Annotated in this window: 55 protein-coding genes and 3 pseudogenes (1 of these 58 running past the window's edge); 13 read left to right on the forward strand and 45 right to left on the reverse strand. The window is 36.9% G+C overall.

The window, feature by feature from the left end; all coding sequences use genetic code 11:
• Window positions 1-289: 289 nt before the first annotated feature.
• Window positions 290-1,129 (forward strand): tyrosine-type recombinase/integrase, encoded by an 840-nt coding sequence (locus tag M3226_RS26585; protein ID WP_251571825.1) that lies wholly within the window; start codon window positions 290-292, stop codon window positions 1,127-1,129.
• A gap of 108 nt (window positions 1,130-1,237) precedes the next feature.
• On the opposite strand, the gene M3226_RS26590 is transcribed toward M3226_RS26585, so the two are convergent.
• The 6 genes from M3226_RS26590 to M3226_RS26615 all read right to left on the reverse strand — a co-directional run bounded on the left by M3226_RS26590 (window position 1,238) and on the right by M3226_RS26615 (window position 7,105).
• Window positions 1,238-1,423 carry a hypothetical protein gene (locus M3226_RS26590; RefSeq protein WP_251571827.1) on the reverse strand — a complete coding sequence of 62 codons (186 nt, stop codon included), beginning with the start codon at window positions 1,421-1,423 and terminating at the stop codon, window positions 1,238-1,240.
• Window positions 1,424-1,617: 194 nt separating this feature from the next.
• A complete protein-coding gene (locus M3226_RS26595; protein WP_251571829.1) occupies window positions 1,618-2,256 on the reverse strand; it encodes a DUF3885 domain-containing protein in 639 nt (212 codons plus the stop codon).
• A gap of 129 nt (window positions 2,257-2,385) precedes the next feature.
• Window positions 2,386-2,859 carry a GNAT family N-acetyltransferase gene (locus tag M3226_RS26600; protein ID WP_251571832.1) on the reverse strand — a complete coding sequence of 158 codons (474 nt, stop codon included), beginning with the start codon at window positions 2,857-2,859 and terminating at the stop codon, window positions 2,386-2,388.
• 226 nt (window positions 2,860-3,085) lie between these two features.
• Window positions 3,086-3,961: an SMI1/KNR4 family protein gene (locus M3226_RS26605; RefSeq protein ID WP_251571834.1), complete on the reverse strand. Its 876-nt coding sequence runs from the start codon at window positions 3,959-3,961 to the stop codon at window positions 3,086-3,088.
• A 380-nt stretch (window positions 3,962-4,341) separates the two neighbouring features.
• On the reverse strand, window positions 4,342-6,465 hold the full coding sequence (locus M3226_RS26610; RefSeq protein ID WP_251571836.1) for an ATP-dependent Clp protease ATP-binding subunit: 2,124 nt from the start codon (window positions 6,463-6,465) through the stop codon (window positions 4,342-4,344).
• A 358-nt stretch (window positions 6,466-6,823) separates the two neighbouring features.
• Window positions 6,824-7,105 (reverse strand): hypothetical protein, encoded by a 282-nt coding sequence (locus M3226_RS26615; RefSeq protein WP_251571838.1) that lies wholly within the window; start codon window positions 7,103-7,105, stop codon window positions 6,824-6,826.
• Window positions 7,106-7,266: 161 nt separating this feature from the next.
• Here M3226_RS26615 and M3226_RS26620 point away from each other — a divergent pair, with 161 nt between their 5' ends.
• The 4 genes from M3226_RS26620 (at window position 7,267) to M3226_RS26635 (ending at window position 11,733) form a co-directional block, all read left to right on the forward strand.
• Window positions 7,267-7,506, forward strand: coding sequence for a DUF6429 family protein (locus M3226_RS26620; RefSeq protein WP_251571840.1), 240 nt, complete (start codon window positions 7,267-7,269; stop codon window positions 7,504-7,506).
• A 746-nt stretch (window positions 7,507-8,252) separates the two neighbouring features.
• Entirely contained in the window at window positions 8,253-8,795 is a 543-nt protein-coding gene (locus M3226_RS26625; RefSeq protein WP_251571842.1) for an HTH-type transcriptional regulator Hpr, read from the forward strand.
• 1,479 nt (window positions 8,796-10,274) lie between these two features.
• Window positions 10,275-11,390, forward strand: coding sequence for a tyrosine-type recombinase/integrase (locus M3226_RS26630; protein ID WP_251571844.1), 1,116 nt, complete (start codon window positions 10,275-10,277; stop codon window positions 11,388-11,390).
• Between the two features lie 52 nt (window positions 11,391-11,442).
• The gene (locus M3226_RS26635) at window positions 11,443-11,733 is read left to right on the forward strand and encodes a hypothetical protein (RefSeq protein ID WP_251571846.1); all 291 of its coding nucleotides are present in this window, start codon (window positions 11,443-11,445) and stop codon (window positions 11,731-11,733) included.
• 681 nt (window positions 11,734-12,414) lie between these two features.
• Here the strand turns inward: M3226_RS26635 and M3226_RS26640 are convergent.
• The 9 genes and pseudogenes from M3226_RS26640 to M3226_RS26680 all read right to left on the reverse strand — a co-directional run.
• Window positions 12,415-12,917, reverse strand: a pseudogene (locus tag M3226_RS26640) (class I SAM-dependent methyltransferase); the annotation flags it as partial.
• Window positions 12,918-13,094: 177 nt separating this feature from the next.
• Complete coding sequence (locus tag M3226_RS26645; RefSeq protein ID WP_308211994.1) at window positions 13,095-13,580, reverse strand: recombinase family protein; 486 nt, start codon at window positions 13,578-13,580, stop codon at window positions 13,095-13,097.
• Window positions 13,581-13,708: 128 nt separating this feature from the next.
• Window positions 13,709-15,361 carry a GMC oxidoreductase gene (locus M3226_RS26650; protein ID WP_251571848.1) on the reverse strand — a complete coding sequence of 551 codons (1,653 nt, stop codon included), beginning with the start codon at window positions 15,359-15,361 and terminating at the stop codon, window positions 13,709-13,711.
• 749 nt (window positions 15,362-16,110) lie between these two features.
• Window positions 16,111-17,064 carry an MBL fold metallo-hydrolase gene (locus tag M3226_RS26655; RefSeq protein WP_251571850.1) on the reverse strand — a complete coding sequence of 318 codons (954 nt, stop codon included), beginning with the start codon at window positions 17,062-17,064 and terminating at the stop codon, window positions 16,111-16,113.
• A gap of 18 nt (window positions 17,065-17,082) precedes the next feature.
• Window positions 17,083-18,015, reverse strand: a complete 933-nt coding sequence (locus tag M3226_RS26660) for an aldo/keto reductase (protein ID WP_251571852.1) — start codon at window positions 18,013-18,015, stop codon at window positions 17,083-17,085.
• A gap of 76 nt (window positions 18,016-18,091) precedes the next feature.
• On the reverse strand, window positions 18,092-19,084 hold the full coding sequence (locus M3226_RS26665; RefSeq protein WP_251571854.1) for a substrate-binding domain-containing protein: 993 nt from the start codon (window positions 19,082-19,084) through the stop codon (window positions 18,092-18,094).
• 30 nt (window positions 19,085-19,114) lie between these two features.
• Window positions 19,115-20,113, reverse strand: coding sequence for an ABC transporter permease (locus M3226_RS26670; RefSeq protein WP_251571856.1), 999 nt, complete (start codon window positions 20,111-20,113; stop codon window positions 19,115-19,117).
• 28 nt (window positions 20,114-20,141) lie between these two features.
• On the reverse strand, window positions 20,142-21,641 hold the full coding sequence (locus M3226_RS26675; protein ID WP_251571858.1) for a sugar ABC transporter ATP-binding protein: 1,500 nt from the start codon (window positions 21,639-21,641) through the stop codon (window positions 20,142-20,144).
• Window positions 21,642-21,890: 249 nt separating this feature from the next.
• Window positions 21,891-22,944, reverse strand: a pseudogene (locus M3226_RS26680) (mannonate dehydratase).
• A gap of 252 nt (window positions 22,945-23,196) precedes the next feature.
• On the opposite strand from M3226_RS26680, the gene M3226_RS26685 reads away from it, so the two are divergent.
• A complete protein-coding gene (locus M3226_RS26685; RefSeq protein WP_251571860.1) occupies window positions 23,197-23,889 on the forward strand; it encodes a GntR family transcriptional regulator in 693 nt (230 codons plus the stop codon).
• A 207-nt stretch (window positions 23,890-24,096) separates the two neighbouring features.
• Here the strand turns inward: M3226_RS26685 and M3226_RS26690 are convergent, their stop codons facing one another.
• The 8 genes from M3226_RS26690 to M3226_RS26725 all read right to left on the reverse strand — a co-directional run bounded on the left by M3226_RS26690 (window position 24,097) and on the right by M3226_RS26725 (window position 32,511).
• The gene (locus tag M3226_RS26690; protein ID WP_251571862.1) at window positions 24,097-25,551 is read right to left on the reverse strand and encodes an NADP-dependent glyceraldehyde-3-phosphate dehydrogenase; all 1,455 of its coding nucleotides are present in this window, start codon (window positions 25,549-25,551) and stop codon (window positions 24,097-24,099) included.
• Between the two features lie 169 nt (window positions 25,552-25,720).
• Window positions 25,721-26,668, reverse strand: a complete 948-nt coding sequence (locus M3226_RS26695) for a sugar ABC transporter substrate-binding protein (protein ID WP_251571864.1) — start codon at window positions 26,666-26,668, stop codon at window positions 25,721-25,723.
• 394 nt (window positions 26,669-27,062) lie between these two features.
• The gene (locus M3226_RS26700; RefSeq protein ID WP_251571867.1) at window positions 27,063-27,428 is read right to left on the reverse strand and encodes a PTS glucitol/sorbitol transporter subunit IIA; all 366 of its coding nucleotides are present in this window, start codon (window positions 27,426-27,428) and stop codon (window positions 27,063-27,065) included.
• A gap of 136 nt (window positions 27,429-27,564) precedes the next feature.
• Window positions 27,565-28,581, reverse strand: a complete 1,017-nt coding sequence (srlE, locus tag M3226_RS26705; protein WP_251571869.1) for a PTS glucitol/sorbitol transporter subunit IIB — start codon at window positions 28,579-28,581, stop codon at window positions 27,565-27,567.
• 19 nt (window positions 28,582-28,600) lie between these two features.
• Entirely contained in the window at window positions 28,601-29,152 is a 552-nt protein-coding gene (gene srlA, locus M3226_RS26710) for a PTS glucitol/sorbitol transporter subunit IIC (protein ID WP_251571871.1), read from the reverse strand.
• A 16-nt stretch (window positions 29,153-29,168) separates the two neighbouring features.
• A complete protein-coding gene (locus M3226_RS26715; protein ID WP_251571873.1) occupies window positions 29,169-29,621 on the reverse strand; it encodes a transcriptional regulator GutM in 453 nt (150 codons plus the stop codon).
• A 21-nt stretch (window positions 29,622-29,642) separates the two neighbouring features.
• Entirely contained in the window at window positions 29,643-31,565 is a 1,923-nt protein-coding gene (locus tag M3226_RS26720) for a BglG family transcription antiterminator (protein WP_251571875.1), read from the reverse strand.
• 145 nt (window positions 31,566-31,710) lie between these two features.
• A complete protein-coding gene (locus M3226_RS26725; protein WP_251571877.1) occupies window positions 31,711-32,511 on the reverse strand; it encodes an SDR family oxidoreductase in 801 nt (266 codons plus the stop codon).
• 641 nt (window positions 32,512-33,152) lie between these two features.
• On the opposite strand from M3226_RS26725, the gene M3226_RS26730 reads away from it, so the two are divergent.
• Window positions 33,153-34,241, forward strand: coding sequence for a GerAB/ArcD/ProY family transporter (locus tag M3226_RS26730; RefSeq protein WP_251571879.1), 1,089 nt, complete (start codon window positions 33,153-33,155; stop codon window positions 34,239-34,241).
• Between the two features lie 63 nt (window positions 34,242-34,304).
• Here the strand turns inward: M3226_RS26730 and M3226_RS26735 are convergent, their stop codons facing one another.
• The 8 genes and pseudogenes from M3226_RS26735 to M3226_RS26770 all read right to left on the reverse strand — a co-directional run bounded on the left by M3226_RS26735 (window position 34,305) and on the right by M3226_RS26770 (window position 42,579).
• Entirely contained in the window at window positions 34,305-35,498 is a 1,194-nt protein-coding gene (locus tag M3226_RS26735) for a Ger(x)C family spore germination protein (protein ID WP_251571881.1), read from the reverse strand.
• Entirely contained in the window at window positions 35,491-37,095 is a 1,605-nt protein-coding gene (locus tag M3226_RS26740) for a spore germination protein (RefSeq protein ID WP_251571882.1), read from the reverse strand. Before M3226_RS26740 ends, M3226_RS26735 begins: the two co-directional genes overlap by 8 nt.
• Before the next feature lie 159 nt (window positions 37,096-37,254).
• Window positions 37,255-37,437: a hypothetical protein gene (locus M3226_RS26745; RefSeq protein ID WP_251571884.1), complete on the reverse strand. Its 183-nt coding sequence runs from the start codon at window positions 37,435-37,437 to the stop codon at window positions 37,255-37,257.
• 439 nt (window positions 37,438-37,876) lie between these two features.
• Window positions 37,877-38,407: an HTH-type transcriptional regulator Hpr gene (locus M3226_RS26750; RefSeq protein ID WP_251571886.1), complete on the reverse strand. Its 531-nt coding sequence runs from the start codon at window positions 38,405-38,407 to the stop codon at window positions 37,877-37,879.
• Window positions 38,408-38,686: 279 nt separating this feature from the next.
• Window positions 38,687-39,127, reverse strand: a complete 441-nt coding sequence (locus M3226_RS26755) for a TipAS antibiotic-recognition domain-containing protein (RefSeq protein WP_374110693.1) — start codon at window positions 39,125-39,127, stop codon at window positions 38,687-38,689.
• A gap of 21 nt (window positions 39,128-39,148) precedes the next feature.
• A pseudogene (locus M3226_RS32880) lies at window positions 39,149-39,392 on the reverse strand (MerR family transcriptional regulator); the annotation flags it as partial.
• Between the two features lie 456 nt (window positions 39,393-39,848).
• Window positions 39,849-40,796 (reverse strand): site-specific integrase, encoded by a 948-nt coding sequence (locus M3226_RS26765; protein WP_251571892.1) that lies wholly within the window; start codon window positions 40,794-40,796, stop codon window positions 39,849-39,851.
• 748 nt (window positions 40,797-41,544) lie between these two features.
• Window positions 41,545-42,579 (reverse strand): YeiH family protein, encoded by a 1,035-nt coding sequence (locus M3226_RS26770; RefSeq protein ID WP_251571895.1) that lies wholly within the window; start codon window positions 42,577-42,579, stop codon window positions 41,545-41,547.
• 164 nt (window positions 42,580-42,743) lie between these two features.
• Between M3226_RS26770 and M3226_RS26775 the strand changes: the two genes are divergently transcribed.
• A complete protein-coding gene (locus M3226_RS26775) occupies window positions 42,744-43,634 on the forward strand; it encodes a LysR family transcriptional regulator (protein WP_251571949.1) in 891 nt (296 codons plus the stop codon).
• A gap of 131 nt (window positions 43,635-43,765) precedes the next feature.
• On the opposite strand, the gene M3226_RS26780 is transcribed toward M3226_RS26775, so the two are convergent.
• The gene (locus M3226_RS26780; protein WP_251571897.1) at window positions 43,766-44,032 is read right to left on the reverse strand and encodes a DUF302 domain-containing protein; all 267 of its coding nucleotides are present in this window, start codon (window positions 44,030-44,032) and stop codon (window positions 43,766-43,768) included.
• 123 nt (window positions 44,033-44,155) lie between these two features.
• Between M3226_RS26780 and M3226_RS26785 the strand changes: the two genes are divergently transcribed.
• Together M3226_RS26785 and M3226_RS26790 are read left to right on the forward strand one after the other, a co-directional pair.
• Window positions 44,156-44,323, forward strand: coding sequence for a cytochrome P450 (locus tag M3226_RS26785; RefSeq protein ID WP_251571899.1), 168 nt, complete (start codon window positions 44,156-44,158; stop codon window positions 44,321-44,323).
• A 19-nt stretch (window positions 44,324-44,342) separates the two neighbouring features.
• Window positions 44,343-44,645: a cytochrome P450 gene (locus tag M3226_RS26790; RefSeq protein WP_251571901.1), complete on the forward strand. Its 303-nt coding sequence runs from the start codon at window positions 44,343-44,345 to the stop codon at window positions 44,643-44,645.
• Window positions 44,646-44,910: 265 nt separating this feature from the next.
• Here the strand turns inward: M3226_RS26790 and M3226_RS26795 are convergent, their stop codons facing one another.
• The 11 genes from M3226_RS26795 to M3226_RS26845 all read right to left on the reverse strand — a co-directional run bounded on the left by M3226_RS26795 (window position 44,911) and on the right by M3226_RS26845 (window position 52,186).
• On the reverse strand, window positions 44,911-45,060 hold the full coding sequence (locus M3226_RS26795) for a hypothetical protein (RefSeq protein ID WP_251571903.1): 150 nt from the start codon (window positions 45,058-45,060) through the stop codon (window positions 44,911-44,913).
• Between the two features lie 4 nt (window positions 45,061-45,064).
• Window positions 45,065-45,880, reverse strand: coding sequence for an urease accessory protein UreD (locus M3226_RS26800; protein ID WP_251571905.1), 816 nt, complete (start codon window positions 45,878-45,880; stop codon window positions 45,065-45,067).
• Window positions 45,877-46,491 carry an urease accessory protein UreG gene (gene ureG / locus M3226_RS26805; RefSeq protein WP_251571907.1) on the reverse strand — a complete coding sequence of 205 codons (615 nt, stop codon included), beginning with the start codon at window positions 46,489-46,491 and terminating at the stop codon, window positions 45,877-45,879. Before ureG ends, M3226_RS26800 begins: the two co-directional genes overlap by 4 nt.
• Before the next feature lie 27 nt (window positions 46,492-46,518).
• Window positions 46,519-47,205, reverse strand: coding sequence for an urease accessory protein UreF (locus tag M3226_RS26810; protein ID WP_251571909.1), 687 nt, complete (start codon window positions 47,203-47,205; stop codon window positions 46,519-46,521).
• On the reverse strand, window positions 47,198-47,644 hold the full coding sequence (ureE, locus tag M3226_RS26815) for an urease accessory protein UreE (RefSeq protein ID WP_251571911.1): 447 nt from the start codon (window positions 47,642-47,644) through the stop codon (window positions 47,198-47,200). Before ureE ends, M3226_RS26810 begins: the two co-directional genes overlap by 8 nt.
• A gap of 168 nt (window positions 47,645-47,812) precedes the next feature.
• A complete protein-coding gene (gene ureC, locus M3226_RS26820; protein WP_251571913.1) occupies window positions 47,813-49,522 on the reverse strand; it encodes an urease subunit alpha in 1,710 nt (569 codons plus the stop codon).
• Window positions 49,523-49,843, reverse strand: a complete 321-nt coding sequence (locus M3226_RS26825) for an urease subunit beta (protein ID WP_251571916.1) — start codon at window positions 49,841-49,843, stop codon at window positions 49,523-49,525. It abuts the gene before it with no gap.
• Between the two features lie 44 nt (window positions 49,844-49,887).
• On the reverse strand, window positions 49,888-50,190 hold the full coding sequence (locus tag M3226_RS26830; protein ID WP_251571951.1) for an urease subunit gamma: 303 nt from the start codon (window positions 50,188-50,190) through the stop codon (window positions 49,888-49,890).
• 42 nt (window positions 50,191-50,232) lie between these two features.
• A complete protein-coding gene (locus tag M3226_RS26835) occupies window positions 50,233-50,397 on the reverse strand; it encodes a hypothetical protein (RefSeq protein ID WP_251571919.1) in 165 nt (54 codons plus the stop codon).
• 14 nt (window positions 50,398-50,411) lie between these two features.
• Entirely contained in the window at window positions 50,412-50,642 is a 231-nt protein-coding gene (locus M3226_RS26840) for a hypothetical protein (RefSeq protein WP_251571921.1), read from the reverse strand.
• Complete coding sequence (locus M3226_RS26845; protein WP_251571923.1) at window positions 50,639-52,186, reverse strand: sodium:solute symporter family protein; 1,548 nt, start codon at window positions 52,184-52,186, stop codon at window positions 50,639-50,641. The genes M3226_RS26840 and M3226_RS26845 overlap by 4 nt, the downstream gene beginning before the upstream one ends.
• A 300-nt stretch (window positions 52,187-52,486) precedes the next feature.
• On the opposite strand from M3226_RS26845, the gene M3226_RS26850 reads away from it, so the two are divergent.
• Window positions 52,487-55,333: a transporter substrate-binding protein gene (locus M3226_RS26850; RefSeq protein ID WP_251571925.1), complete on the forward strand. Its 2,847-nt coding sequence runs from the start codon at window positions 52,487-52,489 to the stop codon at window positions 55,331-55,333.
• Between the two features lie 290 nt (window positions 55,334-55,623).
• On the opposite strand, the gene M3226_RS26855 is transcribed toward M3226_RS26850, so the two are convergent.
• Entirely contained in the window at window positions 55,624-56,202 is a 579-nt protein-coding gene (locus M3226_RS26855; RefSeq protein ID WP_251571928.1) for a recombinase family protein, read from the reverse strand.
• 57 nt (window positions 56,203-56,259) lie between these two features.
• Window positions 56,260-56,412 (reverse strand): hypothetical protein, encoded by a 153-nt coding sequence (locus tag M3226_RS26860; protein ID WP_251571930.1) that lies wholly within the window; start codon window positions 56,410-56,412, stop codon window positions 56,260-56,262.
• 250 nt (window positions 56,413-56,662) lie between these two features.
• Between M3226_RS26860 and M3226_RS26865 the strand changes: the two genes are divergently transcribed.
• Window positions 56,663-56,953, forward strand: a complete 291-nt coding sequence (locus tag M3226_RS26865) for a hypothetical protein (RefSeq protein WP_251571932.1) — start codon at window positions 56,663-56,665, stop codon at window positions 56,951-56,953.
• A gap of 675 nt (window positions 56,954-57,628) precedes the next feature.
• A protein-coding gene (locus tag M3226_RS26870) for an Ltp family lipoprotein (protein ID WP_251571935.1) crosses the window boundary here: on the forward strand, window positions 57,629-57,671 show its beginning. 611 nt of this gene lie beyond the right edge of the window; 43 of the gene's 654 nt are visible here — the first part of the coding sequence; the start codon lies at window positions 57,629-57,631; the stop codon falls past the right edge of the window.

Below are 57,671 nucleotides of genomic sequence, written 5' to 3' on the forward strand. Positions count from 1 at the left end.
ACAGAGACAGCAATCCATTGTTCGGCATTCACTTCGAAGACTTGAAGGTTTAGGATACAGGGTTACTCTACAAGAACCTGAAGCATCCTAATCTATTCAACTGAATTCCATAGATCAATGAATTAGATGCTCTCCCCTTTTTAAAAAATGAATGAGCTGCGTCTTCTTTAGTATTGCCTTTTTATCGAAGGTACAGAAGTAAATTTTCATGGTAGTTCAATACCTAACGTTTTCATAACTACAATCAAGGCAATAATTCCTCTAATATAACGAATAAGGAGGAATTATTGTGTTATTGTCAAAATCCTGGGAACTTTATGAATCGGATAAAAGAATTGAAGGTTTCTCTCCTCAGACCTTAAAAGCGTATAAGCTCCAATCTAAGCTACTTATCCAACACTTTAACGATGTAAATATTGAATCTTTGACGACTAATCAGTTGAAGGTATACTTAGCAAAGTCTAGTGAACACTTAAAGCCATCAAGTTTAGCTCATCGGATTCGCTTTATTAAATCTCTATTCCGGTGGTCACACAAGGAAGGGCATATACCTAAAAACCCATCTGCGAAAATTAAAGAACCCAAACAAGGAAAAAGAATTCCTAAATTTTTGACGGAGAGAGAAATTGAACATTTGAGGGAAGCGTGCTTTACTCCTATGGAAAAGGCATTATTCGAATTTATGTTTTCCACAGGTTGCAGAATAGGTGAAATTGTTTCACTTGAAAAGAATAGTATTAATTGGTCAAATCGTTCTGCCATAGTCCTTGGAAAGGGAGATAAGGAAAGGAAGGTATATTTTAATATACGGTGTGAAATCTGGCTCAAACGATATTTAGATCTTCGCCAGGATAAAGATCCAGCTATTTTTGTTACTGAACGGCATCCACATAAAATGAGTATAGGACAGATGAGGTACATCATTAAACGAATATCAAGTCGTGCAGGGATCAACAAAGAAATCCATCCACATCAACTACGCCACAGCTATGCGACACACCTATTGAACAACGGAGCTCCCATTGATGTTATTCAAAGTTTACTAGGTCACGAAAAAAGCGAGACCACTAGGATTTATGCTCAGTTGAGTGGAAGCCTTAGAAGAGAATTTTATAGAAAATATTTTTAGAAATAGATTGGCAAAAGGCAATGGATACTTCCGCTGCCTTTTCACTATTGCCCCCGATAGTTTAAGTACAATGCTTCACAATGTCTTGAAAATTCATTTATATAAGTCTTATTTATCAGACTGTCTTTTAAAGAATAAGCAACACAATGCAAAAATGACCAAATATAACATTGCTTGACCAGTTGAATTTTCGCTAAGAAAATTGTGGATACCATTGGCACGAAGTATGGAACGAATAACAATAGAAATAATTGCAGCAATAAATGCAGCAATCATGTATTTTTTAAATGTCATAAAGTTACTCCTTTTACCCAGGCTAGTAAAAAATAAGAGAAGGACTACGAATACATACAATTTATAATCTGCGTTAAATTTGTTTTTTTATTGAACTAACCTGCAACCGTTTAGTGGAACAAGAAAAAGGGTACCGCAGCAGCAACCCCTTGTTCAATTCAAGCCCCCTGTTAGCGGGAGAAAAATATATTCCTTTATTTAAATACCCTGTCTATTTCATACCTATCGTAATCTAAAATCCAATGATTGTATCCTTCATAAATATGTCTAATTGTTTCGGGCGATGTCGCTAATAAATCACAACCTCTGTCATCGTAAACGTGAAATATAGTTTTTTTATTGATATTTATGAAGTAAACCCTATGGAATATCCTTGGTTTCAGCCCCAAGTCTTGATTGCAAATTGCTTTTAATAATGGAATGTATTTAAAATCAGACGTTTTGCAGTTTAGAGAAAATCTATGGGTTTTATATGTACCTTCTTCATCATCCTCTGGAAAAATATAAGGCATTGATTGATGTTTCAGGCTAAACAATAATGTTTTTTCAACATAGCGAGAAAAGTTATTTAACTGATTTTTGAGTTTTTTCCCCTTATCAAAATCATTTACATCTGTCACGACGCATATTTCCTCTGTTGGAGAATGTAGGGCTTCGAATAGCGTAATTGCCCTTTTATAACATCCTAGTACATAGGGGTTGTTGGGGTAGTCATATTCCCTTTTCCACTCCACCCCTAGTTCAAACCGTATCCCAATGTCCCAACAATAAAACAAGGGTGGTCTTAGTTCTAAGTTTGGAAAATTCTCATTCATAAAATTGTTTAAAAGCATTTTGCACCTCTTTTCTTACCATCATTATATCATCGTTCTGTATATGTCTGCCCCGTTAGTCGAATAACAAAAAGACCACCATATATGGCAGCCGCTATTAACAATCGCACCGTTAGTTCAATAACACGATTAATTTCCTATTTTTTTCTCCAAACAATAATGGACTTTATCGTTGTAAATTAATTCTTTATATTTCGTAAACCCAAATGAGTTCCAAAAACGAATACCTTGCTGATTAATCTGATGAACCGCTAACCGAATAGCAGTTTTTTCTTTTTCTTTTATTAAATTTTCAAATTGAATATATACTTTTTTGGCTAAACCATTGCCCTGGTACTTGCGATGAATGACAAATAGGCTAATCCACGTTTTTCCATCCGATAGATTTGATAAGCAGTAATCAAGAATGCCAATGTAGTTCTGGTCATTTTTCACAAGCAACCTTACCACATTTAAATCCTTACTTTCTTGAAATTCTTCTATGATGTCCTGTTCTTCGATTGTTTCTTTGTTTTTTGAGATTAAGTTGTAATCTGGATTAGAGTTCATAATATCCATTTCGATTTGCTTTTTATCAAATGTATTTTCTTCGAAATTAATCACTTTTTTACTTCCTTCTCCCTTTTAAGAAGTTTGTATTAACAATTGTCATCATAAAACTTATACTCTTAATTGTACTACTTCTTCTGAAAAATAAAATTTCTTCTTCAACTATCCTGCCCGTTAGCGAAACAAGAAAAGCCACCTGAAATGGCAGCTGGATCTTGAACTCTTGCACCCGTTATCTGAATAAACAAGGTGTATTTTCACTGCTCGTTAGTGAATAGCATTATTCCTCATCTACAAAGTCAATCATCACACCAACAACCTTTTTTGAAATGTTATATTTTACTTTCACTTCGTACATTCCGTCACCATAACCAGACATTGAAACCGCACCATCTGAGACAACTCCCCCCTGTGCATCTGAAGCAACTACCTCATCATATTGGATGGCTTCGTCTCTACCAAATGTTTTAAAATCAAAAATTCCTGCTTGTGCAGAGTCAACTCCAATCTGTTTATCGCAAACATGCCATTTTCCAATTGGTTTCTTTTCCCCATAAAATACAAATAAGTTTTTAACAACTTCATCAGGAGTATAAGAAATGGAAGCTGTCCAGTTACCATTTTTCACATTTAAAAGTACATTTTGCAACTCAGCTTCTTCATCCACTTTATAGTATGGGTCAGTAACAATTAGCTTTCCACTTTCAACCATAAACGTGCCAAGTTTATTAGGCTTATTAGTATTTACTTTCGGCACATGCCGATCGATAAATTCACTTAATGTTAAAGACGCATATTTGCCTAACCCAGTTTTGTCATTCCAAGTATAAATTAGTTCCTGCATAAATCTTTTCCTAATTCGATAGCAAAGTTTTTCACCACTCATTTTTTCACCAATACAAACCATATCACTCGGTAGATTTTTGGGTCTGTTCTGATTTTGTTTTACTATATCAATTGTTAATGCCGTTTGTTCATTAGCTGGAATAGGGAACAAAGTCCAATCGCCAAATTTTGCTCCATTCGTTTCTAAAAAAAGTTCCTTGTATTCATCTGGAAAAATAGCACCAAGTGCTTTTTCTGTTTTTTTCAATTCAACTAACGACACTCCAGCCACTTTCGAACTTGGATTAATCATGTTTAATACTTTCTTCATCTCTTCCTCCATGATTCTCTTTAGGATTACTTTGTCAGACTACATTCAAATTAACAATGAATGTTTTCGATATTTATTATAAAAACCCTCTATTTATTCAATAAAATAAAGCATTTCTTCTTCAACTCCACTTTAGTTCAATAAGAAAAAGCTGTCTCGATGACAGCTCTGCTCTTGAACTCAAGCACCCGTTACTTTAAGTGTAATCCTTCACAAACTTATCAAAACACTTCGTTAATTTAATTAACATTACCATATTGAAGCCTATAGAAATCGTTTTTTGTTCCAACATTGAATGATCTATTTATAAGAGGAACCCCACTGATTTGAAAAGTGGGGTTTCTCGACAAGCTGAAAGGATAGATGAAGATCATCTATCCTTATGCTACGTTAATATTATTATTCTCTACTGAGACAGTGATCGTAGTTACGTTTTCGCTATTAATAATTAAAGAAGTGATTTTATCTTCAATTTTCTCTTGAATAACGCGTCGAAGTGGACGAGCACCAAACACATTGCTATATCCTAATTCGGCAATCTTTTCTTTTGCTTCCTTATCGATTTCAATGGAAATCCCTTGTTCCTCTAATGTTTCTTTAAGCTCCGCCATCATAATCTCGATAATTTCCACAAGGTTCTCTTTTTGTAGGTGGTTAAACTCAATAATCGAATCAATACGGTTTAAGAATTCAAGCTTAAAGTGATTTCCGATTTTATCGACAATATGTGACTCTACTCCTTGCTGTTCATCGCTGCCAAAACCAATTGGCCCTAAAGTTTTGTTTCCAACACCTGCGTTTGAAGTCATGATGATAATCGTTTCCGTAAAGCTTACAACTCTTCCTTGGCTATCTGTTAACCTGCCATCTTCCATGATTTGAAGAAACACATTCATCACATCTGGGTGTGCTTTTTCGATTTCATCCAGCAGAATGATGGAATAAGGGTTTCGGCGAACTTGTTCCGTGAACTGACCTGCGTCTTCATGTCCGACATAGCCAGGAGGTGAACCAATGAGCTTAGAGACAGAATGTTTTTCCATATATTCACTCATATCTAGGCGAATCATCGCATCTTTACTGCCGAATAATTCGGCGGCAAGAGTTTTCGTCAACTCGGTTTTACCTGTACCTGTTGGACCTAAGAATAAAAATGAAGCGGTTGGACGTGTTTTCGGTTTTAACCCAACACTTGCCCTTAAGATTGCATTGGCTACTTTTTCAATAGCTTTATCCTGACCAATAATTTTACTTGCTAGTTTCTCTTTCAAGTCTTTCATTTTTTGTTGCTCTGCTTTTTGTAGCTTTTGTACAGGGATTCCAGTACTTTTTTCAATAATCTCTTGGACCATTTCTACGGTAATATCTTTCACTATATTGTCTGAGTATTCAGATAATTTTTGTTTCATTTCTCTCTCTTCATCACGAAGAATCGCCGCTTTTTCGTAGTGCTCTAATTTCGTTGCTTGTTGTTTTTCTTCAGTAATGTCTTTTAAGCGCTGTTTTAAATAGTTAACATCTAGCTCTCCATGAGCAAGGTTTAGTATTGCACCGGCCTCATCCATTAAATCGATGGCCTTATCTGGTAAGAAGCGATCTTGAATATAGCGTTTTGATAGTGTCACACATGCTTTTAGGACATCATCCGAATACGTTACATCGTGATACTTTTCATATGCTGGCCGAATTCCTTTTAAAATTTCAAACGCCTCATTCACAGACGGTTCTTTCACGATCACCGATTGGAAGCGACGCTCAAGTGCAGGATCTTTTTCAATCATGCGATATTCTTTCATCGTTGTTGCGCCAACAATTTGAATTTCACCGCGCGCTAACGCTGGTTTTAATATATTCCCTGCATCCATTGAACCGTCAGACGTACCTCCAGCACCAACCATCATGTGTAGTTCATCAATGAACAAAATCACGTTTTTACGTTGTTGTAATTCAGCAATAAGTTTTTTCATTTTTTCTTCAAATTGTCCTCTGTAGGATGTACCTGCTACAAGTGAACTGATGTCTAACAAATATACTTCTTTCGTTTTTAGTTTCGCCGGTACTTTGCCTTTGACGATTTGAAGGGCAAGGCCTTCAACGATCGCTGTTTTCCCGACACCAGCCTCACCGATTAAGACCGGATTATTTTTTGTACGACGGTTTAATATTTGAAGGATACGTTCAATTTCTTGATCCCTACCGATCACGCCATCAATTCGCCCTTCTTTTGCTTCATTCGTCAAGTTCCGTCCATGTTGATCAAGAAAGCTATTTTTTTTTCGTTTCTTTGGCTTGGTTACATGGACATTTTTGTTTTGCTCAGGCTGGCTGCCATCTGTGTCCAACAGATTGAACATTTGGTTGTCAAGTTGAATGGAGCCGTTTTCCAATTTTTGTTTTGCGATATCATAGCATTCCGCACACAAACTAATTTGGCTTTGACCGTGATTAAATGAGAAGTTTAACTGATAACTCGCTGGCGATGTTTGACAGTTTTGACAAATCATAATTCCACCCTCCTTTTGACTTTGACTATCTTTGACTATGAATATATGAAAAAGGAGCCACTTCTACCAGTAAGCCCGGTGAATTTTTTATTAAGTTTCTTCTATTATATTGTACTTCTTTTAACATTTCTACAGGTAATGGTTGGGTATATACCCAACCTAGTAAACGTTTACTCCACCATACTGTTGGAAACATAAGAATGATGTAATGTAATTGTCAGTCTATTTTTGCCCAAGTCTCTCTTTTACTGAGCCCTTGTTCAACAAAAAAGAACATTTCTCCCTCTTTAAGAAATGCTCCCGTTTGCTTAACAAGAATATTATTCTTTATTTTTAGAAATAACCTAGGGATTTTTTTTTAAAAGGATTTTACTATCTTTGTTATTTTACTGTTTGCATATTTTGCTACTTCTCCATAAGGAATCCATATTTCTCTATTTTGAATTGGTTCATATAGAGAGGAAATAACGGTATTTTGGTGATCTAGGGGTAATTTCTTTGTTGTACCTATTTCATTCATCTGATTGTGATAGAGTTTACGAAGTTCAGTTGCTATCCATTCCTTGTGACTATTTATTAATTGTGAAAAACTCTTGTTTGTTTGAAGAAGGTTTCCATTTACTTTAATATGATTTTTCAATAATCACCCTCCTTAAGTCTTAGATATTCCCACAGTAACAATTAAGCAAAAGTTAACAAAAATAAGTTTGCCATTCGATTTTATCAAATTATTATTTTCTAACTTTGAAATAATAACATTATTTTAGTTACAATAGTATAAAAAGGAAGGACTGTACTAAAATGAAAGATCAGATTGATGAATTAACGTTATTATTGTTGCATTTAACGTCTTTTAATGAAGACTATGGTTTAGGTGAAGCTAAAAGAAGTTGGAAAGGTTATCCTTTTGAGTCACTTAATGAGCTATCAGAGAATGATTTCATTCGTGACAGCAAGAGATCAAAATCAGTATATCTAACAGAGAAAGGAATCGAAACCGCTAAAGAGTTGATGAAAAAATATAATGTAAAAGAACAGTAAGGGATTTCTCATAATGAGATTTCCTTTTACCTTTCGTAAAAAAGACCTGCGTTTGTATTTTATGCAGATTTTGAATTCTTGCACCCGTTACTTAAAGTACATTACTTCACAATCTCCTTGGATAATTAATCCTAAAAAGGCAGTGCCTTTTTTTGTGCAAGCCCTAACCATTAAAAATTCGGATCATCAGCAATATCTATCAATACATGGTTTTAAGGGCAGACCCTATGCCAGGTTCATCCATTATGATTATTAGACGGCGAATAACCACTCAGCATTGGATACCACAAGTAGGACAACTCGGTACTTCTTCATATTTAAATGGCATATCGGAAAGAGAAAGGTTTATTGCCTTTTCAACCTCTTCAATCTCTTTATCAGTTAGAATTCATCAATAAATTTAAAAGTTTCTTTTATATTAATTGAATATTATAAGCCAAAGGATTGAAATAATGGAAGCAAGTCGGGATGTAACTTTTTGGGTTCTATCTTATTTCTGAATTTCTGGTGATTACCAGTACAAGTGCATCTGCCGGTTGACGCCGAGCATTGCATTCTCTATCGCTAGATACAAGCTAGGCAATAGAAGGAAGTTTACGGCATGTGCACGACGGATAGTTTCCGCAGTTATTTATTTCCCTTTTTATGAATTAAATTATAAGAAAATTTGATATATTTACAACTTTATTAATGTTTATTTTAATGCAATAATAAATTAATATAATTCCAGAAAAGTAGGTGAAAATATGAGAGGGTCTATTAATGATTATACAATTATGGAATCCTTATTTTTTAGTCAAAGAATGATGCAATTAAGCAAAGCACTCTGGAAAGCAATTGAAAAGGATTGGCAGGAATGGATAAAGCCTTATGATCTTAACATTAATGAACACCATATTTTATGGATTACCTATTATTTAAAAGACGCTCCCATTTCAGAAATTGCTAAACTTGGAGTCATGCACGTGTCAACAGCCTTTAATTTCTCAAAAAAGTTAGAAAACCGAGGATACTTACATTTTTCTAAAAAGGAAAATGATTTGAGAAACACATATATTCAATTAACGGAAAAAGGGGAAGAAATGCTTTTAACCATTTTCAAAAATTATGAGCCGTTACAAAATTCCGTATTTAAAGGAGCATTACCATTACACCAATTATACGGAAAATTTCCTGATTTTATTGAAATGACGACCATTGTTCGTAGTATATATGGTAATGACTTTATGGAAGTTTTTGAACACTCTTTCGATAACATTGAAAAAAATTCGCTCAAGTGGAAGGAATGATTTAAAAAATGAATAAAATTTCTTTTTAAGCTATCTTGCCCCGTTAGCCACCCATGAAGCGCAAAACCGGCGCTTCACAACAGAGAATGAAAATATTCCATGCAGGCTATACTGTTTTAATGCTGGCGAAGAAGGTCGTTACACTATGGTGCCTTTGAGCCCATCCGTTTGTCTGACTCCAACGATCACGGTGTACCACCGAATGTCGCGCCCTATAGGGGTAGCACTCATGGGAGATTAATCCTTTTCTAATCGTTGCGCCAGCTTATCCTTGATTTTGTTTTTATGTAGAAAGGTTTCCAATTCACAATCGTTTAGCACCTAATCATGATTTTTCAAGAGGCACAGCCTTTTTTCAGTTTTTATTTTCATGGGAGTGAAATAAGGAAAAGCTGACTTAATGACAGCCCAATCTTAAACTCTTGATCCCGTTTTTTTAACAAACATTTTATCTTAAAATGAATATAATCATAATGCCATAACATTTACTTCACTCACTTTCGTTTCAATATGGGCTAAATTTTATTTACCATTTTTTGTATATTGAATTTTAATATTAGAAAAAATTATAACAGAGCAAGGAAATCAACCTTTGATAACACCTACATTGAAATGCCTTGCTCTATATTTTTAAAAAATAGGCTAATATCCAAGATTAATAACTCAAATGTAATAATATATAAACAAATACTGACCTTCAACCAGTATGTATAGTAATGACACATTCCATTGTGTCTATGCCAGGAGAAATCCTGGTTTTTTATTTTCGCCAAACGTACCAAATAGGACAAGAAGACTTATGTACTTTAATACCTGTTAGCAATATATTCTAGAGATGGACAAGGAGAAAATTCCACTTTATTTTTAGTTTCGAGGTCTTTTTTCACTTTTTCTGCAAGCTGTTTTACCTAGTTTATTATGATCGTTTTCCATTTCAATTCCGTTGGGACGCAACATATCTTTATTCCCAACTAATCCATTTACCAAACATCACTTTGCATCTCATAAGTTCTTCTTTTAAATCATTTGAAATGGGAACTTCTTCAATATCAAAGAAAAATCCACATTTATTACCCCAAAAGGCTTTGTATCAACTTCACCTTCTACTTTTAAATCATAAGTGTCCTTAACATCGCATCCAATAGCCCCCCTATTATGGGTTCATTAAGTGGCAGTAATGGGCTTTTATTATGCAAATAACATTACTAATTGATTTCTACTGACAAGTGAATAAAATTCTAAATATTCTTTGTATTGAAATGAATGGGCTATTATATTAAAAATTAAAAGTAATTTGGCCTGAGAGCGAATCTCAGACATGACCCCAACTTAAATTTTTGAATTTATTTAAATTAAATAAGAATGGCAGAATTATAGATAGAACAAACATTCTGTGTTAAAATATAAGTAAAGATAATTAGGTCTTATCTTTACTATACATAATATAATTATTTATAACTAATTCTTAGGAGGTCAATAATGAATTACTTGACCCTTCTTCAAAATATGAATAGTGAACAGTACTTAACCCATTTACAGGAGAATCTAAAAGCTCGTCATCTACTTGATGAAAATCGGAACCTCACACTTGAAATTAGTTCCGAACAGGATTTTCTTGAAATGTTTTTTTTAGAGAAATTGTTTCCGCAAGATAAAAAACTTTCTTCCCACACCATTAAAGCCTACCGATCGGATGCGAAGACGCTGCTTACTTTTCTGACGGACCATTCCCTTTCCTTTCGGGATATCGGATTCCCAGAAGTAAAAGCGTATAACCATTTTATCAAAGAAAAGTATGCAGCTAAATCAGCCATACGAAAATTGGAGTTTTTCAGAAGATTGTTGGACTTTGGTTATGAAACACAATTTTACAAAGCCCACCTTTCCACTTGGATCTCGAAGCCGGTGTCTAAAAAAGGACACTATATAATAGAAGAAACTCGTCACGAAGAAGCACAAACCCGTGTGCAAGTCAGGGAATTGAATCAAAGAGAAGCTGAATTTCTTATTTCCTTCTTTCCTAAAATAGTAAGGGCAACACGAAATCGAGAACAATTGGAGAAGAGGAATTTGCTGATTGGCTACCTACTCTATACCACAGGGCTTCGTGCAAGTGAGCTTTTAAGCTTAAATTGGGGAAGCTTTCGATATAACCGTAAAGGATTTTTATTTGTAGATGTCATTAGTAAAGGGAATAAACCTCGATCAATTCCTATAAGAGATGAAACCAAAGATATTTTATTTAGTTATCGAAAAAGTATGGGCGAAACCGTTGAAATAAATATGCAGGATACCAGCCCGCTCTTTTTCGCTTTATACAATAAAAATGAGCCCATAGTTAATAAAAAACGGTTAACCTACCCTGCCCTGTATAAAATTGTGAAGAAAGCTGTACAACTTGCTGGAAAAAATTTAAGCGTAACGCCTCACTGGTTCCGTCATACATTTGTCACACTTCTGCTTGAGAACGACGTTCCTCTTGCTGTAGTTAAGGATTGGGCTGGCCATTCGGATATTTCTACAACCAATATATACCTAGAGCGCATCAACCAAGATAACTCATATCTTCATTTAAATAAAGTTAACTTGTTTTAAAGAACATTCTTTTTTATTAACAAAAAGCATACAACAGTTGTTGGGTAACCTTTTGATTAGAAAGAGTGATTTTGAAACTTTCTTAGAAGGAAAAATTATTGGCCATTTTTTATTTTTATTGATCTACACACCATGGATAATAGTCAAAGGGACCTATTCAGGTTATGTCTATTCTAAACCAATTAAGAGTGATATCTTCAGATTATCTAGAGGAAAACTTTCTAGCATTAACTTTAATTCAATACGTAGAGCAATGGCCTTAAATTTTTATTTAAAAAATTATTCTTTACAAGTGATTGCAAAAGAACTTGGAATTAAAAATTTAATCAACCCATTTTTCTAAAATTTGGAATGTTGGAGATTTGCATTCTGACGTATTTATCTTTTAATTCATGTATAACTCTTCAACTAATTTTGTTGTAGATTAGTTATATGAAAATTCAAAAATCATGTCATGCTTGGACTGATTAAATACCCTTTCGTCTCCAACTCTCCATGTGCAACTCCCATATAAAACGAATATATATTTAATAATAATAGTTATAATGCTATTATTATTAAAAATGACATATATTTAAAATAGATAGTATAATTTATCATATATGTTATATTATATGTTATACTGGGTTTATATTTATACGCAGTAAAATTAGGCACCAAGCACGGAATCTAATTCTTCTTGAAAATAAATGAACATATCCATGCCAAGGTTGTGAAGTGAATCGGATTATAAAACTGAGATACTTTAAAAACGTTGTTTTAACCGGATATTATTTTTACAATGTATGATTTAGCAGATGACAATGGTGGCAACAGCGTGGTTTTCCACCAATTTGCAACCATTGTTCCTACACTCCACATGTGTGGACTGTAATTAACCACACAATGGATGTTGGTGGGTTTATAAACATTCTTGAGGCCTTTTTCTCTTAGAACATCACACTTGTTAAACTAAAGCCCATTAGTTAGTTGCCCTTTTGATAGAGAAGTCAGCACTATTTTTCACAAGCAAATTAGGATACACTTATTTCCTTCCGCTCAAAATCATTGCATTTCCTAATACTTTTTTGTTAATAAGAGCTTTGGCAATTTCATTACTTTAGCAAGTTTGTAGCTATTCAATTCGGATACACCATATTTTTTTAAGACATTTAAGAGCTTTTTTCATTCCCAAATATTTTTTCATCCATAAACAAATCTAAGAATACAAATTCACCACCAGGCTTTAAAACTCTTAATGCCTCTTTCATTACTTCCGTTTTATTTAGTCTATCTTTTACTTCATGAAATGTTAGACAACTTACAATTAGATCAAATTCGTCATCATTAAAAGGGAGTTCTGCAGCACTTGCTTTCAGGATCAGAGACCCCTTCTATTTCAGCATTTTGTTGACATTGAGTTTTCGAATACTCCCAATTCCCACCCCAATAATCACTTCCAGTTAAAATCGAATTAGGATAAGTCTTTGCAAGTTTATTAATCAGTGAACCACTACCTGTTCCTATATCTAGGATTTTTCCTTTTCCAGATCAATAATCCACTAAAAGCTATCTTTACTAGCTCCTAACATTTATTAATTAAAAAATATTTCCAAAATAACTTCTTCAACAATCTGGCCGGTTTTTGAAAAGAAAATAAACCCCTTAATTGATAAAATCCTTTGCCTTCATTAAGTAAAGGATTTTTTTGATGAGTTTCTTCTATTATATATTTGTATTTTTCGGATCCCTTTCATACCCCTTAAAAAACTTATAAAATGTTGTCTTTTTAACACCTATTTCTTGCATCGTTTTCACAGCTGTTATCTCTCCCTTTTTCCATCGATGATAAGCTTGTTTAAACTCTTCCGTAATAATAGATCTCGGTCTGCCAAAAACTATACCATTTTTTATTGCCACATAAATTCCTTCACACTGTCGTTTTCGAATTCGATTGCGTTCGTCTTCTGCCATCCAAGTTAGAATTTGTAAAACCAGATTAGCAATGAAGGTGCCTAGACTGGCTTTAAATAGAGTGGTGTCCAATAAGGGCATATCCAATACCACAATGTCAGCCTTGGTATTTTTCGTAATGTCATTCCACTCTTGTAAAATTTCTTCTTTGTTCCGGCCAAAGTGACTTGAGTAATTGGTATTGAACTCGATTGAAATCCTTTCCACTTTATTTGTCCATAAAGATATCGCGTTCATCTATCCCCTTTTTGACTGGCTTGCCTTCTTTAATTTAACTTAAAACCACTTTAACCCATTAACAGAGCCCTTTATTTCAAAAATCCCCCGTCATAGTAAATATATAACAGTTAATATACGCAATTAGCTCATTTCAATTGATGAATTATATAATCTGCCGTACGAATCGCTAAGGCAACCGTTGTCAATGTAGGATTTGCGGCTCCACTAAAAGGTAATATACTATTGTCAGCCACATAGACGTTCGATATTCCGTGTAATTGACCATAACGGTTCGTTACAGATGTAGCAGGGTCATTTCCCATTCGGCAGGTTCCCATTTCGTGATAATCGTCTCCGGGTACATATAAGCATAGGTCTGATTTTTTTATAGTAATAGCTTTTCCTATACCGGATATGATTTGATTTACGCCGTTTACCATTATTCCAATCATTTCTTTATCCTTTTCACTATAAGAAAATTGAACTTGTATTTCCGGTACCCTGTATTCATCTAATCGATTGGAATTTAAGGAAATATGGTTTTCAAAACGCGGCTCAACGATCCCCAAGGCTTCAATTCCAATTTCTATTTCTTCTAAAAGAGGTTTATCTTCGTATGTTTGATACCACATATATCGTTCAAGATTTGGGCCATAAATCGTTACTTGAAAGGGACGATCATTGGTTCGAGGCACCAAAAGAGCAAGTGTTCCTAATACCTCCGGAAATGCATTTCGGTCCACCCTCACTGTTGCAACAATTTTTGAGTGATTCATTAAATAATGACCAATGGAAGTTCCTTGAATTCCAGAATGGATGAGAAGACGAGGGGTTTCCCAGCTGCTTGCCGACAATACAATGTTCTTTGCTTTGATGTAATAAGATTTTTTATCAGGAGACATAACCTGGATCCCTCTAGCGTTATCGTTTTCAGTGAAGATCTTAACAGCTCGTGCCCTAACGGCTATATCAAACGGACGTTGATATAGGGCCATAGCAAGCAATGAAATGGAACTGAAAAATGCGTTTGAATGGATTTGGCCAAATCTCGTGCTCGAAAGATCAACCGCCATTGGCATTTCCGAGACATCAGGGAAACCGCTTCTTCGAATAATTTCCAACATTTTTGTTGTAATTCTGGAATCTTTTGTATATCCAGTAGACACATTCATGATTTGTTCGGCGATATTGTAATATGGAATCATTTCTTTGTATGAAACAGGCCAGTCGTCCATGTCGATGGGATGTAAACGAGGAGTATTCCCCGACCAGAATAAAGATCTACCACCAAGAGCAAACACTTCCGTTGCCCCTGGGTATTCCGGTTGGAATTTTCCGAGCGGAAACCCAAAGTTTTTATAAAAAGCTCTTGCACTCGTTGCATTCAAAGTTGGGACATTAAGGGCATTGGTTGGCATTAAGAGATCTCCGCTTTCAATGACACCAATTTGCATTCCCTTTTTTCGCCACTGTTCGCACAGTCGCCATAGAACAGTCGGACCTCCAAATCCAGTACCGACAATTAACACATCATATTCGGTTTCTGACATTTTTTCTAAAGATGTTAAAGGAATCCAATGTTTTTGTTCTGTCAAAGGAGCCATAGGTTTACAGACAGGAATTTTGATGATTCTTCTAACATTGACTTTTTGTCCTTCTAGATCGACATTAGGATTGGTAATTTGGGGATTGATGGATATGAGCTGCTCAATACCTATATTCATTTGATTCGCAATGCTTCTTAGGGTATCTCCTTTTTTCGCACTATACGTATACATATTTTTATCACATCCATTCATTGAAAATGTCTTCTTCATTATATGTAAGGGTTTTTGAGTATAGTATGATGAGCATAATAAAGAAGCACCTAAAGTTAGATGCTTGTCACTTGTCTTCTTTTGCACAATAGTACTAAACAACGTTAAGGGTTTATAAGATTGGATTTACTCTTCCCTAATGGAATAAAATGGATACCATATTTTCGGAATGAACATAATCAAAGGGCTTTTTTTGAACGTGATATCCTGAGCATGAAAAGGATACAATCACTCGCTAAAGCGCATGGCGTCACCCTGGAGGATAATGTAAGTTCCGGTTTAAAGAGTATTCCTAGAAATGAAATACAAACTGTTTCGCCCCCGACACCCGCACATCACTCCCCAACACAAAGCAAATGGAGCAATTACAAGCCTTTATTACAGCTATGATGATAAATTTAACGCACTGAAAAACATAAAGATGAATTAAAAGAAATGATACAAAACTTCACGGAGAACGTGAAGGGACAACATGAAGGGACAACATGAATACATTGACCAATCATTAAAAAAGCGAGATGAACAGCTAATGCAGTCTATAAGGGAACCCATGCAAGCCCAAATCGAGGCAGCCAGCACTGAAAAAAAGGATTCAATCCAATGCTGGATCTACCCTCTCTTTCAATAATTTTAATTTTTCCCGGTTAAACGACCTGTACTGCTTTCACTAATAAAACAGCTCCTTTTTTGTCGTTTTTGTATTGAACTTGCGCAGCCAGTTGTTAATCGTATCAAATGTCGAGAGAAGATGGTACATATGACTTTTTTCTCCAGAACACTTCTTCTTGTTCCTCTATTTGTCCTGATTCTATTAAATCGATTAAATGATGACGAACTACCGAAATAGCACGAAACTCTTTTTGTTTGTTCATAATTTCACATACATTCGACCATAATAATTCTAAACCAGCTTTTTCATGCCTTTGTAATGTCGATAAAATGATTTCATCAATAGTAGATAAATAGTGGTAGACTTTGTGAATTTGCTGTTTCGTTTCTTTTTTTGACATAGGATCATAATGCCCAGTTAATACTCTTTCTATGGAATATTGATCAAGTGTATTTTCAAGTTTTTTTAAAGATTCTCTTAACTGTGATGGTCGTAAATGGCCTGGAAATATTGGAATGTCCGTTCGAACAATAATATCGCCTAAAATGAGTGTTTTTGTGTTTAATTCGATTAAACCCAGCTCATATTCAATATGCCCGGGCAAACTGATCACCTTTAATTCCAAGTCATCAATCCTTATTACATTTTCGTCCTGTACACGAAAATTCACTTTACTGTTACCGTCCATGGACTGGTAAATCTCTTCTCTTTTAATGGCAGTATCAGGATGAATATGCGGAAATGACAATGCAAACTCTTTATAATTTAAACCAATATTCTCAATCCACTTTTCTGCCCCCATTGGCGCCATAATAAAACAACCTGTATTCTGTTGTATAGTGTAATTACATCCTATATGATCGTGATGGGCGTGCGTATTAATGAGGAGTTTCAATGGCTTCGATGCCTTGTTTAAGTCTTCAAGCAATTGTAAGTAATTATTTTTCATTGTTGCAACTCCCGAATCAACTAAAATGGAAGCCGTAGTTCCTGTAAGGACATAGGAATTAACAAATACTTTATCCGTCAAATCGTATTTGATGCGTTGAATTGAGTCAGGTAAATTCACCATCATCGTCACTCCTTTAATCTGTTAAATATTATTTTCTATTTTTCCGCTATACCAAATCTTATCTTTAATCGGTGACAACATATCTTGAACAGTTTTTAATACTTCCAAATCAATGGGTTCATTGATCCAATTAATATTCTTAATCATATTGTCCGGATTTGCTGTCCCAACAAGAGTAGTTGCTATTAGATTATTGGAACAAGAAAACTGAACAGCCAACTTTTCTATATCAATGCCATTTTCGGTACAAAAGCTAACTGCCTTTTCACAAACATTTTTAATTTCTTGGCCAGCAGGGTGCCAAGGTGGTGCTCCCCTTTTACTTAACAGCCCCATCGATAATGGGGACGCATTAATAACACCTATGTTCACATCTTTCATCTCATGTAGAAAATCGATTAATTTAGTATTATTTAATGAATAATGACAATAGGATAAAATACTATCAACATAACTCTTAGTCAATACCTCTTTAAAAATTTTTAGGGGTAAACCCGATACCCCAAAGAATCGTATTTTACCTTCTTTCTTTAATATTTGGAGAGTCGGAATACTTTCTTCTAGGATTTGATCCATAGAACCGAATTCAATATCATGGAGATGCAAAATATCTATATAATCTGTTCCAAGACGTTTTAGGCTCTCTTCAACACTTTTTTTAATTGTACTTTCTGAAAAATCAAAATCATCATCACCGTATCGACCAGCTTTGGTTGAAAGAATATAGTTTTTCCTTTGAATGCCCTTAAGTGCTTTTCCTAATACCGCTTCTGCTTTTGTCAGCCCATAATAAGGAGCTACATCGATCAAATTCACCCCCAAATCTAAAGCTGTATGTACCGTTCTGATCCCCTCATGTTCATCAATATTTCGGAATACCGATCCGAGTGAAGATGCTCCTAGACTTAAAACCGATACTTCTATTCCTGTCTTCCCAAGAGTTCTATAATGCATAGGATCCTCCTTTAATTTTGTATATTTTTTCAAGAGATTCTAAGTTATAAAACTTAGAATCTCTTTTTTCATTCTTTTATTTAACGTAATAATCTTTGACATTCTCTTTTGTTACGATATTAATGCCAGTATCAACATATTTAGGCAGTGTTTTAGGAGCTAAACTATGTTTTAGGGTAAAGAGGGAAACCATCGACCAATAACCCATATTTTCAGTACCTTGGGCCATAGTGGCATCCACTCCTCCATTCTTGACCATATCTAATAAAGCTTTATCTGTATCGAATCCAATAATTTTAATCTTGTCTTTTTTACCTGCTTCACGAACAGCTGTTGCAGCACCTAATCCGGCAACACCATCAGCGGCAAATACCCCTTTAATATTTGGTTTTCCCTGCAATTCAGCAGCCAGGGCAGTAGCTGCTTTTGTTTGATCTCCCCCATCATTAGCTTTTACTACCACTTTCATATTTGGATATTTATTTTTTATTTCAGATTGAAATCCCTTAATTCGATCCTCAACATTCTGCTGTCCAATTGTATAAAGTAAAGCTACTTCACCTTCTTTATCCATTAACTTCGCCATATAGTCAGCTGCTTTTTCACCTGCAACTTCATTACCTGTAGAAAAAAAGGCTGATCGGCTGCTATTAGAGGAATCACTATCATAGGTTACAACTTGGATTCCTTCTTCACGAGCTTTATTAATTGGATCTTTTAAGGCATCGGCATTAATTGCGGCAACTGCAATTCCAGCCGGTTTTGTCGCAGCAACTTGTTCAAATACTGCAACAGACTTGTTTATGTCATATCCAGGATCTCCTGCGTACTTTGTTTCTACACCAAATTGATTTCCTGCTTTTTGAAAGCCTCCCAAAACACCTTTCCAGTAATCCAATCCAGATAAAAAGGAAATCACATAATACACTTCATTCTTGTCACCTTGAAACGCTACTTTTGAATCTGCTTTTTCCGAAGTCCCTCCAGTTTTGGCAGATTGGCAACCAGCACTTGCAGCTATAAGCAAACAAATTGATCCTATTAAAGTAAATTTTTTTAGTGTTTTCAAGATATTCATCTCTCCTTTTTAAAATTAGACTCAAATCGATTTTCTTTTTTGACCAATGTGATCCATCGTAACCGCTACCAAAAGAATCATAAATGTTACAAATTGCTGCCAGTAAACGGAAACGTTCAGCAATACAAGACCGTTGTTGATTACCGCCAATAAGAGAACGCCGAGAACAGCTCCGAATATGGATCCTTCTCCCCCTTTTAAACTTGTACCGCCAATGACAGCAGCCGCAATGGCCCTTAACTCAGCACTATCACCAGTTGTGGGAGAAGCTACACTAAATCTAGCTAAGGTAATTATTCCGGCAATACTTGCTAATAAAGCGGTAAGAATGAAGACACCCATTTTAATTTTCGTGACATTGATGCCGGATAAAACAGCTGCTTTTTCATTGCTTCCGATGTAAAATACTTTTCTAAATGCTTCTGATTTCCTCATTAAATAATCAAATACAATCGTGCCAATAATTAGTAAAATAATCATGAACGGAACCCCAGCAATGCTGCCTGTCCCAATGAATCGGAACGATTCAGGGATACCGCCTATTGATAATGGAGAACCTTGTGTGAAAATGTATGCTGTACCACGAGCAATACCCATCATAGCCAAGGTTGTAATAAAAGGATTAAGACCTACTTTACCTACAAAAAGGCCGTTTATTACCCCACAAATTATACCTACAATAATAGCTGCTAAACATGCGAACCAGATTTCAACTCCAGCTAAATACAAACTTCCAGCCACAACACTGGCCAGTCCCATAATTGATCCTACGGAAAGGTCAAATGCACCTAATACTAGTGCAACCGTCATTCCAATCGCAATAATTCCATCAGCGACTAACGCAATTCCCGTTGAAGCCAAATTACTGCTCGTTAAAAACTGAGGTGATAAAATCGTTAGAACTCCTGAAACTAGAAGAATGATAATAATTAAGCTTGTTTCTCTAAAACCAAAAGTGATCTTAAACAAATTACTAGACTTGATTCTGCCCATTGCAGTTGGATTATTACTTACAATCAAGTTTTCCACCTCTTTCTAAATTTATCTATTAAGTACCTAAGCCTGAAGCTAAAATCATGATTTTATCCTCAGTTAAATCTTCTTTTTGCAAAATATCTTTTAATTTTCCTTCATGCATGACAGCTACACGATCACACATTCCAATTACTTCGGGCAATTCAGACGAAACAATAATAATACCGATTCCCTTTTCCGAAAGTTCCCTCAATAATTTGTAGATTTCTAGCTTGGCACCAATATCAATTCCTCTTGTTGGTTCATCTAAAATTAATACTTTCGGTTCAATAGCCAACCATTTTGCAAGAAGGACTTTTTGTTGATTTCCCCCACTTAATCCATCGACTGGCTGCCTTACATCTGATATCTTAATAGAAAGCCTTTTTACGTATTCACTAGACAAATCTCGTTCCTTGCTGCTTTTAAGAAATAAACCGTTTTTGATTTTTTTTAAAATAGCGGCTGTGATGTTCTTCTCGATACTTTGATCTAAAAAAAGTCCCTGTTCTTTACGGTCTTCTGGTACATAACCTATTCCCACCTTGATTGCTTCGGAATAAGTTTTAATATTCAAGGATTTTCCATTTAAATAGACTGTACCTTTTGACTTTTCATCAATTCCACAAACCGCACGCATCACTTCTGTTCGGCCTGCCCCTACAATCCCTGAAAAACCAAGTATTTCCCCCTGATATAAAGTAAAATTAATATCATTAAAAATCCTATTTAGTCCTAAATTCTCAACTTTTAAAATCTCTTTTTTAATAATTTTAGTTGATTTAGGGGGATATTTATTTTCAATGTTTCTTCCTACCATCATGTTAACAATCTGATTTTCTGTAATATCAGTTGTTTTAACCGTACCTATATATTCACCATCTCTTAAAATCGTAATCTTATCACAAATTCTGAATATTTCTTCCATTCGATGGCTGATATACAAAATACTTACACCGTTGTTTTTGAGCATTTCCACAATTTCAAATAAAACTTCTGCCTCTGGTTGAGTAAGTGAGGACGTCGGCTCATCAAGTATTAACAACTTGCAATTAAGTGATATAGCTTTGGCAATTTCAACAATCTGTTGTTCGGCAATATTAAGCGTTGCAACAATCTGGTTAGGTTTGAAATTGACCTTGAATATATCAAGTACTTCCTGACACTTTTTGTATAGACTTTTATAATCAACCATCGTCGATTTTTTCTTGGGCAATCGCCCAATAAAAATGTTCTCTGCAACCGTCATATGAGGACATAAACTTAATTCTTGATGAACGAGCCCGATTCCGACCTCTTGAGATCCTTTTGGATTTTGAAAGTTAACCTTTTTTCCTTCGAAAAAGATCTCACCCTCCTCTGATTGATGAACCCCGCCGATAATCTTCATGAGGGTTGATTTCCCTGCTCCATTTTCCCCCACAAGACTATGTACCTCTCCCTTTTCAACAAACAAATTAACATTTGATAGTGCCTTAGTACCGGGAAAGTATTTTGATATCGCTTTCATTTCTAACAAATAATTAGAATCCATTTTTTCACCTCACAAACTTAATTTCATAGATTGGGAAACCTCTGATTAAATTGCATTCACAAAGTACTATTTTTTCAAACTTTAAGCCTTTTAAACCGTATTATTGCAAACTATTGTATTAAGAATTACCCTCCTACTAAAATGTGATATGTAACATTTCACATGTTACATATTGAATGATAGAACAAAAACCCCTACCTGTCAAATGGTTTTTTGAATTTTTAATAAATTCCAAAAATACAAAAGTTGTCAGTTTCTTTTTAACTCTTTTGTTGCCGCTTCCCATAAACCATTTAAGTAGGTGACACCGAGAGCACGGTCATACAAACCCTATCCAGGTTTAGCAATCTCATTCCAAATCATCCGGCTGTGGTTGGGACGAATGGGTCCTGAGTAGTCAAACTCGCGTAAAGAACGAATGATTTCATACATATCAAGTGAACCTTCTGTTGATAGATGGGCTGATTCGTGAAATGACTTTTCACCAAATAATTTGATATTACGGCCATGCATGAAATTTACTCGACCAAGTTTACCGAAATAACGAACAAGCTCAGGAAGATTATTTTCCGGATTTGTACCTAGTGAACCGCTGCAAAGACCTAGTCCATTATTGGGGCTATCATACAGGTTTATAAACCGCTCAAGATTTTCCTTGTTTGAAATAATGCGGGGTAATCCAAAAATAGACCAAGGCGGATCATCCGGATGAATCGCCACCATTTTAACATTTGTTTCATCGGCAACCGGAATGATTTCACGAATAAAATAACTTAAATTTCCCCATAAATCTTCTTAAGAAACGGATTCATATTGTTTAAATTACCTTTTAACTCTTCTTTTTCATAGCTTGAATTCCATCCATGAAGAGATAATTCCCTAGTAAGTGGGTTCATTTGCTTTAAGATTTCATCTTCATAAATCAAACAAGAGAGCCATCTTGGAGTTGGTAATCTAGGGATGAACGTGTCAAATCAAATACAGGCATGAAATTATAACACACAACCTGTATACCAGCTTTTCCAAAATTTCGAAGGGTTATTTTATAATTTTCAATATATTTTTCTCTTGATGGTAAGCCTAATTTAATATCTTCATGGACGGGAACGCTTTCAATAACCTCTAATGATAATCCATTTTTCTCTACCTTTCCTTTTAATTCTAAAATTTTTTCGTAAGGCCAGGCTTCACCTACCGGGATATCATAGATAGCTGATACAATCCCGGTCATACCAGGAATTTGACGAATATTTTCTAATGTTACAGGATCGTTGACGCCGTACCAGCGAAATGTCATTTTCATGTTGGTTGCCTCCTTTGGATAAAATCTAAAATGTGTTATGTAACATGTAAAATGTAACATTTCAGATTTTATACTTCTTTATGTTATAATTTTCTTAGTAATCAGTCAACTCTTTTTTTTTAGCTATAATATTGTTTACTTGCACACTATATTTTAATTAATTGTACATTGACGACAATTTACTCTAAGCTCTATAATTCAATAGAATGTAACATGTTACAATTTAATTATGGACTATCAGGAGGTTTTACCATGAATCACTTAATTGAAACATCAGCTCTTGCTACGCAAATATACAAAGTTCTTCGAAAAGAGATTATGAGTGGAATATTCACACCTGGAGACAAGCTTGATATTAATAAGCTGGCGGAGAAATTTGGAGTGAGCCGTTCTCCTGTTAAAGAGGCAGTTAATCAATTAGTTCACGAAGGTTTAATTGAAATATTGCCACGTAAAGGAACTTATATTACACAATTAAGATATAAAGATTTCATTGAAGTGCTCGATGCACGATTCATGATTGAAACATGGGCTGCACGTATTGTTGTCTCTACTGTATCAGAACAACAAATTACCAAATGGGAAGAAATAATTTTAAAAATGGATTCATTATTAGAACAGGATCCATTTTCTTTTGAAACCTACAGTAAACTAGACATAGAATTCCACCAATTATTAGTTAAATGGGCTCTAAATCAGAAAATAGAAGACATCTATAATTCAATTAATCCTCAGGTGGCACTAGCCCGTGCTATATATAGCAACGTCCTTGAACATAGTTTAAAAAGACATAAGGACCATCACTATTTGTTTGAGGCGTTGAAAAATCGCGATCTTGTTAAGCTTATTGATGTTTTACAAAAACATTGTGAAAGTGTAAAACAAGATATAAAATTAAGCTGGAACCAACAACTGCACGGTCCAATTGATGAAGTGAAACCGTAAAGTCAAACGATGTCACAAACATTATTACTGTTTCAAAGAAAAGCATATTTAGTTTTACTTGTTTGGTCATTGTTCGCCATTAAGTAAAATGTAAAAAGGATTGGGGAAATCTCCGCTTTTGTCCTCACCTAACTTTTGGAGAGGATAGTCGTATATTGTTCCGATTTCCCCACCTAATCACCATTAAGTATCAAGCTATTTATTTTATTACTCTTGAATATTTAACACTATTATTTTTTCACGCGTCATTGATTCGATGCTTTTACGGATTCCTTGTGCACCCATTCCTGACCCTTTTACACCGATAAACGGGAAATGGTCTGGACCGCGTTCAGTTCGTCCATTGATTTGCACGGAGCCTGTTTCTATCTTATTGGCAATCGAAAATGCTTTGTTAATATCTTTTGTAAACACACTTGCTTGTAAACCAAATTCAGACTTGTTAGCATGTTCAATCGCTTCTTCATCAGAAGTTACACGTAGGACAGGCAATACTGGTCCAAATGGTTCTTCCCAGGCTACGTTCATATCTTCTGTTACATGATCTAGAAGGGTAGGATAAATTAAATTGCGTTCACGCTTGTTTCCTACTACAAGTGTTGCACCTTTTTTGAGGGCATCTTCGATTAAGCCTTGGACAAAGTCAGCTGATTGATCGTCAATTAACGGAACAACTGTGCTGCCTTCTTCTGGAGAACCTACAGCTAGTTTTTCAATCTCTCCTTTTAAAATACCCACAAGCTCATCCGCTACACTTTCATGCACTAATACACGTTTAATCGCTGTGCAACGTTGACCTGAATAAGAAAACGCACCGCTGATAATTTGTTTGGCTGCTTCTTCCAGATCTGCATCTTCACGGACAATCCCTGGGTCTTTACCGCCAAGCTCGAGAACAAGCGGAATCATCCCTGCTTTCTTCGCTAAGCGTTTACCTGTGTTTGTTCCCCCTGTGAAGGAAATCATATTAATTCCTTTATGCTCGACAAGGTAATCTCCAATCACAGAGCCGCGACCTGTCACGATATTTACAATCCCTTTTGGAAGCTTTGCTTTGTGAAGGGCCTCAATCATTTTAATCCCGCTAATAGCACCTTGCGTTGCAGGTTTGAAAATAACCGCATTTCCTGAGATAAGTGCCGGCGCTAACTTTGCTGCTGCTAGGTTTACTGGATAGTTAAATGGTGGAATTGCTAGCACCACACCTAATGGGACACGTTCCACAATGGCGATTTTCGACTTGGAACCTCCAGGGAAACTGTCCCCTTTCATGCTTTTTCCATGCATATGCAGCGCTTCTTCCACTGTGTAACGAATAAAATCAGCAGTTCGTGCAACTTCGTTCTTCGCATCCTTTAGACTTTTTCCGACCTCTTTCATAATAATCTCAGCGATTTCTTCTTTCATGTTAACTAATTCATCAGCCCACTTATATAAATATTTGGCACGTTGTTGAAGAGAATTTTCCGCCCATGCTTTTTGTCCAGCATGTGCAAAAAGAATCGCTTCATCCACTTCTTCCTTCGTAATCGCCTGCACTTTTCCAATTACTTCGTTGAGATAAGGTGAACAGATGTCAATAGTCTGACCAGATTTGCTTTCATTCCACTCGCCATTTACATAAAACTTATATGAAGATGAAGTTAAAACGTTTGTTGGCATCAAAATTCCTCCATCGGTTAAATATTATTAAAATAAATAAAATTCAGTTTATTTTTCTTAAAAAATAACTATTTATAAATTGGTGTATGTTTTCTTTTTATTTAGACTAAGAAAGACTGAAATAATTCCTCTCACAACTTTAAAAAAGTAATATTATATTTCATCAATTTTATTTTAAGTTTGATGTAAGAAAATCTATTTTTCTTTTTGCATTTTCTTGATCAATGATATCTATTCCAGTATCAATCCTTTTTTCAACAGGTTTTCCATTAATCGCTTTAATAGCTTGTACAACGCTTAAATATCCCATATCAAAAGGATTTTGTGCTATAGTAGCACTATTATTTCCCTCTTCAACTTCTTGTACCATATTCATATTTCCGTCTGTACCAACGACTGGAATCGGCATACCTTTTTCTTTCAATTCTTTTAAGGTACCAATTGCAACCATATCTGTAGCAGCAAACACACCTTTGATGTTAGGAAATGTCTGCACGATGTTATTCAATGCTTTCTTGACTTCCCCCGATTGGTTATCTGCCGGGAGTTCCGCGATAATTTTAATCCCAGCAGCTTCTAAAACATCTCTAGCACCCTTCAATCGATCAACCATATCACCATTAACTACGGTTGGATGAATAAGAGCTACTTGATCCCCTGGCTGCAACATAGATCCCAAAAGTTCTCCGGACGTTTTACCTAATAGGTAGTTATCTGTTCCTATATACGAAGTCTGGCCATTCCAATCAATGTGGGTATCCACAATCAGTACAGGAATGTGTCTTTTCTTATATTTCTCTAATATAGGAATAGTTGTAGATTGCTGAATAGGGGCAATTAATAGTGCTTCCGGCTTTTGCTTCAAAATATTTTTCAATAAATCCACTTGGTCTTTGACTTCGTGATTTGGCGCGACCACCACACCATCTATTTTGAAATCTTTAAAAGCCTTTTTTGCTCCTGACTCAATGATTTTCCAATACTGTTCCTTAGTATTTAATGTTTTCAAAACAACAACAACTTTAGGCTTATTATCTTTTTTATTAAGATAAGAACCTATTAAAATAATAAGAAAAGCACCACCAATCAAAAGAAGTATTCTGGTCTTCTTTAACACCCTTCTATCTCCTTACATTTATTCCAGGCAGATTGTAAAGTCATTCATATATCGTTAATAGATATCCTCAGGCTTTTTCATTTAAATAATCCATTCATTAATGATAACTTCCTTCTACTTATCACTAATTGCTTAAACAATAATTCCATTTCTTACAAATACTTCTCTAATTTCTTTTAACAGCTCTAAATGGAGAATTTTCTTTGACAATAATGGACGGATGTGAAATTACACACAATTGGGTTAAACTCGTTTAAGAGACGATTTGTATCATACTCGCTGATCAATATAAATTCTAATCCGTTTTTTCTTCCTTATAAACAGAGGCTCAACCTGCAATCGATTAAGCCTCCTTTGTAATTCTTCAATAGGTGATCTAAAACCATTAAAATGGCTATTCACTTACAATCTTTAGTTGAGTTCCCAACTCAATGGAATGGATTTCTTTATTTTCTAAATACAGCGTACCCGGTAGTTCTGGAGTTTTCGATCCATCAAAACGTAAAGTAATATGTCCTAAAGTCGTAAGGTTCCTTTGAACAACATCCCCAACAGCTGTGATTTCAAATTTTTGATTATTAATATAAAGCATTTGACCTGCTTTAATTTCCTCATCGGCATTTACAACATCAATGTTATAACAAAAATCTTTTAGATCTTGAGGAGCCTCGTTACCAAATAATATAAACATTTTTTCTTCTAAGAAAGTGTTCGCAAATGGACCTATATTTTTTACTTTATTTTCATAAATTGTTTTCATATCTCCTGGCACCGACAAATCATGCCGTGCCTGCCTCCAATACTATAGAATTTTTTGTTAAAGTTTATAATGTTTCTTTATCTAAACACAATGGTTTATTCACTCTCTTGAGGTTAATTAAAGGGACCAATAAAAATTATGATTGGTATAAACCAAAGCTTGCTAGCCAGGCAACAAATACCCTTGGAACCCCTATTAAGAATCTCGAGTAGAGAACAGAAGGTACCCCCACTTCAACTGTTTCCGCCTCAGCTTCAGCAAGTCCTAATCCAACAGGAATAAAATCACAGGCATTTTGTGTATTAATCGCAAATAATGCCGGCAAAGCTAAGTTTGGTGAGATATTTCCCTTACCTATTTCAACTCCAATTAGTGTACCAATAACCTGGGCGATAACAGCACCTGGACCAAGTAATGGGGATAGGAATGGTAAAGAACAGATAAAGCCGATTAAAACTAGTCCCCAGATATTACCTGCAAGCGGCGACATCATTTTCGCAAATAGATTACCGATTCCAGACCCTTGGATGATTCCAATTAATAAGGATACAAAGGCCATAAACGGAATAATCGTATTGATCATGGTTTGGACTGCATCACGACCTGCTTGATAAAAAGTGTTAATAACCTTACCTGCACCAAGTCCAAATTTAGTTATGATGCTTTTATTCTTTTTAGCTGCCAACGTTTGGGAGATCTTTTGATTAGTACTATATTTATATTCTCTATCTGGATCAGGTAATTTTTCTGCTGCAGCAGCTACCTGTACTTCTGCCCCGTCAACTAGTTGGATCTGATCCACATCCACTGCAGAAACATAGATATCTTCTGTGATAAATTTTGCTAATGGACCACTTTTACCTGTTGGCATAATATTAACAGTTGGAATACCTTTTTGCGGATAGATTCCGCAGCGTAAGGTACCCCCGCAATCAATAATCGCCAGCGCAATCTGATCATCCGGAACAGACGTTTGAAAACCATTCACCGCCTCAGTGCCCGTTAGTTCGACAATCTTATCTACAATAGCCGGCTTAGCGCCTCCGCCTGTTATATATACGATTTTATTTTTAGCTGCAGTTGGAGTAATCGTCAACGGACCTCCAAAACCACCGCTTCCTTTTACAATTTTAATTGCACGATACTCAGTCATCTTAAACCCTCCCTACATCCTAGTGATGCAACTTCACTTCTGTTTTTAATTTAATGCCTTGTTGTTTTTCAACCAATTTTGTTGTAAAGTCAGTTATCCAGCCCGCAAAGAAGTTCATCACTAATCCGACTAGAAGGTATCGGACAGCCAATTCTGCTGTATTGAATCCGAGCTTTTCAATCCCTGCGGAGATTCCGAGAAAGATAAACAATTCACCTGGGTTGATATGTGGGAATAATCCATTGCTTGTATGACAGAAAAAAGTACCAGAAGCATAATAGCTTGGTTTATATTTTTCTGGTAAAAAGCGTCCTAATGACAATGCCATTGGATTACCTAACATGAACGACCCAATAAACGGAAGAACTAAATATCTTAATAGCGGGTTTTTACTGGAAGCCATCGCCAGCCTGTTAATCCGTTTTTCTCCAATTAACTGAATCAACGTATTCATCGCCACCATTAATAATAAAACAACTGGTACGATTCCTTTCATCCATGAAATAAACGTGTCAGCACCCGTTTGAAATAATTTCATAAAGCCTTCGGCAAATACAACGATATAATCCATTAACTCTCACCTCTTCTTATTTTTTTACAGCAGCCACGCGTTCTGCTTGCAGCATTATTCGTTTAAAGAGACTATTCTTTTCCGGAATTTCGCCACCGCTCATGATAACTTTGTAATTATGAACTGCATCCAGAATGGCTAATTTTAATAGTTTATTGCAATGTGCCATATCTTTTTCTTCAAGTGCTTTAATGTTTTTATCCTCAAAGCCATCCAAATCCCTGACTTGTGCCATGACAGTGACTCCTTGGATTTTCTTTGCCTTCAGAATCTTCCCGCTATTGGTTACAGCAAACATGACAATGGTACCTGCGCGGACCTTACCAGGCCTCTTACCGATTGCCACTTTTCCAATCCTGCGTAACTCTGCATACGGTTTCGAAAAATGTTTGATTTGCAAATAACCTAAGACCATTTGAACGACAAATGCACCTGCAATAAAAATCATGATGATAAAAATTTGCATCATGTCACTTCCTTACAAATGGATTTATGACCTACTCGCTTGTTCGAGGTATATCGATAAATCCTCATAGCTGTTGGTACTAGCCAATTGATTTATCAATTGTTTGTCAGCAGCAATTTGAATGATCTCTTCGTAAATTTTTACTAAAAGATTCGCATCGTTATCAGTTTGTTCCGGTATTCCTAACAGAAAGACCAATTTTATTTCTTTTCCATCGACTGTTATCTTTTCCGGGAATACCCCCAGTGCAAGCTCTATTTTATTGGACTTATGATTAACGGTGTGCGGTAAGGCAATATACTGATCAAAAACCATCGATCCTTTTTCTGCCCTTACCTTAAGTCGTTCTTTAAAACCCTCGTCGAAATAGCCCTTCATCACTAAAGCATCTATCATATCATTTACATTTTCGTGATAACTTTTCCTACTATCTAAAATGAAGTATTTTTCTTCATTTGTTAGAAGTTTTACGATGGAATGATGATTTCGAGCATTTTTAAGCTTGAACTTTTTCAAATAGGTCACTTTTTCAATTTTCCGTGAAACCATATTTTCATCAAATATCTCATTAATCATGATTAATGGTGAGTCGGTTTCAAATCCAAGTTTTACTGTTGAAAAAACAATATCATAATCAGCTAATCGTTCTTTCGTTACCTCTTTTTCCGAAAATAGATCAATTTCTGTATTTTGATTAAGAACACGTTGTAATTGTATAGCAACCAATTTAGCTGTTCCTCTTCCGGTTCCGCAAACGACCGCAACCCTATGCAAACGGTTAACCTTTACTTCATTCTGAGTAATAAAAACTCCGAAATAGAAAGCTATATAACCAAGCTCATCTTCAGTAACCTCAAGATTATATTCATTTTCAATAACTTGTCCAGCAATCGCAGCCATTTTAAAGGCTACAGGATATTTCTCCTTTACATCGGGTAGTAAAGGGTTTTTCAATCGCAAGCCAAACATCAATCGGTTTAACATAAACGTTAAATGATATTGTAAATCCTTAAAAAAGATTTGATTCTCATGAATAATCCCCTTATCCAAACCAATCTGTTCGAAAATCAAATTCAACAACCCTTTAATATCTTCGGTAATTGTAATATCAACCATGGTTCGATTGTTTGTCGGTGTTCTTCGGCCAGCAATCGGTAACGTTATAAACAAAATTTCAGGCTTAGGAATAGTGATAGGCAAATGACTTTCAATTACCTCAATAACTTCTAATGCAATTTGATAGTCTTTTGTGTTCAAAAGTTTATGATGTTTCTCTTGAATCTCCATAAGTGGATGATTTTTTAAAAGTCGGTCCAACATGACAATGGCAAATTGCATTAACCTATTTTGGGTGGTAGAATCCAAATCATATTGATTGGCAATCCTAATTATCGCTTCTTTTATATCCTCATCTAATGGATATAGGCTATACAAAAAGTCATAAACGTTATCTAAGATAAAAAAACGCAAATCATGTTCATTACCACTTAAATACATGCCGGTGTTTGGTTTCCCACGAATCGCTAAATTATAAGACTTCAAAGCCACTGCCGCTTTTTTCAATTCATTTACAAGAGTTGTTCTGCCTAAATTCATATCAAAAGCCAATTCATCCAGGGTATTGGTCTTATCACTGTTTATTAATCGATCAATGATAAATGCAATCCGCCGCTGTGGTGAGTCTTGAAAATTTTTCTCTGCATTAATTTTCCCCATCAGTTCCTCAAACTTTTGCTCATCCTCAATAACCAGGCGGTAGCCTTTACCCTTTTCGTTGACTAATGCTCCGATTCCATTCAAGTCGCTGTTTAGCTGCTTAATATAATTACGGATGGTCCTAGTACTAACCTCCATTGTTTCTGCAAGATAATCTAATGAGCAGTATTCTTTTTTTCTCGTCATTTCAATTAACCGGAAAAGTTGTTTATCTATTGATACGTCAGACATTTAATCACCACCTTCTCTTTAAATGTGAATGTCTAAATTTAAATATATCGAACAATTAAAGATTTTTTTCTAATTCCAAATTGCCCACCTATTGTAGACATTCACAAAAAGGCTTTATCTGACTCTTAAAAAACTCCAGTATTTTTTAACCGCGAGATTTACCGCCCGAAATATTATACGTGGTACCCGTAATATAACTTGCACGGTCTGAAGCAAGGTAAGAAACTAGATCGCCTATTTCATTTAATTTTCCTTCTCGTCCCAAAGGAATGGACTTACTATAATCGGTCGCTAGTCCATCCACTGTAACACCACGAGTATATGCTAGCGCTTCATTATAAGCATTTGTTCTCAATCCTGTTGATTCCATGATGCCAGGTGCCAATGCAACAACCCGGATATTGTATTTACCTAATTCCTTCGCCCATGCACGAGTGAAGGAGATTACTGCTCCTTTTGTTGCTGAGTAACAACTTTGCCCTGCAGAACCTTCCTGACCTGCTTCTGAAGCAATATTAATAATTACACCCTTATTTTGCTTTAACATCTCTTTAGCGGAAGCTTGTGCACAAAGATATGGACCTTTTTGGTTTACAGCTACCATAAAGTCGAAGTCCTTCTCGTTTAATTCGTATTCCGGTTTCTCACCTTCAACATCAACTAATAATCGAGGCAAATTTACACCAGCATTATTTACTAGAATATCCACAGAGCCAAACAATTCAACTGTTTTGGCTACCATTTTGTCAACGCTTTCCTTATTTGTCACATTACAATTTATAAAATAAGCTCCGTCATCTTGTGGTCCTTCCTCTACATTCAAATCAGAGACAACCACTTTAACTCCATTATTTAATAGTTCCCTTTTAATATATAAACCGATGCCAGAAGCACCACCTGTTACAATCGCTACTTTTCCTTCTAAATCTAGCCAAGAATTACTCATCTATATTTCCTCCTTATCCTGTTTTCAATAATACGTTTTCTGATTATGTTTTCAGTATAAGAAGTTTTACGTTTTAGATTAATACACAGTTTTTCACTTAAAAATGAAAAGGGTATATTATTGGGTGAGAAAGCTATTTAAGATCTTACGAAGCAGTATTTCCACTTTTTCAACCTGTTTTACAATTTACACTATTAGTCTCTAGTATAGTAGAAAACCTATCCTTGAATTCCTAACGATTTAGACAAATGTGTCAAAGCAAATATATAGTTACTGCTACATTTTGTATACCCTTTCAACACAAAAGAGCCTCTTTAAACGAGAGGCTCAATACTAGAAGATATAGTTAAAATGGGAGTGTCTATCAGATTTATTTGCACTAGGTTATTTTTCTAATGTCACATAAAAGGTGAGATTTATGTCCTTTTGTAAGTTGGAATCCTTCTTCTAGTTTACTACCGCTTACCAATGGCTATAATTTATACAGATATACGTTAATACAACAGTATTAACGTATCCCTCCCTTGGATTCCCCAGATTCGAGAGGGAAATTAAGGACTACTAACTCATACAACAGCTCTGTACCATATTTTTCCATATTTTCACCTACTCTTATTTTTCTAAATTCAAGGAGGATATTAATGTATAAAATTTCCTCATATCAATTATTTGCAATGATATTTATATTCCAATTAGGAACAAACATTATATTTGGCTTTGGAGCTTCAGCTGGCCGAGATGCGTGGATTAGTCAACTAGTTTCAGCTTTTCTAGGCATATTCGTTATTTTGTTATACACTTCCTTAATGCGTATGAACCCGGGGTTACCTCTTGTTCAGTGGTTTCCGGCACAATTTGGACGATGGATAGGAATACCCATTGCATTTTTATATCCTCTCTTGTTTCTGTATCAATCATCACGAGTTCTTGGAGATATTAGAGATATGATTTCAACCACATTATTATTCCAAACACCACTTATAATAATTACAGTGGTATTTGCCCTACTGATTCTATATATCCTTTATGGTGATATTGAGATCATTTCTCGATTCGCAGAATTAACTCTTCCCATCATTTTGGCGCTTTTTGGTATTGAGGTAATACTTCTTTTTAGCTCAGGTGTAATGCACCTAAAAAATCTTCAACCTATATTAGAAAACGGATGGGGGCCCATCTGGAAGGTTGTGTATCCAGGCGGTATAAATATGAGTTCTGGGATTTCAATCATATTCGCCATGTTCTGGACAGAGACATCGCATCCTGAAAAGATTAGGAGGATTACTATTCTTGCCATTTTACTATCTGCAATCATGTTAACATGCTTTGACATGTTAGCTATTTCAGTTTATGGAAGTCTGTTTTCACATTTTCTGTATCCGCTTTACACATTATTGAGTTTAATCCGTGTCGGAGAATTTATTGAAAACTTACAAATTATTGGAGTCATATATTTTTTTACAACGGCATTTTTGCATGCTTCGATTCTCCTGTTCGCAGCGGTAAAAGGTATCCAGCAATTGATGCGTATGGAGGACTATCGTAAACTTGTCATCCCAGCAGTCGTCATTGAACTGTTCTTAGGAATGACAATGTCAAAAAACATCGCCGAGCATGTCTACTATCAACACACGAAAATATTGGTACCTTATATTTGGGTACCAATGTATTTTGTATTACCGACCATACTATTCATCGTAACGTGGGTTCGGAAAAAGGTGTTCAAATAAAAAAACGTGTTTAGGATTTCGTTAGTACGGGTAGATAAAACAAGAAATCAGCCAACTTTATTGTCAATCTGATTTTCTTTCAAATATCGATGGTCCTGTTAATCCTATTTGTCGAACCGTTAAATTTACTTTTACAGAAACCTCAGCATCCGAAAACTTTTTGTCCCAGTTTTTCTTTAAGGACTTCCATTGATGTGGATTTTTTCTCTGAATTACATCACTAATTCCAAAGACATCCGTCCCATACTTTTTTTGTACCTTTATCACGGTTTTTAGAACCATTTTTTCAACATGTTTGTCCAATGCTTTTTGAGCAATGGTAATATTTTTGAGCTGAGTAAGATCCAGACTCGTGTTGTTTTCTCGAATCATTCCTTGTCCATTTAATGTTATAAATATTTTTGTCTTGTTCTTTTGAATGATGGGCTTAATCATCCTATCCAACTTGTTTATATCCAAACTGACATAGTTTTTCTTTTGAGGTACAAAGGCTGTAATTGTCTGTTTATCTAGGTTCCCAGTTACCCAGCGGAGTACCTTTCCTTCTTCCACATTTAAGAACCCAATCAATTTAAGGTCTTTATTAAAAATTCCAGTTCCTGCGATACTAAAACCTTTCGTATTGGATTGATCCCCTTTTGATGAAGAAGAGGAGGATCCAAATGTAATTGCAGGCATGGTTGGGTAACTACTCACATTGGTTGCAGAGAGTAAAAAGTTTAGAAATCCTACTTCTTTTAGGGCCCCCATTTGGTTATATTCTTTTAAAGCCCCTAGGGCGGGTATTTTCTCTAACGGGTACGATGTTTTTAGAAAATCCTTGGCAGTTCCACCCTTGATAACAAAAATATCCGTAAGTAAATTAATGTTGGGATCGCGAGTGTAAGTATCTAATACATCTTTGATTCCTTGTCTAGCCAGTGATTCTCCAATCACGATGACCCGCCGCTGGCCACGAAATATTTGTCGAGAAAGCTTTGTCTGCATTTGCTCTACTGCATCGAGTGTATCCTTTCCAATGCCCGTTTCGACAAAAAAGGGTTTTTCCTGACTTCCTCCACTACCACCTCCCTGTCCTCCACCTATTTTCGACGGGAGTATAATCTGTGTACTTATCTGAATATCCTTGTTCTTAGCTTTGTCTATCCCCCATGCGAGTTCAATGGCACGATCGTTTAACTCCTTACTATCCCAACAACCAGTGAGGAAGAACATGGATGGAACAAAAATGAAAAAAACGATTAGTTTTTTATTCATTTGTCTGGTCTCCCGGCTTTGGACTTAGGGTTGTTGACCTTAAGGCAACACGCTTTTTATCTGCTCCAGATATGAATGCAGGACGATAGGTCATGCTCCATCTAGGTACACGGATGAATACATCCTTCAAGTTTTCGGGAATTAACGGAGATACTGGACTCATATATGGAACTCCAAACGAACGAAGTCCGAGGAGATGTATTATCATTAAAAAAATGCCAAATATTATTCCATATAAGCCTAGTGTTCCTGCCAAAATCAACATCGGGAAACGAAGAAATCGGTATGAAGTCCCAAGGTTATATCGTGGTATTGCAAACGATGCAATGCCAGTCGTGGCTACAACAATCACTACGGGCGCAGATACGATACCTGCTTGGACAGCAGCTTGCCCAATGACAAGCGCTCCAACAATACTAACAGCTGAACCAATAGGTTTTGGCAAACGAATACCTGCTTCACGAAGACCTTCAAACATAAGTTCCATCAACAACGTCTCAACGACCGTAGGAAACGGGACCCCTTCCCTGGCAGCAGCAATACTGATTAGCAGAGTTGTAGGAATAAGCTGTGGGTGATATGCTATGACTGCAACATACAAAGACGGGAGAAGTAGCGCAATATTAAATAAGCTGTAGCGAATGAATCGGACGAAAGTCGTATATATAGAACGTTCGTAATAATCATCCGCCGCCTGTAAGCCACTCCAAAATGTCATCGGAACGACCAACACAAAGGGGGTATTATCGACAAAAATGGCGACTTTTCCTTCTAACAAACTAGAACATATGACATCGGGACGCTCGCTATTTTGGACTTGAGGGAAAGGAGACCAAGTGGAATCCTCAATAAATTCTTCGATATAACTTGATTCTATTACCCCGTCAATTTGGATTCGGCGGATCCTTTTCCGGACTTCCTCAAGGACTGTATTCGAGGCAATTCCATCAATATATGCAATGACAACATCGGTCTGAGAAACTTCACCAACCGTAATCGACTCCATTTTGAGTTTTGCACTTCGGAGTCTCCTGCGTACAAGGCTTGTATTTGTCCGTAAATTTTCTGTAAACCCATCCCTTGGCCCGCGAACAGATGTTTCGGCAGATGGTTCTTCAACACCTCGTTTTTCGAATCCTTTGAGGTCTGCAATTAATGCCCTACTTTCTTCAACAACTAAAATGGCGATACTCCCCTTTATTATGCCATCAGCCACATCTTTGACTTTAGAAGTCTTCTTAACTTGAGAGATTGCAACAAGCTGCTGTTCGATGACTTGCTCGAAAGTAGAAACTTTTCCTAATCCAACGGGAAGCCCCTCAAACATCATTGGCTTTAAAACAACTTCATCTAGAGTCTTTGTATCACTCAAACCATCGATATAAATCAAAAGTAGTTTGGTCTCACCGTAGATTTGAATAGGGCGAAACACGATATCTGAACAGTTTTGAAAAATTTCTTTAAGTATCTTCTCGTTTATAGCGAGTTCAGTGTTTAAATCTACAGTTTGAACGTTTGGAGACAGAAAATTTGTCAATTCAATATCTTTTAACATCTTATTATAAACCGAATGGTTCCGACCTTTTTTCCGATTCATACAAACCTTCTCCCTAATTTTTTATAGATGCCTTATTACAATTTCACAAAATCAACCAATTTCATCATAATATTCCCTTTGATAGGTTAACCATTCATGACTTTAGAGGTATAGGATATTTCCGTTTCTTAATTTGACTGGCATATGTCTGCCCTCTCATTAAATTTGTTTTAGCTCATGACTTTCAACAATGGAGTGAGAATATCCGTTCTTTGCAACTTGTATCATAGCTTTTCCAAAATGCTCTGATGTAATGACGCTGCTTGACTTCATCAGCAGCGGATAAAAAAGTTTCATGACATCATACATAAGCTGAAGCCATTTTGTCTCTATTCCGTCCAAGAGTCATCCTTCCCCTGTACGGTGTGGAATCAATTAATGTTACAGTCGGAATATCATTCAAGGTAGCTATTCATAGCAATTAGATCTCCCCCTATAAGGGGTAGTGTAAGGAAAATGCGGATTTACAACGTTAAGGGAATTCCAACATAAAAAGCCCAATTTCCCAGCATTAAAATTGAGAAATTGGGCTTTTTCCTTAGTCCAGAAAAGCGCCCGATTGTGGAAGAGTCATTTTGTTTTTTGATTTATGCACAATCCCACAATCCTTTCTAGTTGAATTTGCATTAAGTAAAGACATTTTGAAACTCCACATAAGGCTCCACTCTGGTGAAAATGGCATATGTAGAGATGGTATCAAAATAATTTCAATTTGTGCTTTTATAGTCAATAAAAAAGCATTCATTTTACATGAATGCCAAACCTTTTTTAGGTTCTTATTTTACATTTTTTCAATAAAATCTTTTTCCAAATGCTGAAAAATCTGTTCATGAGTATCCATAAATTTTTCACCGTTGATATGTCGAATAATGGCTTTTAGTTCAAGCAATTCAGGGAATTTCCCATATAAATTCCTTAATGGAAGTGAAGCTGAAACAAGGTCATTGTCTTCTCGCTGGTATGATTCTAGCAAGCTATTGATAATTTCTTTTCCTTTGTCAGTAAGTTGGATATACGTATTTCTTTTATCATCTTCTCTTTTTAAAAATTGTAAAAGCCCTCGTTCCTCTAGCTTTTTGGAAAAATTAAATGCGGTAGAAACATGCATGACTCCTAACTCCGCAATTTCGGAGATAGATGAACCGTTTAGATAATAGCTAATCCATAAAATATGGTATTCATTAATATTCAAGTTAAATGGTTTTATCCATCGTTGTAAATCATTTTCAATCACTTTCCAAAGTGCCTTGCTTAATTGAGCTACTCTTTGACTAAAAATAAGCGCTTCCTTGATTGAATAGATTTTTCCCAATTTTTCTGCCCCTTTTTCTTTTTACTTTAATAAAATTAGACTAATACACTATTGAAGTTTTTATAATATTTTAAAATTTCTAGAAATAATTAAAGTTATTATACCATATTATGAAGGTTAATTTATAATGCTCATTTTTTGATTGCAACCTCTACAATCTGACCCTAAACATAAAGAAAGAGCACAATTCATGTTGCAGAATTGCGCCCGTTTGCTTAAAACGAAAAAGTCGAGGCTATTTGAAATGCCCACGACCTTTTCGTTATTCAAAAAATTAATTTAAATGTGTGACATAGCTTTTTTAATATACTTATAAAGCTCTCCATCTACTCCATATTGAAGTGCATTATTGGGGTTCTCTGCATAGAAGTGTTCAGCAGCTTTAACAATCCCTGGGTCACCACCAGCTAATCTTGTAGTCAACTCTTGCCAACGATTGGCCAACTTGATAGCATCCGGATGGTTTGCCGGAGTTTTATTTTCTAATTCCTTACGAATTTTAGCAATTAGCTCAGTCCATTGATTGTCGATTTCCTTTTTTTCTTCCGGACTGAAATGTCTGTTTTTCATCTTTTCTAATTGTTCTTGCGTAAAGTACTTTTCACTCATAGTGATCACTTCTATTAATTTAATAAATTGTTCAGGCTGAACTTCTTGTTGAGTTTCAAGGAGCTCATACATGCTCTCTAACCGTCTGTACAACTGTTCTTGTACCTCCATTTGCTTTTTAACCGTTTCTAATTGAATTTTAATTACTCTAATTGGGTTAAAATTAGAGTTTTCCATCGTTTCTTTAATTTCTTCCAAGGAAAATCCCAATTGTTTTAGTGATAGGATTTGTTGCAACTTTTCAATATCTGCTTCGGTATAAATTCTATGTCCCGATTCCGTATAAGCCAATCTGGTCATAGTGGTGAAGTGTACGTACCGTTAATCCAGTTTGTTTTGCCAATTCTCCTATTTTCCAATCCCTATTTATGATCATCCCTCATTTCGCACGATTGTTATTGCCGGCAACTTTAATATACAACCTGACGTTACGTTAGGTTCAAGTGTTTTCTCACTTTTTATTTTTAATTTTAAGTTCCCAAGATTATGAAGCGTTTTATGCTGAATTTTTGCTTGTTAATTAAATAACTCTTACTAATATTCTTTTTGTAAAATTATAGGAATGTTAATAATGTCACACTTTAAAAAGAATAAGGACACCGCTTATATAGTGGTGTCCTTTATTGGTTTATAAGATTTCTTTATGGTAATCCCTTTTTGTAGTGAAAAATTAGGGGCAATGTCTGAACTTTTAGTTGCTCTAAAAAAGAAATAGTATATTTTTCTCAATTTTCAAACTAATTTTGTACAGCGAAATTAGTTGAACTACTATACATGATTCAAAAAATAAATTCGTTAGAATGCAAATCTCCAACACACCGAAAATTGGAAATTATAAGTTTTTTAAAATGCTGCTTGCATTGTTTTTATAACGTAAACCTGCCTGAACATATCGATCAACCATTTCCCTAGTTTTATGACCGGTTTGTTTCATAATTGCTATTTCTGTCATTCCCATCATTGCTGCGCTTGTTGATAAGCCACTTCTTAAACTATGTGCTGCAAACTCGTTTGCATCCATCCCAAGTTCCCCGATATATTTCTTTATAATGAGTGCTACGGATTTATCACTCAACCGTTCCTTGATATTTCCATGCCGATCAATTGAACGAAACAACGCTCCAGTAGTGATTTCACTTATTTTAATCCATTCTTTAGTTGCTTTAACTGGACAAAATTCATTGTACGTATAAACAACACCTTTTATAAAATCATCATTTTTCGTTTTAGTTTCGCGAACTCTTACGTCCATCCCAAAGTCGGTAATTTCTAAATCTTCTATATTAATAGATACCAATTCTGAACGTCGGCTTGCCAGGGCAAAACCTAATAAAAGAATAGTTTTATCTCGTACTCCAATAAGAGTCGATGTGTCAATCCTATCGATTAAGGCCGGAAGGACCTGCAGCATCAATGCTTTTTTCGGTTCTTGCCGAGTACCGATCTCTCTTTTAATTCCTTCCAATAAGGCTCGGACCTCCACTTCCTTGGAAGGTGGAAGATGATGTTTGAATTTATGCGCCATATTAATAGAAGAAACTCGTCTTCGTATAGTCGAATATTTATGTGTCGTTGCTAATTCTGATAGATAAAGGCAAAGTGTACCAGTAGATGCCGGAAGAGGTTCCCGCCCATTCAACTCACACCACTGAGTAAAATGTTTCCAGTCGGAAGTGTAACTTTTCTGTGTATTCTTACTTTTAGAGTTTTGGATGTAGAATTTTATTTTTTCCAGTTTCTCATTATCAATCGGAAGAAATTTCTCACTTTCAGTTAACATAATATCGAACCTCCTTAACGGCTGGTTTTTCCGGATTTAAGTTCCGATAACTATATATTATCGGAACTTAGTATTTTCGTAAACAAAATAGAGTGAAAATCCATGATTTAAATTCACAAGTTAGCAGTGAACCAGTCTAAAATGTTAACATTTAACAACCATATTAATAAATAGTCGAGACTATAATGAAATTTAAAATATATCATGTTTAAATAGAAGGAACCAGTCACGAAGAAAAAAACATTATGAAACTTTGCACATTAAAATAAATATGTATTTACAATTAAACTGCATGGTGATGAATTTCGAATGAGGATTCAGGTTACATTTAATCTTAATTGTTTTTGACACCCATAAATTACCGATAGTTGACGGTATTGCCTGTCCGGAGGTGAACGAGTATAATGTCCACGTATAAATCCGGAGAAAGGAAAAGACGCCCCCCATAATGTATAACTGCGCCAACAGTTATACGGGAGACGTCCCACAAAAAACAACTGTGATTATTGTATCAGATTACAAACTTATTGAGAATTGGTTAGTCAACCATTAGACCAATGTGTAATAGAAAAGGCTATGGATACAACGCCATATATAGTATAAAAGTTAAAGTAGAGTAAATTTCTTTATAAAAATTTCCCTTTTATAAACAAACTAAAGACCGATTTCTGTCGGTCTTTAGTAATTTCTCACACCTTCGGTCAGCCAGTTCAAGAATTAAAGTCGATGGTTTCAAACTATTCATTTTCTAATCTAAATGAAAGGCACAAACTAAAAGGTATCCTAAAATGGATAATAATATAGAACCTATAAAACCTGCCCCAAATGATTTGAGTCCAAACCTTCTAAATGTCTTGACATCTACATTTAGGCCCAGTCCTGCCATAGCCATAGCTATTAACATATAGGCGATAACAACAAGATTATTTGTGAACGTTGTTGGCAATATCCCTATTGAATTGAGGGCACTCATTGCCAAGAAACCAAGAAGAAACCATGGGATAGGAATGGATTTCCATGATGTCTGATTCTTTTTTCCACTTTGAGAACGATTAGCTCGATTTGTCCAAAATCCAATTATAATAGCTACTGGAACCAGTAAGGCAACTCTTGTTAATTTTACAATCACTGCTATGTCAACAGCGTCTTTCCCACCAGGAGAAGCTGCTGCGATTACGTGTGCAATCTCATGTAAGGTAGCACCTGAAAACATTCCATATCCGTTTGCAGATAATCCTAATATAGGATAAAGCATTGTATATGCTAATGTAAAAATCGTGCCCAAAATAGCTACCGTTGCTGCACCGATTGCGGTTTCATCATCATTCGCTTTAATTTGTGGGGCAATTGCAACAACAGCTGCTGCACCACAAATGGCAGTTCCACATGCTGTTAATATGCCCAGTCTTTTTTCCACTTTAAACAATCGAGTTAATCCGTAAACGACGAATAAGGTGAAAACAATATTTATCACTGCAATAGCAAATACTTTAGGTCCTGCATGGAGTATATCAACTAAATTCAGTCTCATACCTAGTAGTATAATCCCTATACGAAGGAGTTTCTTACTTAAAAAATTCGTTCCAGCAATTAAATATTCAGGCAAACCCATTAAGGCTCTCCATCCAATACCAAGCAGTATAGCCATAACTAGTTGACCCATAATATTTAAAAACGGGAATTGTTCCAAATATTTCGCTAGGATAGCAATAAAAAGAGTCAGCCCAAGACCTAGAATAAAAGATCGCTTATTTTGACTTTCTTTCACGAGTGTTTGTTCCAATTTTATCACTCCGATCAATTCTCTTATGCGAGATGTTTTAATAAATCAACTATACGTCAGACTTAACAATAAGTTAAATATATATTAACTATCTTAAGCATTATAAAAACTTATGATAAAATGATGTTAACTAAGTTTTGAAATGATTGGAGGAAATCAAATCAGTGATTGTAGATACAATGAAGGTTTTCGTAACAGTTATTGAACAAAAAAACTTTACTCGTGCAGCAGAACTTTTAAATATTTCTCAACCCAATGTAAGCTTACATATACGAAATTTAGAAAATGAATTGGGGACCAAGCTCATTCATCGTTCGCCTAAACTGGTACAAATTACGGAAGCTGGGGAAATACTATATAAGCATGCTAAACAGATACTATTACACTTTGAAGAAGCAAAACATGAAATTAATGATTTGTTTCATGTTGTATCAGGAAAATTAAGAGTGGGAGCAAGCTTTACCATAGGTGAATACATCCTACCTAAAGTATTAGCTGACTACGCTGGCCAATTTCCTCTAGTTGATGTTCAGATCATTATCTCTAACACTGAAGAAGTTATTGAAGGAGTTAGAACAAATCAGCTTGATATTGGATTAATCGAGGGTGAAACAAATGTTCACGATATTCATATAGAGCCTTTTATGGAAGATGAAATGAGTGTGGTTGTACCTACGAACCATCCATTATCTCAAATGAGGCTGATTGAAAAGGACATGTTGCAGAATCAAATCTGGATTACTAGAGAAGTGGGTTCTGGAACAAGGACCTATATGGATAAATTTATTTCAGAATTGGGCTTAATAATTAAACGCTCCTTTGTTTTTAGCAGTAATCAAGGGGTAAAAGAAGCTGTCAAAGCAGGACTAGGAATTGCACTGTTATCCCGATGGGCAGTTGATAGAGAAATTGAGACTAATGAGATACGAGCTCTCACTTTAAAAAACAAAAAAATCACAAGACCTTTTTCGTTTGTTCAAAGTAAAAACACTGATGATTCCAAAGCAATAAAAATGTTTCTTCAGAAAATCCAGGAATTTCGTATGAATAACTAAACAAACACTTTATAGATCAAAATTCACATAAAAAGGCAGTCCTTAAATTTTGTGTAATTTAGGACTGCTTTTTTAGCACGTATATGTTTAGTTTGAAATTGATAAACTCAAAAGAATTATGCGGCTTACAATTACTGACTTTTGTTCAAAACATTTATTAATGTAGACTCAATATTTTCTGCGATCTCTTTTAATTGTGGGTCATCAATCATACCCACCATCATTGTTGGTTTAGGTAATCCAATTCTCGTTATTCCATTGCTTTCATAAACTGTTATTTTACAAGGTAAAAAATAACCAACTAGTTCATTTATTCCGAGTACCTTAGCTGCTTCAACTGGATTACATACTTCTAAAATTCGATAAGGATTGTTGTAACTTTCTACACCCTTTTTCATGCAACTTTGCAGAAAGATCTAACTGCCATAAAACAATTGTGGCAGACCGGAGGATTGAGCCCAGAAACGATATTATATCCACTTTGCTTACTGCTGAAGTCGACGGAGAGAAGTTATCAATAGATGAGTTGCTATTTTTGCTTTCTTCTTCTTGTGGCAGGTAATGAAACCACCACCAATCTTATTACTAATACAATGCATACTCTGTTTGAGCATCCTGACATCCTAAACCAATTATATAAAGACAATACCCTTATACCTGCCGCCATTGAAGAATCGCTTCGTCACTGAGGATATCAATTTTAAAGGGATGAATCTGAAAAAAGGGCAAGAGGTGATGGCCTGGATCGGCTCTGCTAATAGGGACGAAAACGTATTTGACAAACCAGATGAGTTTGACATTCATCGCTCTTCAAATCATTATTTATCTTTTGGAGCCGGAGTTCACTTTTGCCTGGGTTCACAGCTAGCAAAATTAGAAGCGAAAATATGCATGACAGAAATGCTAAATGCTCTGCCGAATATGAGATTAAATACTACCAAACAGATTAGAATGATCCCTAGTACGTTAGTGTACGGATATAAAGAGCTTCCCGTCATTGTAGGATCGTAAGTAAAAAGTGAACGAGAAAAAACAACCCAACCTTAAACAGCAGTTTTAGGTGGCGCAATACCTAAAAGTTTAATGATCTACTAAACATAATAAAAATAATATTCAAGATATTAAATGAAAAAGGAGGAAAAAGCTTCATTGAAATCCAAACAGGCATTTGACCTTGTTTTGTCAAAATTCCTTTAATCGGTGACTTTACAAACCCCGGGGACGGTCCTAGTAGCTATTTTTAATTATAACTACCAAAACCGTCCCTTTGGCTCTATTATTCAATCGCCTTTTTTCCCGTTATTACTTTGTCATGGAACGTTGAGTACATTTCTTCATCTCTAACAGTTATTAGTTTCTTTATTTCGGTTGGTGTAAAAGAATCCAGTGTATCTTCTGGTGCTTTAACTGAAAAGATGCATTCCACAACCTTAGTATTTCCTCCATCTAACAACATCCTTCGCCAACAGCTGATGTCTGGCCCATGCATGTGCATGAGTAATCATTTTCTCAATCATCCCTGTAGTCCGGGCCAGCACCCTCAAAATCACTCCGCCCTCCGGCAAAGAGGACAATCCGAAACGAACGTCTTCCTGAATATCCTCCATGACTTCATATAAACCATCCAAAAAACCTTTATCCGCTTGATCATGAAGGATGAGGAAGGTCCCAACATGGGTATACCCCTCCATTTGCATAATCCCGCGCAACTGATTATCCGGCTCAAGCAGCAAATGATCAAATAAAACGAGCTTGTCATTTTTATAGACTTTTAATTTCGAACGGATCCAGTCATAGCGAAACAAGCTCCCATCCTTTGCCCATCCGGGTGTGATCATATCGCTATAAAAAAAACAAGCTTCCTCCTCCATCCGAACATTGGTTTCTTGAATAAAACGTGAACCCTCATAAGCGATTAATGAATCCGGCAAATATTCAAGCACACTTCCCTTGCCCACTTTCAAATTTGTTCGCTGAACAACAGGTTTTTTTGGCGTTCTATATACTTTTGTAGCGGATTGCGTCGTGACTGCTAATTCCGCTCCCGCCTCAACAGAAAGGTCAGTCAAATAGGTATCGCCGTCGACATAGCCGCCCCCAACATGTATCAGATAAACGGATGGCACATCCTCCTCCAGGTAAACCGGGCGGGTTAATTTCAATGCCCCTTCATAATAACAGCTGGATACAATACTTTTGGACTGCCTTCTGACCGCAGAAAGCTCCAAAACACCGGTATAGCTCATGACTCCAATCCCATTAATAGAGCTTGTTTTTTAATCCAAGCGATCACTTGATCAAGGCCTGTTCCATCTTTTAAATTTGTAAAAATATAAGGCTTGTCCCCTCTCGCGGCGATTGTGTCCCGCTCCATGATTTCCAAACTTGCTCCAACGTAAGGCGCCAAATCAATTTTGTTGATGATGAATAAGTCTGACTTGATCATCCCTTGTCCACCTTTGCGCGGAATTTTTTCCCCTTGGGCCACATCAATAATATAAATGGAGAAATCAACAAGCTCCGGACTGAACGTTGCCGCTAAATTATCGCCGCCACTTTCGACGAAGATCAATTCAACATCAGGGTGCCTTTCTTTCAACTCATCGATGGCCGCAAAATTCATCGAGGCATCCTCACGAATCGCCGTATGCGGACAACCGCCAGTTTCTACCCCGATTACCCGATCCTGCGGCAGCACTCCGTTTCTCATGAGAAATAACGCATCTTCTTTTGTATAGATGTCATTCGTGACAACGCCCATGCTCAGTTCTTCGTGCATCGCCCGCGTTAATTTTTCCACAAGCATCGTTTTTCCTGCGCCAACGGGTCCTCCAATTCCAATACGTACTGGTTCCATTTCTACATCCCTCTTTTTCTAAAAAATTTAAGACATAAACAAGCGCACATGTAATCGTTCATGACGCATTTGGGCAATTTCCAATCCAGGGCTGACCGCCCCAAGATCATCCTTGGACAACAACATAATCTTCTGAACGGCTTTCTTTAAAAGCGGCTGGATGTTGACCAACAGCATTTGACCATCGGTCTGGCCGAGGGGAATGCCGCGGACAGCGTTTTGAATCAGAGAGGAAACAGCTCCATATAAATACGCGCCAATGGCTGTTTCTTTTCCCACTTGCAAGTGGCAGGCAACGATCGAAAACACCAAGGCAGAATGTCCATAGGCCTGCTTTTCTTTGATTTTATCGACATAATCGTCGAGAATCGGTGATGGATAAAGGCCAGCACATAACTTTGCCATTCGTTCCCCCATTCGTCGATTGCCGATCCTCGTTTCTGCAGCAAGGCTCGCAGCAAATAATAATTGATCCAGCTCGAAAAGATCCGCCATCCTGTTTTGCCCGACCGCTTCAAAAGCAAGCCGGCACGCCAGTCCCTCGACAAAAACAAGCTGTTTTTCAATATATACAGTAATCGCTTCAGAAAAGCTTTTCGTATCGGTAATGACTTGTTCCTGAATGTAGGTTTCCAATCCGAACGAATGCGAAAAGCCTCCGGAAGGAAAATTGGAATCACACAACTGAAGCAGCGGAAACAATTCGCTAATCATGACGGTGTCCAATATGACGAAACGCTTGCTTTACCTTTCGATTTTCCCGCTTAAAAGGAATTTCTAATTGCTGGAGAAGCTCTTCGACCAAATAATCATACTGAACAAGCATTTCATTTCCTTCAAATTGGGCCGGAAGATGACGGTTCCCCAGTTGGTGGGCAATTTCCCCCATTTGCCGGATCGACGTTGGCTGGATCACTAACAAGTCATCATCTTTAACGGAGATGACGATCATATTTCGTTCATCTATATGCAAAACATCACCGTCGATTAAGTCACGATTGTCTTTTAAGCGAATCCCAATCTCCTTGCCATGGTCGGTGATAACACGCTGAATCCGTTTAACCAAGTCATCGCTGTTCATGTACACCCGTTCTGTATGCGGTGCTTTTTTTTCTATTGTCGCAACATTTCCAATTACTTTTTCAATAATCATTTTTTTCTCTCCTTAAAAAAGAAATAGAGTAGGGCACTACAGGAATGAATTTCGCCAAACTTGGTGAATATTTCGCGAAAAAAGAATTTATTTCGCCAAACAAAAAATAGAATGCTTCAACCAAGTAAGGATCGTTGTACCTCCCTCGGTTTCGGCAACTCAAATACCTTAAAACAAGAAATAGCGCTGTGCCATTGGAACTGCTTCCGCCGGCTCACAGGTTATTAATTCACCATTTACTTTCACTTCGTATGTTTGCGGATCCACTTCGATTTCAGGTGTTTCCCCATTAAAAACCATCGATTTTTTCGTTAACTGGCGGATCCCTGACACAGGTTTGACGATTTTCTTTAGCCCAAGTGTTTCATGAACCCCTTTTTTAAAAGCAGCTTGGGAGACAAATGTCATCGACGTTTGATATTTGGCACTTCCGAATGATGCAAACATCGGACGATAGATAACCGGCTGCGGCGTTGGAATGCTGGCATTTGGATCTCCCATCAGACTGTGTGCAATCATGCCGCCTTTTAAAATCAACTCTGGTTTCACACCAAAAAACGCTGGATCCCAGACAACCAAATCCGCAAGCTTTCCTGTTTCAATCGAACCGACATAATCGGCAATCCCATGTGTCAAAGCAGGGTTGATCGTATATTTGGCAATATACCTTTTGACCCGGAAGTTATCGCCAACGCCTTGATCCTCCACCAGTTTTCCGCGCTGTTTTTTCATCTTATCCGCCGTTTGCCACGTACGCGTAATCACTTCTCCCACCCGTCCCATCGCCTGCGAATCAGAGGAAATCATACTGAATACACCGATATCGTGTAGGATATCTTCTGCGGCAATCGTTTCTTTGCGAATCCGCGAATCAGCAAAAGCAATGTCCTCCGGAACGTCCGGATCAAGATGATGGCAAACCATCAGCATATCTAAATGCTCTTCTAGGGTATTGACCGTATAAGGCCTTGTTGGGTTGGTCGATGACGGCAAAATATTAGGGAAGCTGGCAGCCTTAATAATATCCGGTGCATGCCCTCCCCCTGCGCCTTCCGTATGATACGTATGGATCACCCGTCCATCAATGGCCGCCAATGTATCCTCAACAAATCCACCTTCGTTAAGGGTATCGGTATGAATGGCGACTTGCACATCATATTGGTCAGCCGTTTTTAGACTCGTATCAATGGCTGCGGCCGTTGTTCCCCAGTCTTCATGAAGCTTTAAGCCGATTGCTCCCGCTTCAATTTGTTCCTTTAATGGAGCTTCATCCGAAGCATTTCCTTTTCCCAAAAAACCGAGATTCATTGGGAATTCTTCTGCTGCCTGGAGCATCCGGTGGATATTCCACGGTCCCGGGGTACAGGTGGTTGCGTTCGTGCCTGTAGCCGGCCCTGTCCCCCCGCCAATCATCGTGGTCACGCCAGAGGAAAGCGCCGTTTCAATTTGCTGCGGACAAATAAAGTGGATATGGGCATCAATGCCCCCGGCAGTCACGATTTTTCCTTCTGCGGCAATCACCTCGGTTGACGCACCAATGACGATATCTACCTTGTCCATCAGCAGAGGATTCCCAGCCTTGCCAATCGCCGCAATCTTCCCATCTTTCACACCGATGTCTGCTTTATAAATCCCGGTATAATCAACAATTATCGCATTGGTTAACACAAGGTCCACACTTTCCGCCCTTGTCACAAGCGGGTGTTGCCCCATTCCATCACGAATCACCTTGCCTCCGCCAAACTTCACTTCATCCCCGTAGGTGGTGTAATCTTTTTCAATTTCAATAAACAGATCAGTATCTGCTAAACGGACAGCATCTCCAACCGTTGGACCAAACATATCGGCATATTGTTTTCGTGGCATGTGAAAGCTCACTTACTCCTCCTCCTTTTTGACGGATCCGTTTGTTAATTGATTTAAACCGTACACCTTCTGTTCCCCCGAAAAAGGAACGATCTCTACTTCCTTTTCATCGCCAGGCTCAAATCTTACGGCCGTTCCCGCCGGAATATTCAAATGCCTGCCAAATGCCCGGCCACGGTCAAATTGCAATGCTGTATTGACTTCAAAAAAATGAAAATGCGAACCGATTTGGATCGGGCGGTCGCCCCGGTTTAACACACGAATGACTAGCGGCTGCTTATTTTCGTTACACAAAATTGGTTCTTTTTTTAATCGATACTCCCCAGGAATCATTGCCTTCCCTCCTAAATGTTTTGGTTTGGGTTTGTAAAATCGGGTTATCGAATCGGGTTATGTACAGTGACCAGTTTTGTACCGTCCGGGAATGTCGCCTCGACCTGAATGTCCGGAATCATTTCCGGTACGCCTTCCATCACATCTTCTCTTGTCAGAATGGTGGTGCCGTATTGCATAAGCTGTGCCACCGTTTTCCCATCCCGCGCCCCTTCGAGAACTTCATAGGTAATAATGGCGATGGATTCAGGATAGTTAAGTTTTAAGCCTCTTTTTTGCCGGCGGCGCGCCAGGTCAGCAGCCACCACAACCATAAGCTTTTCCATTTCACGTGAGGTCAGTTTCAACTTTTTCATCCTTCCTTTTTTCCTGTAACCGGAGGTTTTCTTTTATAACGTAGAAAAAATACATATTGGGGTCGGGATTCTATACGATTGGGCCAATTCTACATTTATTCCACGGAATTCTACACGTTTGCTGGCCGATTCTACATTTGCTCCTCGTGATTCAACATGAATACCAAAGCAGCCAAGACCTGCTGCTTTGGTGACCAATCTTTCTTTTCCCTTTATCGCTTGTATTCCTTATAAAGCTCAATAAATGGCCGAATGGTGATAAAAAGCGCGGCAAACACCAGCCAGCCAAATGCTAGATAAACCCAGCCCGTGAAAAAGGAAAGACTATAGATATACCCTGTCGAAAACATAATTCCTGGCCAAAAGACGACAAGTACTAAACTTAACCCCAATGCCCAACGTGTGTACAGCTTCGTCTGTTTTTTTAACTCCAAATCGTTCATCCTAAATTCTCCTTTCTAGCCGTGCTATGACTTTCATCAAAACTCTTAAACTTGTCTTTTAACGACTCAAAATGAAATTCCTCAGAAGAGATGAGTGCATGCCCAATGGAAATCACTCCACTAATTACAAATACTGCCAGATTACCAAAAAGCATCGGGTAGAGTCCGCCCAGCGATTCTACATTCACATGCCCTGCTGTAACATAAGCAGAAATAAGCCAAACTGTTACGCCGCCAATCATCCCCAACAATGCTCCGTAAAAGGCTCCTGCATTTGTGGCCCGTTTCCAAACGAGTCCAAGTGTGACCGGTATAACGGCTGCACTAACAAAAATCCCCATCGCCATATAAACAAAGCCTAGACTGATTCCTAAATAGAATAGTAGGATCGAAAAGATTCCCATCGATAATCCGAACCCTAATGTAACCAAACGGGAAACACGCAATAGTTTCTTACTGCTAGCATGTGGATTGATCGAATGACGATAAATATCCGTAACGATAATATTCGTAACAGCTGTCAGTTCCGCGGACCCCGCAGACGTAACTGCCATAAACAGCATGGTCAAAAACAGAATTGATCCAACCGACCCAAGGATGTGTGAGGCCATAATCGGTGCAACAGAATCAGGAGAAGAAACTGAAATTCCAAGGCCGGCCGCACTAACACCCAAAATCGTAGCTACCGCAAATGGGATCGAAAACCAGGAGATTCCTCCATATATGTACGCTTTCGAAGCGGCTTTATCCGTACTGGCAATAGCCCGCTGCCAATAGGCTTGATCGACAAAAACAGTTCCGAAATTCCCAACAATATTAATAATCCCAAACAAAAGCCCTGGAATAGATGCCATCGTCAGCATTTGCTTGGATTCCGGCAAGGCACGCAACCCCTCATAAATATTGGAGATGCCAAATTTATAATAGACCGCAACCCCAAAGATCAATAGAACAACAAATAAGATTACCGTGTGCAAATAATCAGCAATAAATGAAGCTTTTAGTCCACCAATCATCGTATAAATTGTGAATGTAACGGGGATTAAAAAGGCTGCTACATATAAATTCATTCCTGTTAACTGATTTAACGTGATTGCGCCGCCGAGAATGATCATCGAGGTGACGATAATATTCGTCATCAGCGCAAATACGAGCATTAAGCGGTGATTTTTTTTATCAAAACGCTGTGAAATAAACTCTAAAAACGTATGAGCGTTTGGTGCTTTTCTTTTTAAATGAACAGCAAGGATCGCAAATAATAAGATTTGGATGGTAGCACCAGCCGCATACCAAAATGGCCCGCTGATTCCATATTGATAACCGGTCGAGGATGACATCATGATCGTGGCAGCCCATGTCCAAGCCGCTACGATCGAAGCGCTGGCTAAACCAACCCCTACACTTCTTCCGGCAGTGTTAAATTGTTCCGCCGTCATTTCTTTTCCTTTGCGTTTGGAATCCATGCGGTGAATAACCGCCGTAACTCCCGTAAACAAAACTCCAAAAATAAGTAAAATAAGATACCCTACACTAGGTGTTAACATGCTACCCCTCCAATTTTTAATATTACAATTTTGTTACAAACATTTCTAAGATGTTTCATTAACACAGTGTTATTGTCAGAAAATTCTAGAACAGTTTTAAATATAGACACAATTTCTCTTTCTTTCTACAACCACGTTAGATTTTCTGACACGTTTTTTGCATAATTTCTTCCAAATCAATTGCATTTTTTCCTGAACTTTCTTTATAATCAAAAAATAAGTGGTCATATTGTTCACTTTATGTGCAAGGGTGTTCAATTTGTAAAATGAACAATATGTAACATGAAAGGGAGTGGTTGGATGGATAAAAGCATTAGGGTGGGGATTCTATTTTCTTTATCCGGGACAATGGAAATCTCTGAAAGAGGACAATATCAGGCCGCCCTCCTGGCCATTGAAGAGGTAAATCGAAACGGCGGGGTAAACGGGAGGAAAATCAGACCCTTTGTTGCGGATACAGCTTCCAATCCTTATATCGCAGCAAGAGAAGCGGAACGATTGATCGTCGAACATAAAGTAACCGCGATCATCGGCTTATACACTTCCGCTTCTCGGAAGGAAGTCATTCCGATTATAGAAAAATATCATTCTGTTCTTTTTTATCCAAATGGATATGAAGGCGAAGAACAACATCCCAATATCATCTATTGCGGGCCGCTGCCAACACAAAATCTGATTCACTTTATTCCATGGATGACGGACCACATCGGCAAGAACTTCTACCTAATTGGATCTGATTATATTTATCCCCACGAAACCAACGCCCATATCCGCTCACTGGTACAGGTTTATCGGGGAAAGATTTTAGGCGAGGACTACACCCCGCTGGGTAAGCAGAAATTTGAAGAAAATGTAAAAAATATTCAGGAGCTTGTTCCGGACATTGTTTTTTCAACTCTCGTTGGCAGCAGTGCTGTGGCTTTTTATAAGCAATATTATGAAGCCGGGATCAAAAAACCGATTGCGAGTTTAATTACTGCAGAAACGGAAGTAGCTGCGCTTGATCCTAAGTACACCGTTGGCCACTATGCCTGCTTTCCCTACTTTGATTCAATTGAAACATCGGAAAACCGGTTATTTTTAAAATGTTTCAAAGATTTATATGATACCGATATTGTAAGTTCTGTTATGGAAAACGCCTATAACAGCGTTTATCTATTGGTCGAGGCATTAAGAAAATGTGAGAATATCGATACGGCATCGATTTTAAAGAATGTAAGAGGTGTTCAGTTTCGTGCCCCTCAAGGCCAAATCATGGTGGATAAAGACAACCAGCATCTCTGGCTGAATTCGAGAATCGGACAAGTAAACAAGGATGGAAAATTTGATATTTTGTGGAAATCGGATCGCCCCATTCAGCCGATTCCGTTTGCCAAATACATTTTTTTCGATCAAAAAAATAAGGCTAAATCGCTGGATCAGCTCGATGAGCAGTTACAAGTTAAGAGGAAGCACTATCAGCCGCTCATCAACGAATTGAAAAAAGCGACACAGGATGCAACCGATCCTATTGTTTTTTTTGATAACGATGGCCAATTAATTTCTATATTAAACGGTCAATCCCTATTAGAAAAAAATTCATTATTATTTCCTATCGGAACATCCGCCTGGCAAATGCCGATGCTGCGAAATTCAGGGATTGTTCATGCTCTAACCACAAACATCCCCACTTTTACTATCAAGGAAGAACATATGGACAAACATTTAAATAAATGGACCACCATTGGGATCCCGGTAAAAAATAAAAACGAGCGTTTAATCGGCTGCTTAGGCATCTTCGTCAGCCGTAAAAATCAAGCTTCGATTCATCTTTTCGTGTCCTTCCTGTCGAAAATCGCTTCCGGTTGTGTTGAATTACTCGAAAGATCGGATCAGTATCTTTCCACTTATGAATGGTTAAATTATTTTTCAAACGTAATCGATGAGCCGTTATGGATCATCCGTAAGAATGACATTGTGTTTGAAAACCATTCCGCCAAGCAGCTGCGGATCGAGCACCGGGATTTTTTGCTCGAGTTTATCAAAAAAACCGTTAGCAACATAACCTTAGACAAAGCCCGGAAAGTGGTGCAGCAAAACAGTTCAAATGAATTTTTTGAAATCAACATCATAAAGAAAGGGAATGACCATTTTGTCAGCGTCAAACCTTCGGTAAATCCCTCGATTTTAAAACGAGCTGACTCAAACCTGATCGGAAAGAGCAAAGGGTTTTTGAAGGGCTTGTTTTTTGCCAATATGGCTGCAAAAACGGATACGAATGTCTTGCTGATTGGAGAAAATGGAACCGGAAAGGAGACATTTGCTAGGGTCATACACAATAAAAGCAACCGCAAGGGACAACCGTTTATCATCTATAACTGCGCTGCTCTTCCTTCCCACCTCATCCAGATGGAATTGTTCGGATATGAGTTCCCCGATGGCGAAAAACCTGGAAATCCGGGAGTGTTGGAATTAGCTGAGGGAGGCACTTTATTTGTAGACGGAATAACTGATCTGCCGCTCGACCTTCAAGCAGCCTTTTTGAAGATCCTCCAGGAAAAAAAGATAACAAGGGCGGGCAGCCATTCAACGGTCCCCATTAACGTCAGGGTAATTGCAGCGACAAATAAGAATATTCATCAAGAAATTGCTTATAAAGGTTCGTTTCGAAGTGATCTCTACTTCCATTTGAATGCCTGCTCCATTGAACTTTTGCCTTTGAGAGACAGAAAAGAGGATATCCCTCCTCTCATCGATTATTTCATCAGCAAGCTGTCAAAAGCTTCAGGAGGAGGCAAGAAAGAAATCAATATGAAGGCACTAAGCTGCCTGTTGGACTATCATTGGCCTGGGAATATAAGGGAACTTCGGGATGTTCTGGAGGGCACCTTTCATGCGTCAGGCACTTTTCCAAAAATCACGGTCGATCATTTACCAAAGTATGTTGTGGATCATAGCAAGGAATTTGTTGAAACTTCCCTCCCCCCTAAAAATAGGAATCGTAATGCCGATGCAAAACTTCTCCGGAAGCCATACGATGAGGCCAAGATCACGGAAGCCTTGATTCAATTCAAAGGAAACATCAGCAAAACCGCCAAGCACCTGCAAATGTCCAGAACCACTTTGTATCGGAAACTCGAGGAAATGAATGCAAAGTACAAATCTTGAAAGAAGAAAACCGGGCAACTGCCCGGTCAATTTTTTTTTGATTAAGACGTTAGGATTGTTTTGACAAATCTTAGGCCTTGACAGGCACTTAAATATCCAACTTCTTTTATAAACTATATAGAAAGAAATTTTCCGTTACGCCAAAGGTTTCTTCGTTAATATCCAGTTCGACTGGTCGGGAAGACAGGATTATGCTGTTTATGTTCATGCTCTGGTCCATTCTTGTCAGCTTGCAACTGTTCTTCCCAAATGCTTTCCCATTCTTTTAAACCATCCCAAAAAATGGTCCATTATAATACCAGCTCCTTTTCTTCCTGTTCCTTCAAAGCACGATACAAGGTAGATCTAGAGACGGAAGTCATTCCCGTGATTTCTTTAACCGTGTATTTGTTCAATTTATAAAGCTCAATGGCGTGTTTAAGACCAGCGTGTTTCTTGTGGTATTTCTTCGGTCTTCCTTCATAAACACCTTTACTTTTAGCAATCTCGATTCCATTCCGCTGTTTCTCTTTTAAAATGGTCCTTTCCATTTCAGCAAAGCCAGCCATGATTGTTAAAAAGAACTTTCCTGTTGGCGTCCTGGTATCTATGTTCATATCAAGAATCACAAGATTAATATTCCTTGCTTCAAAATCCTCAACCAATTCTATTAGCTGTCTGGAGCTTCTTCCTAATCGGTCCATCCGGATTACTACAATCGTGTCTCCAGATTCCAACTTGTCTAATAGCTTGTCTAATTCTGGTCTTTGTTTGGCAACGCCAGAAATTTTTTCGTGTACAATTTCATCGACTCCGAATTTGGAAAGGGCTGCAAACTGAGTGTCCAAATTCTGATCCTTAGAACTGACCCTCGCATATCCGTAAATCATTTTCTTCCCCCCATGTTTCACTTACTCTGCCGTGTTCATGCTGCCTCTCCTTATTTCTTATTTAGAATTATAGTTATCACCATAATAATCAATATTCATATCTGTAACCATACTTTTAAGTTCATGGGCCACACTAGCCACCCATACAATAGCCCCTATGGTGAGCCCTACACACAATAATGTTATAACTCTTTTTTTCTGTTTCTTCATTGCCGTTTCCTTCCTTTTATGTAATCTCTTATACTACAAAATTGTATCCTATCCGCTTAAGTCTTGGAACAACCTTTTTGGGACACTCTAAAATATTAATCTTGCGTCCTCTTGAATTATCAGACAATTCGTTCCACGGGGTAGACTTTTTGGAACAGTAGAAAAAATATTTTACCTCCCTCTTGAAATCCACCATTTTTGATGGAAAAATAATACAGTGCATATTTCAGAAATTTTAGGGGGAAATCACTTGGAAAAAAAAGTTGAATTAGAACAATTGAGTTTTTTTGATGCTGGATTTGACAAACAGGCTTGGGTATCAGGATGTTTGTTTGAACGACTTTATGGTTCAAAGCTACAAAATTTAGATCTCAAAAATGAACTTGAAAAACTTAAAGAGAACTTGATGATATTAAAAGCAAAAAAACTGATTAAGTTTGCATATTGTGAGAGCAAACGTCAAAAAGCCCGGTATCTAGGAATAGGAAAACCGGGCTTTTTGCTAGGGTTTACAACTATGTCATTCGTTAGAGATTGGTAGATCTAGGACCGTAATAAATATAACATTGCTTGTTTACAGTTTAGTTAATGGACAGGGACAATTTGGTAACATTTCCATTACTTTTGAGGAAACACTCAGCTTATATGTAAAATGTTTGTCTAGATTTCTTTTGAGATTTCATTTTTGTTCATCTTCTGAACAAAAGCTCAATTAAATGAAATTGTCTTGCATATTTACTCATATCCCGTTCTTCAATTCCTTCCTCATAGTCTTCATTTGCCTCGCTTCGTTTTGCTCTTTTGATGATACACGGACATAACCGAATATTTCCTCATGTATCAAATCTACCTTTCTACGAAATATTTGTTATTTGTTGTCTTAACAATATATCATTCTATCCCAAAAGGTCGAACGTAATTTTGGAACATCCCAAAAATGTATTTATCACCTTTTAGGACTCCAAGAACGTTGATTTTATAGAGGGCATGTAACCATCCCGAAAGGTGTACCTTTTGAGAAAAATTCTATTGCTATATACAGTTTTATTGTCCCAGCCTTATTTTTTATTTAACATTCATAAATTTGGACATTCCATTATGGGGTAGCGTCAGGAAAATGCGGATTTACAACGCTAAGCTAGACTAAAATAATGATACTATTTTACTAGATTAATATGATACAATGTTATAAAAAGGAAATAACGGGGGTACGAAAGTGGAGAAGAAACAAAAACAGAAAAAGCCGTTCTATAAAAAAT

The sequence above is a fragment of the Neobacillus cucumis genome (assembly GCF_023715505.1).

Excerpts from the sequence above, each read along its gene's own strand:
- M3226_RS26590 (WP_251571827.1), bottom strand. The coding sequence starts at position 1,423 with ATGACATTTAAAAAATACATGATTGCTGCATTTATTGCTGCAATTATT.
- M3226_RS26595 (WP_251571829.1), bottom strand. The coding sequence starts at position 2,256 with ATGCTTTTAAACAATTTTATGAATGAGAATTTTCCAAACTTAGAACTA.
- M3226_RS26605 (WP_251571834.1), bottom strand. The coding sequence starts at position 3,961 with ATGAAGAAAGTATTAAACATGATTAATCCAAGTTCGAAAGTGGCTGGA.
- M3226_RS26610 (WP_251571836.1), bottom strand. The coding sequence starts at position 6,465 with ATGATTTGTCAAAACTGTCAAACATCGCCAGCGAGTTATCAGTTAAAC.
- M3226_RS26620 (WP_251571840.1), top strand. The coding sequence starts at position 7,267 with ATGAAAGATCAGATTGATGAATTAACGTTATTATTGTTGCATTTAACG.
- M3226_RS26625 (WP_251571842.1), top strand. The coding sequence starts at position 8,253 with ATGAGAGGGTCTATTAATGATTATACAATTATGGAATCCTTATTTTTT.
- M3226_RS26630 (WP_251571844.1), top strand. The coding sequence starts at position 10,275 with ATGAATTACTTGACCCTTCTTCAAAATATGAATAGTGAACAGTACTTA.
- M3226_RS26645 (WP_308211994.1), bottom strand. The coding sequence starts at position 13,580 with ATGAACGCGATATCTTTATGGACAAATAAAGTGGAAAGGATTTCAATC.
- M3226_RS26650 (WP_251571848.1), bottom strand. The coding sequence starts at position 15,361 with ATGAATGGATGTGATAAAAATATGTATACGTATAGTGCGAAAAAAGGA.
- M3226_RS26655 (WP_251571850.1), bottom strand. The coding sequence starts at position 17,064 with ATGATGGTGAATTTACCTGACTCAATTCAACGCATCAAATACGATTTG.
- M3226_RS26660 (WP_251571852.1), bottom strand. The coding sequence starts at position 18,015 with ATGCATTATAGAACTCTTGGGAAGACAGGAATAGAAGTATCGGTTTTA.
- M3226_RS26675 (WP_251571858.1), bottom strand. The coding sequence starts at position 21,641 with ATGGATTCTAATTATTTGTTAGAAATGAAAGCGATATCAAAATACTTT.
- M3226_RS26685 (WP_251571860.1), top strand. The coding sequence starts at position 23,197 with ATGAATCACTTAATTGAAACATCAGCTCTTGCTACGCAAATATACAAA.
- M3226_RS26690 (WP_251571862.1), bottom strand. The coding sequence starts at position 25,551 with ATGCCAACAAACGTTTTAACTTCATCTTCATATAAGTTTTATGTAAAT.
- M3226_RS26700 (WP_251571867.1), bottom strand. The coding sequence starts at position 27,428 with ATGAAAACAATTTATGAAAATAAAGTAAAAAATATAGGTCCATTTGCG.
- srlE (WP_251571869.1), bottom strand. The coding sequence starts at position 28,581 with ATGACTGAGTATCGTGCAATTAAAATTGTAAAAGGAAGCGGTGGTTTT.
- srlA (WP_251571871.1), bottom strand. The coding sequence starts at position 29,152 with ATGGATTATATCGTTGTATTTGCCGAAGGCTTTATGAAATTATTTCAA.
- M3226_RS26715 (WP_251571873.1), bottom strand. The coding sequence starts at position 29,621 with ATGATGCAAATTTTTATCATCATGATTTTTATTGCAGGTGCATTTGTC.
- M3226_RS26720 (WP_251571875.1), bottom strand. The coding sequence starts at position 31,565 with ATGTCTGACGTATCAATAGATAAACAACTTTTCCGGTTAATTGAAATG.
- M3226_RS26725 (WP_251571877.1), bottom strand. The coding sequence starts at position 32,511 with ATGAGTAATTCTTGGCTAGATTTAGAAGGAAAAGTAGCGATTGTAACA.
- M3226_RS26730 (WP_251571879.1), top strand. The coding sequence starts at position 33,153 with ATGTATAAAATTTCCTCATATCAATTATTTGCAATGATATTTATATTC.
- M3226_RS26735 (WP_251571881.1), bottom strand. The coding sequence starts at position 35,498 with ATGAATAAAAAACTAATCGTTTTTTTCATTTTTGTTCCATCCATGTTC.
- M3226_RS26740 (WP_251571882.1), bottom strand. The coding sequence starts at position 37,095 with ATGAATCGGAAAAAAGGTCGGAACCATTCGGTTTATAATAAGATGTTA.
- M3226_RS26755 (WP_374110693.1), bottom strand. The coding sequence starts at position 39,127 with ATGGAGGTACAAGAACAGTTGTACAGACGGTTAGAGAGCATGTATGAG.
- M3226_RS26765 (WP_251571892.1), bottom strand. The coding sequence starts at position 40,796 with ATGTTAACTGAAAGTGAGAAATTTCTTCCGATTGATAATGAGAAACTG.
- M3226_RS26780 (WP_251571897.1), bottom strand. The coding sequence starts at position 44,032 with ATGAAAAAGGGTGTAGAAAGTTACAACAATCCTTATCGAATTTTAGAA.
- M3226_RS26785 (WP_251571899.1), top strand. The coding sequence starts at position 44,156 with ATGAGTTGCTATTTTTGCTTTCTTCTTCTTGTGGCAGGTAATGAAACC.
- M3226_RS26790 (WP_251571901.1), top strand. The coding sequence starts at position 44,343 with ATGAATCTGAAAAAAGGGCAAGAGGTGATGGCCTGGATCGGCTCTGCT.
- M3226_RS26800 (WP_251571905.1), bottom strand. The coding sequence starts at position 45,880 with ATGAGCTATACCGGTGTTTTGGAGCTTTCTGCGGTCAGAAGGCAGTCC.
- ureG (WP_251571907.1), bottom strand. The coding sequence starts at position 46,491 with ATGGAACCAGTACGTATTGGAATTGGAGGACCCGTTGGCGCAGGAAAA.
- M3226_RS26810 (WP_251571909.1), bottom strand. The coding sequence starts at position 47,205 with ATGATTAGCGAATTGTTTCCGCTGCTTCAGTTGTGTGATTCCAATTTT.
- ureE (WP_251571911.1), bottom strand. The coding sequence starts at position 47,644 with ATGATTATTGAAAAAGTAATTGGAAATGTTGCGACAATAGAAAAAAAA.
- M3226_RS26825 (WP_251571916.1), bottom strand. The coding sequence starts at position 49,843 with ATGATTCCTGGGGAGTATCGATTAAAAAAAGAACCAATTTTGTGTAAC.
- M3226_RS26840 (WP_251571921.1), bottom strand. The coding sequence starts at position 50,642 with ATGAACGATTTGGAGTTAAAAAAACAGACGAAGCTGTACACACGTTGG.
- M3226_RS26845 (WP_251571923.1), bottom strand. The coding sequence starts at position 52,186 with ATGTTAACACCTAGTGTAGGGTATCTTATTTTACTTATTTTTGGAGTT.
- M3226_RS26850 (WP_251571925.1), top strand. The coding sequence starts at position 52,487 with ATGGATAAAAGCATTAGGGTGGGGATTCTATTTTCTTTATCCGGGACA.
- M3226_RS26855 (WP_251571928.1), bottom strand. The coding sequence starts at position 56,202 with ATGATTTACGGATATGCGAGGGTCAGTTCTAAGGATCAGAATTTGGAC.
- M3226_RS26860 (WP_251571930.1), bottom strand. The coding sequence starts at position 56,412 with ATGAAGAAACAGAAAAAAAGAGTTATAACATTATTGTGTGTAGGGCTC.